This window comes from Vibrio sp. VP6, assembly GCF_028823755.1.
GTDB lineage: Bacteria > Pseudomonadota > Gammaproteobacteria > Enterobacterales > Vibrionaceae > Vibrio > Vibrio parahaemolyticus.
The window spans coordinates 57,672-115,342 of the sequence record NZ_JAPEID010000003.1 but is presented as its reverse complement, the minus strand read 5'-3'; the positions used below and the strand labels follow the sequence as shown (position 1 = coordinate 115,342).

Annotated in this window: 48 protein-coding genes (2 of these 48 cut by a window edge); 28 read left to right on the top strand and 20 right to left on the bottom strand. The window is 45.7% G+C overall.

Features of this window, described 5'->3' with window-relative positions:
- A protein-coding gene (panP, locus tag OU793_RS02990) for a pyridoxal-dependent aspartate 1-decarboxylase PanP (protein ID WP_159404141.1) crosses the window boundary here: on the top strand, positions 1 to 1,367 show its 3' portion. It extends 280 nt beyond the left edge of the window; the window shows 1,367 of its 1,647 coding nt (coding positions 281–1,647); its start codon lies beyond the left edge, outside the window; the stop codon is at positions 1,365 to 1,367.
- A 312-nt stretch (positions 1,368 to 1,679) separates the two neighbouring features.
- Entirely contained in the window at positions 1,680 to 2,534 is an 855-nt protein-coding gene (locus OU793_RS02985; protein WP_005483567.1) for a MurR/RpiR family transcriptional regulator, read from the top strand.
- A 65-nt stretch (positions 2,535 to 2,599) separates the two neighbouring features.
- Here the strand turns inward: OU793_RS02985 and OU793_RS02980 are convergent, their stop codons facing one another.
- On the bottom strand, positions 2,600 to 3,838 hold the full coding sequence (locus OU793_RS02980; protein ID WP_025589494.1) for an iron-containing alcohol dehydrogenase: 1,239 nt from the start codon (positions 3,836 to 3,838) through the stop codon (positions 2,600 to 2,602).
- 357 nt (positions 3,839 to 4,195) lie between these two features.
- Between OU793_RS02980 and OU793_RS02975 the strand changes: the two genes are divergently transcribed.
- Positions 4,196 to 4,462 carry a GrxA family glutaredoxin gene (locus OU793_RS02975; protein WP_005459605.1) on the top strand — a complete coding sequence of 89 codons (267 nt, stop codon included), beginning with the start codon at positions 4,196 to 4,198 and terminating at the stop codon, positions 4,460 to 4,462.
- A gap of 177 nt (positions 4,463 to 4,639) precedes the next feature.
- Positions 4,640 to 6,322 (top strand): aspartate:alanine antiporter, encoded by a 1,683-nt coding sequence (locus OU793_RS02970; RefSeq protein WP_005483552.1) that lies wholly within the window; start codon positions 4,640 to 4,642, stop codon positions 6,320 to 6,322.
- Between the two features lie 84 nt (positions 6,323 to 6,406).
- Here the strand turns inward: OU793_RS02970 and fabV are convergent, their stop codons facing one another.
- The 8 genes from fabV to OU793_RS02930 form a co-directional block, all read right to left on the bottom strand.
- On the bottom strand, positions 6,407 to 7,609 hold the full coding sequence (gene fabV, locus OU793_RS02965; protein WP_140103785.1) for an enoyl-ACP reductase FabV: 1,203 nt from the start codon (positions 7,607 to 7,609) through the stop codon (positions 6,407 to 6,409).
- A gap of 176 nt (positions 7,610 to 7,785) precedes the next feature.
- Positions 7,786 to 10,068: an acyl-CoA dehydrogenase gene (locus OU793_RS02960; RefSeq protein WP_140103786.1), complete on the bottom strand. Its 2,283-nt coding sequence runs from the start codon at positions 10,066 to 10,068 to the stop codon at positions 7,786 to 7,788.
- An 82-nt stretch (positions 10,069 to 10,150) separates the two neighbouring features.
- Entirely contained in the window at positions 10,151 to 10,777 is a 627-nt protein-coding gene (locus OU793_RS02955) for a TetR/AcrR family transcriptional regulator (protein ID WP_005462382.1), read from the bottom strand.
- A gap of 426 nt (positions 10,778 to 11,203) precedes the next feature.
- The gene (gene nhaA, locus OU793_RS02950; protein ID WP_005462393.1) at positions 11,204 to 12,355 is read right to left on the bottom strand and encodes a Na+/H+ antiporter NhaA; all 1,152 of its coding nucleotides are present in this window, start codon (positions 12,353 to 12,355) and stop codon (positions 11,204 to 11,206) included.
- 330 nt (positions 12,356 to 12,685) lie between these two features.
- Positions 12,686 to 13,810, bottom strand: coding sequence for a lipocalin-like domain-containing protein (locus OU793_RS02945; protein WP_042763616.1), 1,125 nt, complete (start codon positions 13,808 to 13,810; stop codon positions 12,686 to 12,688).
- A complete protein-coding gene (locus OU793_RS02940) occupies positions 13,810 to 16,263 on the bottom strand; it encodes an ABC transporter permease (RefSeq protein ID WP_005462410.1) in 2,454 nt (817 codons plus the stop codon). The genes OU793_RS02945 and OU793_RS02940 overlap by 1 nt, the downstream gene beginning before the upstream one ends.
- Complete coding sequence (locus OU793_RS02935; protein ID WP_005462397.1) at positions 16,244 to 16,915, bottom strand: ABC transporter ATP-binding protein; 672 nt, start codon at positions 16,913 to 16,915, stop codon at positions 16,244 to 16,246. The genes OU793_RS02940 and OU793_RS02935 overlap by 20 nt, the downstream gene beginning before the upstream one ends.
- Positions 16,916 to 17,188: 273 nt before the next feature.
- A complete protein-coding gene (locus OU793_RS02930; RefSeq protein ID WP_140103787.1) occupies positions 17,189 to 18,565 on the bottom strand; it encodes an MATE family efflux transporter in 1,377 nt (458 codons plus the stop codon).
- 94 nt (positions 18,566 to 18,659) lie between these two features.
- Between OU793_RS02930 and OU793_RS02925 the strand changes: the two genes are divergently transcribed.
- Entirely contained in the window at positions 18,660 to 20,138 is a 1,479-nt protein-coding gene (locus OU793_RS02925) for a DUF2867 domain-containing protein (protein ID WP_083122016.1), read from the top strand.
- Here the strand turns inward: OU793_RS02925 and OU793_RS02920 are convergent.
- Together OU793_RS02920 and OU793_RS02915 are read right to left on the bottom strand one after the other, a co-directional pair.
- On the bottom strand, positions 20,095 to 20,679 hold the full coding sequence (locus tag OU793_RS02920; protein ID WP_023585476.1) for a NapC/NirT family cytochrome c: 585 nt from the start codon (positions 20,677 to 20,679) through the stop codon (positions 20,095 to 20,097). The two genes, OU793_RS02925 and OU793_RS02920, sit on opposite strands and share 44 nt — an antisense overlap.
- Positions 20,680 to 20,701: 22 nt before the next feature.
- Positions 20,702 to 21,325, bottom strand: a complete 624-nt coding sequence (locus tag OU793_RS02915) for a c-type cytochrome (RefSeq protein ID WP_015296567.1) — start codon at positions 21,323 to 21,325, stop codon at positions 20,702 to 20,704.
- Positions 21,326 to 21,776: 451 nt separating this feature from the next.
- Between OU793_RS02915 and OU793_RS02910 the strand changes: the two genes are divergently transcribed.
- Genes OU793_RS02910 through OU793_RS02900 form a run of 3 tightly spaced genes read left to right on the top strand, consistent with a single transcriptional unit; the run spans position 21,777 to position 27,067 of the window.
- Positions 21,777 to 24,041: an OmcA/MtrC family decaheme c-type cytochrome gene (locus OU793_RS02910; protein ID WP_140103925.1), complete on the top strand. Its 2,265-nt coding sequence runs from the start codon at positions 21,777 to 21,779 to the stop codon at positions 24,039 to 24,041.
- Positions 24,042 to 24,094: 53 nt separating this feature from the next.
- On the top strand, positions 24,095 to 25,075 hold the full coding sequence (locus tag OU793_RS02905) for a DmsE family decaheme c-type cytochrome (RefSeq protein WP_025540705.1): 981 nt from the start codon (positions 24,095 to 24,097) through the stop codon (positions 25,073 to 25,075).
- A gap of 9 nt (positions 25,076 to 25,084) precedes the next feature.
- Complete coding sequence (locus tag OU793_RS02900) at positions 25,085 to 27,067, top strand: MtrB/PioB family decaheme-associated outer membrane protein (protein WP_140103926.1); 1,983 nt, start codon at positions 25,085 to 25,087, stop codon at positions 27,065 to 27,067.
- Between the two features lie 85 nt (positions 27,068 to 27,152).
- Here OU793_RS02900 and OU793_RS02895 read toward each other — a convergent pair whose 3' ends face one another.
- The 3 genes from OU793_RS02895 to rsuA form a co-directional block, all read right to left on the bottom strand.
- Positions 27,153 to 27,812 (bottom strand): DUF2913 family protein, encoded by a 660-nt coding sequence (locus OU793_RS02895; protein WP_005462414.1) that lies wholly within the window; start codon positions 27,810 to 27,812, stop codon positions 27,153 to 27,155.
- Positions 27,812 to 29,014, bottom strand: a complete 1,203-nt coding sequence (locus tag OU793_RS02890; protein ID WP_159404142.1) for a Bcr/CflA family multidrug efflux MFS transporter — start codon at positions 29,012 to 29,014, stop codon at positions 27,812 to 27,814. Before OU793_RS02890 ends, OU793_RS02895 begins: the two co-directional genes overlap by 1 nt.
- A 432-nt stretch (positions 29,015 to 29,446) precedes the next feature.
- The gene (gene rsuA / locus OU793_RS02885) at positions 29,447 to 30,148 is read right to left on the bottom strand and encodes a 16S rRNA pseudouridine(516) synthase RsuA (RefSeq protein WP_020840423.1); all 702 of its coding nucleotides are present in this window, start codon (positions 30,146 to 30,148) and stop codon (positions 29,447 to 29,449) included.
- 121 nt (positions 30,149 to 30,269) lie between these two features.
- Between rsuA and OU793_RS02880 the strand changes: the two genes are divergently transcribed.
- The 5 genes from OU793_RS02880 (at position 30,270) to rplY (ending at position 35,159) form a co-directional block, all read left to right on the top strand.
- Entirely contained in the window at positions 30,270 to 32,021 is a 1,752-nt protein-coding gene (locus OU793_RS02880; protein WP_140103927.1) for a DEAD/DEAH box helicase, read from the top strand.
- 132 nt (positions 32,022 to 32,153) lie between these two features.
- On the top strand, positions 32,154 to 32,579 hold the full coding sequence (locus OU793_RS02875) for a PepSY domain-containing protein (protein WP_005495629.1): 426 nt from the start codon (positions 32,154 to 32,156) through the stop codon (positions 32,577 to 32,579).
- Positions 32,580 to 32,597: 18 nt separating this feature from the next.
- Positions 32,598 to 33,257 (top strand): response regulator transcription factor, encoded by a 660-nt coding sequence (locus OU793_RS02870; protein WP_005478918.1) that lies wholly within the window; start codon positions 32,598 to 32,600, stop codon positions 33,255 to 33,257.
- Positions 33,247 to 34,596: an ATP-binding protein gene (locus OU793_RS02865; RefSeq protein ID WP_047724581.1), complete on the top strand. Its 1,350-nt coding sequence runs from the start codon at positions 33,247 to 33,249 to the stop codon at positions 34,594 to 34,596. Before OU793_RS02870 ends, OU793_RS02865 begins: the two co-directional genes overlap by 11 nt.
- 284 nt (positions 34,597 to 34,880) lie before the next feature.
- Positions 34,881 to 35,159, top strand: coding sequence for a 50S ribosomal protein L25 (gene rplY, locus OU793_RS02860; protein ID WP_005378066.1), 279 nt, complete (start codon positions 34,881 to 34,883; stop codon positions 35,157 to 35,159).
- Between the two features lie 140 nt (positions 35,160 to 35,299).
- Here the strand turns inward: rplY and OU793_RS02855 are convergent, their stop codons facing one another.
- Together OU793_RS02855 and OU793_RS02850 are read right to left on the bottom strand one after the other, a co-directional pair.
- Positions 35,300 to 35,815 carry a GNAT family N-acetyltransferase gene (locus tag OU793_RS02855; protein ID WP_159404143.1) on the bottom strand — a complete coding sequence of 172 codons (516 nt, stop codon included), beginning with the start codon at positions 35,813 to 35,815 and terminating at the stop codon, positions 35,300 to 35,302.
- Positions 35,816 to 35,826: 11 nt separating this feature from the next.
- Positions 35,827 to 36,534 (bottom strand): GNAT family N-acetyltransferase, encoded by a 708-nt coding sequence (locus OU793_RS02850; protein ID WP_140103928.1) that lies wholly within the window; start codon positions 36,532 to 36,534, stop codon positions 35,827 to 35,829.
- A gap of 349 nt (positions 36,535 to 36,883) precedes the next feature.
- On the opposite strand from OU793_RS02850, the gene ushA reads away from it, so the two are divergent.
- Together ushA and OU793_RS02840 are read left to right on the top strand one after the other, a co-directional pair.
- Positions 36,884 to 38,599, top strand: a complete 1,716-nt coding sequence (gene ushA, locus OU793_RS02845) for a bifunctional UDP-sugar hydrolase/5'-nucleotidase UshA (protein ID WP_005495634.1) — start codon at positions 36,884 to 36,886, stop codon at positions 38,597 to 38,599.
- A gap of 418 nt (positions 38,600 to 39,017) precedes the next feature.
- A complete protein-coding gene (locus OU793_RS02840) occupies positions 39,018 to 39,239 on the top strand; it encodes a hypothetical protein (protein ID WP_005462330.1) in 222 nt (73 codons plus the stop codon).
- 132 nt (positions 39,240 to 39,371) lie between these two features.
- Here the strand turns inward: OU793_RS02840 and OU793_RS02835 are convergent, their stop codons facing one another.
- Positions 39,372 to 39,620, bottom strand: coding sequence for a DUF1289 domain-containing protein (locus OU793_RS02835; RefSeq protein ID WP_020840419.1), 249 nt, complete (start codon positions 39,618 to 39,620; stop codon positions 39,372 to 39,374).
- A 189-nt stretch (positions 39,621 to 39,809) separates the two neighbouring features.
- Between OU793_RS02835 and OU793_RS02830 the strand changes: the two genes are divergently transcribed.
- A complete protein-coding gene (locus OU793_RS02830; RefSeq protein ID WP_005486896.1) occupies positions 39,810 to 40,256 on the top strand; it encodes an META domain-containing protein in 447 nt (148 codons plus the stop codon).
- A 58-nt stretch (positions 40,257 to 40,314) separates the two neighbouring features.
- Here the strand turns inward: OU793_RS02830 and OU793_RS02825 are convergent, their stop codons facing one another.
- Together OU793_RS02825 and OU793_RS02820 are read right to left on the bottom strand one after the other, a co-directional pair.
- Positions 40,315 to 40,911, bottom strand: coding sequence for a response regulator transcription factor (locus OU793_RS02825; protein ID WP_025505126.1), 597 nt, complete (start codon positions 40,909 to 40,911; stop codon positions 40,315 to 40,317).
- Entirely contained in the window at positions 40,901 to 42,589 is a 1,689-nt protein-coding gene (locus OU793_RS02820; RefSeq protein WP_140103840.1) for a sensor histidine kinase, read from the bottom strand. Before OU793_RS02820 ends, OU793_RS02825 begins: the two co-directional genes overlap by 11 nt.
- Positions 42,590 to 43,005: 416 nt before the next feature.
- Between OU793_RS02820 and OU793_RS02815 the strand changes: the two genes are divergently transcribed.
- The 12 genes from OU793_RS02815 to OU793_RS02760 all read left to right on the top strand — a co-directional run bounded on the left by OU793_RS02815 (position 43,006) and on the right by OU793_RS02760 (position 56,931).
- On the top strand, positions 43,006 to 43,989 hold the full coding sequence (locus OU793_RS02815) for a sulfurtransferase (protein WP_140103841.1): 984 nt from the start codon (positions 43,006 to 43,008) through the stop codon (positions 43,987 to 43,989).
- Between the two features lie 21 nt (positions 43,990 to 44,010).
- A complete protein-coding gene (locus tag OU793_RS02810; RefSeq protein WP_140103842.1) occupies positions 44,011 to 45,807 on the top strand; it encodes an FAD-dependent oxidoreductase in 1,797 nt (598 codons plus the stop codon).
- Positions 45,804 to 46,574, top strand: coding sequence for a (Fe-S)-binding protein (locus tag OU793_RS02805; protein WP_005478886.1), 771 nt, complete (start codon positions 45,804 to 45,806; stop codon positions 46,572 to 46,574). The genes OU793_RS02810 and OU793_RS02805 overlap by 4 nt, the downstream gene beginning before the upstream one ends.
- A 41-nt stretch (positions 46,575 to 46,615) precedes the next feature.
- Positions 46,616 to 47,293 (top strand): TVP38/TMEM64 family protein, encoded by a 678-nt coding sequence (locus OU793_RS02800; RefSeq protein WP_005462335.1) that lies wholly within the window; start codon positions 46,616 to 46,618, stop codon positions 47,291 to 47,293.
- A gap of 222 nt (positions 47,294 to 47,515) precedes the next feature.
- A complete protein-coding gene (locus OU793_RS02795) occupies positions 47,516 to 48,676 on the top strand; it encodes an ABC transporter substrate-binding protein (RefSeq protein WP_140103843.1) in 1,161 nt (386 codons plus the stop codon).
- Positions 48,677 to 48,685: 9 nt separating this feature from the next.
- Positions 48,686 to 50,395: an ABC transporter permease gene (locus OU793_RS02790; protein WP_140103844.1), complete on the top strand. Its 1,710-nt coding sequence runs from the start codon at positions 48,686 to 48,688 to the stop codon at positions 50,393 to 50,395.
- Positions 50,361 to 51,008 carry an ATP-binding cassette domain-containing protein gene (locus OU793_RS02785; RefSeq protein WP_020903950.1) on the top strand — a complete coding sequence of 216 codons (648 nt, stop codon included), beginning with the start codon at positions 50,361 to 50,363 and terminating at the stop codon, positions 51,006 to 51,008. The genes OU793_RS02790 and OU793_RS02785 overlap by 35 nt, the downstream gene beginning before the upstream one ends.
- Entirely contained in the window at positions 51,001 to 51,612 is a 612-nt protein-coding gene (locus OU793_RS02780) for a CDP-alcohol phosphatidyltransferase family protein (RefSeq protein WP_005495656.1), read from the top strand. Before OU793_RS02785 ends, OU793_RS02780 begins: the two co-directional genes overlap by 8 nt.
- A 124-nt stretch (positions 51,613 to 51,736) precedes the next feature.
- On the top strand, positions 51,737 to 52,216 hold the full coding sequence (locus OU793_RS02775; protein ID WP_140103845.1) for a glycine zipper 2TM domain-containing protein: 480 nt from the start codon (positions 51,737 to 51,739) through the stop codon (positions 52,214 to 52,216).
- A 212-nt stretch (positions 52,217 to 52,428) separates the two neighbouring features.
- On the top strand, positions 52,429 to 53,958 hold the full coding sequence (gene norR / locus OU793_RS02770) for a nitric oxide reductase transcriptional regulator NorR (RefSeq protein ID WP_024699896.1): 1,530 nt from the start codon (positions 52,429 to 52,431) through the stop codon (positions 53,956 to 53,958).
- A 174-nt stretch (positions 53,959 to 54,132) separates the two neighbouring features.
- Positions 54,133 to 55,794 carry a hydroxylamine reductase gene (hcp, locus tag OU793_RS02765; RefSeq protein ID WP_069539993.1) on the top strand — a complete coding sequence of 554 codons (1,662 nt, stop codon included), beginning with the start codon at positions 54,133 to 54,135 and terminating at the stop codon, positions 55,792 to 55,794.
- A gap of 81 nt (positions 55,795 to 55,875) precedes the next feature.
- On the top strand, positions 55,876 to 56,931 hold the full coding sequence (locus OU793_RS02760) for a hybrid-cluster NAD(P)-dependent oxidoreductase (protein WP_140103846.1): 1,056 nt from the start codon (positions 55,876 to 55,878) through the stop codon (positions 56,929 to 56,931).
- A 92-nt stretch (positions 56,932 to 57,023) separates the two neighbouring features.
- Here OU793_RS02760 and OU793_RS02755 read toward each other — a convergent pair whose 3' ends face one another.
- On the bottom strand, positions 57,024 to 57,671 hold the 3' portion of the coding sequence (locus OU793_RS02755) for a class I SAM-dependent methyltransferase (RefSeq protein WP_024699899.1). The gene runs 285 nt beyond the window's last position; 648 of the gene's 933 nt are visible here — the last part of the coding sequence; its start codon lies off the right edge, out of view — the gene reads right to left on this strand; its stop codon occupies positions 57,024 to 57,026.

Genomic DNA, 57,671 nt, shown 5'->3' with positions numbered 1-57,671 from the left:
CCCCAAGTTTTATCGGTCACATGACCTCGGCGCTACCCTACTTCTTGATGCCTTTATCCAAGATCATGATCGCGCTAAACCAAAACTTGGTTAAGATCGAAACATCAAAAGCATTCACACCTCTTGAACGTCAAGTTTTAGGGATGTTACACCGCTTAATTTACGGTCAAAACGACAAGTTTTATCGTAAATGGATGCACAGCGCGAACCATTCACTTGGTGCGTTTTGCTCTGGTGGCACAATCGCGAACATTACGGCGCTTTGGGTTGCACGCAATAAAGCGTTGAAAGCAGATGGTGATTTCAAAGGGGTAGAAAAAGAAGGTCTATTCAAAGCCATGAAGCACTATGGCTACGAAGGCCTTGCAGTTCTGGTTTCTGAACGTGGTCACTATTCACTGAAAAAAGCAGCAGACGTACTTGGCTTAGGTCAAGAGGGTTTAGTCGCGGTGAAAACCGATGCAAACAACCGTATTGTTGTTGACGACCTAAAAGCAAAAATTGCCGAGCTTAAAGAACAAAACATCAAACCAATTGCGGTTATCGGTGTAGCTGGCACGACAGAAACGGGGAACGTCGATCCTCTGTCGCAGATCGCTCAAGTGTGCCAAAAGCACAATTGTCACTTCCATGTGGATGCCGCTTGGGGTGGTGCAACGTTGATGTCTAATCATTACCGTCATCTTCTCGAAGGCGTTGAACTGGCTGACTCAGTAACTATCGATGCGCACAAACAACTGTACATCCCTATGGGTGCAGGCATGGTGTTGTTCAAAGACCCCGACGCGATGAAGTCCATTGAACACCATGCGCAATACATCTTACGTAAAGGTTCAAAAGATTTAGGTAGTCATACACTAGAAGGCTCTCGCTCAGGCATGGCCATGTTAGTGTATGCGGCGATGCACATTATTAGTCGCCCAGGCTACGAACTATTGATCGACCAAAGTATCGAGAAAGCGCACTACTTTGCTGACCTCATCAAACAGCAAGATGACTTCGAACTCGTTTCTGAACCGGAGCTTTGCCTACTGACCTACCGCTATCTACCGCCATTGATTCGTGAAGCGCTAGATAAAGCGGAAGGTACTCAAAAGGAGAAACTAAACGAGCTCATCAATCAGCTCACGCAGTTTATCCAGAAGCGTCAACGTGAAACGGGCAAATCGTTTGTTTCTCGTACAAGACTGAACCCTGACCAATGGCAAAGAATGAACACCATCGTATTCCGAGTGGTACTAGCCAACCCATTGACGACCAGAGATATCTTGAGCTCAGTACTGGACGAACAACGCGAAATCGCCAAACAAGCACCAAGTTTGACAGCAAAAATCGAAGAAATGGCCTCAGATATTTTAGGCGCGTAAGCCTAAGAATGAGTTACATCAACTTGAAAATTTCTTTCTTTTTGATGTAACTCAAACATCATTCTCGTGCGACTGGCGCAACAAAACTACGATTCCACATTCAATTCTGTAGTTTTTACAACATTTTGTTTGAGGCCTGTCAAATTCTCACTAAATAGTAACCGTATTTGGTTTAGCCAGATTGAAGATCAGGTTTATACTGAAACTATGGCGCTGGTAGTTTTCGTTAACGCCCCTCTCTAACTTAGAAACCGATGTGTTTCCACCCGTTAACAGAGCCAGCGAGTTGTTCTCTATACCCTCGTGAACACTATGAATACATTAGAAAAAATTCAAAAAAATCTGGAGAATTTCAGTAAGTCAGAGCGCAAAGTTGCAGAAGTAATTATGGCGTCTCCACAAACTGCGATTCATTCTAGCATTGCAACGTTAGCAAAAATGGCTGACGTGAGTGAGCCCACTGTAAACCGCTTCTGTCGTCGCCTGGATACCAAAGGTTTCCCGGATTTTAAACTTCACTTGGCTCAGAGCCTTGCTAACGGTACGCCATATGTAAACCGTAATGTGGAAGAAGATGACGGCCCAGATGCATACACGCATAAGATTTTCGAATCGACAATGGCGTGTTTGGATGTTGCAAAAAATAGCCTAGACCCGATGCAAGTAAACCGTGCGGTTGACTTGCTGACTCAAGCAAAACGTATTTCTTTCTTTGGTCTTGGTGCGTCTTCATCTGTTGCTCGCGATGCTCAAAACAAGTTCATCCGTTTTAATATCCCAATTACTTGTTTTGAAGATATTGTCATGCAACGCATGAGCTGTATTAACTGCAGCGACAACGACGTGATTGTTCTCATTTCTCATACTGGTCGTACGAAAAGCCAAGTTGAAATTGCGAATCTGGCTCGTGAGAACGGTGCAACTGTCATCGCTATCACTGCGAAAGATTCTCCATTAGAGAAAGCAAGTTCACTGGCTATCACTTTAGATATTCCTGAAGATACGGATGTATACATGCCAATGGCAAGCCGTGTCGTTCAAATGACTGTTATCGACGTATTAGCCACAGGCTTTACACTTCGCCGTGGTACAGGTTTCCGCGAAAACCTAAAACGCGTGAAAGATGCCTTAAAAGACAGTCGTTATGACAAGCTAAGTCAGTACTAAGCATTGATTAAGGGGAGCCAATTGGCTCCCCTTTTTATTTCTTCTCGCAACGACTTTACTTGTATTTACTCATTTACACTTGATAAATCGCTTCTCGATTCCAATACCTCTACTGAACTCATGTGCGGCGTGCTTTCTGCAGCGCAATCTCCACTGCAATCGCACACCTGTTTTAGTATGAACACCAAACGCTCCTGATTAAGAGGTAAAGGGTTACCTTTAATCGCAACAGACTTAAGCGCATCGTTTGCTACCTGTTCAAACGAAGTTTGGCAAACACCAAACTTACCAAGCAATGGCAACTCTAGCTTATCTAACACCATCTTGACCCAAAGCACGCCGTCATGTTCATTCGCATTCGCTCTATCCGTGACAAGTTGAGCCAGTTTTCGATAACGATTGATCACATCATTCCTGCCCGCTTGCTTTGCTGCATTGATGTTTTCTTGCATCACATGAGGTGCTAAACGTGCAGTTATCACACTGTGCGGAGCATCAAGTTTCCCTCCAAGTGCAGAGGCTAACCCATGAGCAGCGCCCAACTTAGCGTTAGTGATCGCCATCCCTCCAAGCAAAGCCGCAAAAGATAAATCCGAACGAGCCTTATGATTATCCTGCTTGCAGCCTGCAATCACGGATCGACTCAATCGACGAAGCCCTTCTTCGCATACCATATCAGTGAGAGGATTCGGCTCGCCGCACACATAAGCTTCCATCAGATGCGTAAACGCATCCATAGCGCCTCGTCCAGATGTGTATTGATCTGTCCCATAAGTCAATGTTGGGTCGACAATCGCAACGTCAGCCAACATGTCCGGACTTCTTAAACTTACTTTTACTTTGTCCTGCCCTGACTTCAGAACGGCATTTCTAGTCACTTCTGAGCCGGTACTCGCAGTCGTGGGAATCGCGATGAAGTGAATCGGTTTCGCTTTGAGAGGAACGTTTCTTCCAACTACTTCCACATAATCGTAGACATTACCCTGATTAGGAATGATTGCGGCCAATGCCTTGCCCATGTCGATGACGCTACCACCGCCGATCGCGATGACCATATCAGGTTGAAATTTTCGCCCGAGCACCGCCGTCTCTTCCACCATCGTAATGTTGGGCTCCCCATTGATGGCGACGTGCTGATAACGCATATTTTGAGCTTTGAGATAATTGATGATGGGCGTGGCGCGCTGAGTATCTTTTCCCGTCACGAGCAAGACGCTATACCCAAATTGATTGATAACTGATAGTGAAGATTGGAGCGCTCCTTCACCGAAAATAATCCGTGTTGCAGTCATAAACTGAAACATACACTTCCTCCCCAAAACGACAACTTTTAATAGATTGCTATGGTTTGCGTTAAAAAAAGTTGACCCAATCCACCTTGCCATCAATAACCCTTCAGAAAGTATGTTTTTATGCGTCACTTCACATAGTTACCATGTCATTTTTAAGGTTTATTTTTGTCCGAGTAAGCTGTTATTTACGTCTTTTGGTTTAAAGCTCGTTTAGTTTTTATCCGATAGATTTCGCCTATAGATACAAGAGGTAATTGCTGCTTTATTTCCGTATCTGGATAAGGCATAGTTACTTCAACAAAAGAGAGCGCACCAAGCCTCTATGTTTGTACGCTTTCAAAAAAGAATAGATTTAGGAGAAATAAGAATATGTTCGTTGTTATTTTTGGTCGTCCTGCATGTCCTTACTGTGTTCGCGCTAAAGAACACGCAGAAACACTAAAAGCTAAACGTGATGACTTTAACTACCGTTACGTTGATATCCAAGCTGAAGGCATTTCTAAAGCAGACCTTGAGAAGACAGTTGGCAAGCCAGTTGAAACTGTTCCTCAAATCTTCATCGACCAAGAACACATCGGTGGTTGTGACGATTTCGAAGCTTACGCGAAAGAGCACCTAGGTCTATTCGACGAGTAATAAGCATTAGATTTTTTAAAAGCCGCATCATGCGGCTTTTTTATTATTTTTCAGCTTGTTACTTCCCTAAGTCAACTAATAGCAAAACCTAAAAAAATTCACTTATCTTTTTGCTATATTTAGTTACAATTCGCAGTTCTAAACCTTTTTTTGGCACACACTTTACCGAGCCACACAGTGAACATAGACGTCGTACAACTTCTCGATCAAAACCCCATTCTTCTAATCTTCGTCGTATTAGCCATTGGCCTTGCCATCGGAAAAATTCGCTTTGGAAACCTACAGTTAGGCAACTCTATAGGTGTTCTAATTACCTCGCTGATCATGGGTCATTTAGGCTTTTCCTTTAACGCTGAAGCGCTAACCATCGGCTTTATGCTCTTTATCTATTGCGTTGGCATAGAAGCTGGACCTAACTTTTTTGGCATCTTCTTTAGGGATGGTAAACACTACTTCATCCTCAGTATGACCGTGCTTGTCGCTGCAGTGAGCTTAACTTACGGTTTAAGCCACTACTTTGGCCTCGATTTCGGTCTTTCTGCCGGTATGATGGCAGGAGCATTGACGGCGACACCTGTTCTAGTTGGTGCTCAAGATGCTTTGAACTCAGGTCTTGCAACAATACCGCGCAATATGGATTTTTCTTTGGTATTAGAAAATCTATCCGTAGGTTACGCGATGGCTTATCTGATTGGTTTGATCAGCATGATCATGTTCGCTAAGTTGCTACCAAAGTTACAAAAGCAGAACCTTTCAGACTCTGCTCAACAAATCGCTCAAGAGCGTGGCCTTGGTAACTCAAGCCAGCGCAAAGTTTATCTACCTATTATTCGCGCATATCGAGTTGGCCCGGAGCTTATCGATTGGACAGACGGCAAAAACTTACGAGAACTTGGTATTTACCGCCAAACGGGTTGTTACATTGAACGTATTCGCCGTAATGGTATTCTCGCCCACCCTGATGGTGATGCGATTTTGCAAGAAGGCGACGAAATAGCACTGGTAGGCTTCCCTGACAGCCACGCTCGTTTGGACCCAAGCTTCCGCAACGGTAAAGAAGTGTTCGACCGTAACCTTCTCGATCTGCGTATTGTGGAAGAAGAGATTGTCGTTAAGAGCGACGCGATTGCCGGCAAACGTCTATCTGATTTGAACCTGTCTGAGTTCGGTTGTTTCCTTAACCGCGTAGTTCGTGCGCAAATCGAAATGCCAATGGATTTAGACATTGTTCTTGCCAAAGGTGATGTACTTCAGGTGAGTGGTGAGAAGAGTCGTGTACATGGCCTTGCTGAGAAAATCGGTTTTATCTCGATTCACAGCCAAATGGCCGACTTATTGGCGTTCTGTAGCTTCTTTATTCTTGGCATTATGTTTGGCCTAGTGACCATGACATTTGGCCAAGTGTCGTTTAGCTTAGGTAACGCGGTAGGCCTTTTGCTGTCAGGTATTACACTAGGCTTCCTTAGAGCCAACCACCCTACTTTCGGCTACGTACCACAAGGCGCGTTAAACATGGTCAAAGATCTTGGTTTAATGTTCTTTATGGTCGGTATCGGTTTGAGTGCTGGTGGCAAGATGTTCGAGCATTTGACTCAAGTTGGCCCACAGGTGATTGGTCTTGCGTTTATTGTCAGTGTCGTGCCTGTTGTGATTGCTTACCTTGTTGGTGCATACATTTTGAAGATGAACCGCGCATTGCTATTCGGGGCAATCATTGGCGCACGTACTTGTGCACCAGCGATGGATGTCGTAAACGAATACGCGAAGTCGACTATTCCTGCTCTTGGTTATGCGGGTACTTATGCGATAGCCAACATCCTAATGACGCTAGCTGGTACGATTTTGATAATTCTGAGTTAACAGGTTTGAGTTTGATGAAACGGCTCAATCATCAAGTACAAAAAAGGCGCTCAATGAGCGCCTTTTGCATATCTATCCAATCAATTAGATTTGAATGAAGTCTGTCTCTACTGCTGGATCTACGTCAGCGTCGTAGTCAACACCTTCGACACCAAAACCGAATAGCTTCAAGAACTCTTCTTTGTACTCAACGTAGTCAGTTAGCTCTTTTAGGTTTTCAGTTGTAATTTGTGGCCATAGCTCACGACAGTGTTGTTGGATATCTTCACGCAGTTCCCAGTCATCCAGACGTAGACGATTCATATCATCCACTTCTGCTGCGCTGCCATCTTCTTTGTAAAGACGTTGGCTGAACATGCGGTAGATTTGCTCCATACAACCTTCGTGTACACCTTCTTCACGCATCTTCTTGAATACCATTGCGATGTAAAGAGGCATAACCGGAATTGCAGAGCTTGCTTGAGTAACAACTGACTTAAGTACAGCAACATTTGCGCTGCCGCCAGTTGCACCCAGTTTCTCGTTTAGTGCTTTTGCCGCACGGTCTAGGTCCATTTTAGCTTTACCTAGCGCGCCATCCCAGTAGATTGGCCACGTTAGTTCAGTACCGATGTAGCTGTAAGCGACTGTCTTACAACCTTCCGCTAATACACCAGCGTCAGAAAGTGCATTGATCCAAAGTTCCCAGTCTTCACCACCCATTACGGTTACTGTGTCTTTGATTTCTTCTTCTGTCGCAGGCTCAACGCTTGCTTCAATGATTACGTCTTTGTTGGTATCAACCGCTGTCGATGTGTAAGTCTCACCGATAGGTTTAAGAGCTGAACGAATAAGCTCACCTGTTTCTGGCATTTTACGCACTGGTGAAGCCAGTGAGTAAACCACCATATCAACCTGACCTAGGTCTTCTTTGATCAGATCAATGGTTTTCTGTTTCGCTTCATTTGAGAAAGCATCGCCGTTTAGGCTTTTCGCGTATAGGCCTTCTTCACGAGCAAGCTTTTCAAAAGCTGCCGCATTGTAGAAGCCTGCCGTACCAGGTTTCTTCTCTGTGCCTTCTTTTTCGAAGAACACACCGATAGTTGATGCGCCGCCACCAAATGCCGCAGCGATACGAGAAGATAGACCGTAGCCACTTGAAGCACCAACGACAAGAACGCGTTTAGGCGCGTTTTTGATTGGGCCTTGCGCTTTTGTGTAAGCAATTTGTTCTTTTACGTTAGCTTCACAACCAACTGGGTGCGTTGTAGTACAGATAAATCCACGAATTCTAGGTTTGATGATCATATTCAACTTCCTTTAAAAAACCTTGTTAGGATAAAAGTTTCGTTCGAAGTTCGCATCTAATTTCTGTAAAAATGCTTCGAAAATGCAAGTGGTTGGAGCACTATCTCTCCTTGTAATGAATAAAAGACACAAAAAAGCACCTCTAGGAGGTGCTTTTCATTACCGAGGTTCACTCATTAGGCTGCTGGATTCAAGTGTGATTTTTTCGGGCTATCAGTACGAACTTCAGAGAAATCATGACTGAAGTGGTCTACTTGAATAGCTTTGTAACGAAGTTGGTCAGCTGCAGTGATCTTTTCAACCTCTTGCTCTGTCAACACACCAGCGTCAAGTGCTTGCTGTAAGCGATCTTGCAGAAGACCTTTACGAGCCACTTTGCCATCTTTCGCTGCTTTCATTAGCTTACGCTCCAATGGTTTGACGTCGTACATGGCTAGGAAGGCATTTTCCATCAAACCTACGCTATCATTTTCGGATTTGCCGATGTAACACAAGTGGGTTAAACGGTCACGCTGCACGCCTGGGGTCATCATGGCTTCAGCAATGCTGACACTTAACTCATCACTTGGTTTGTCGAAGTGATTCCCTAGTGGAAATAGCAAGCCTTTCAACACGCCACCAACATATTTCACTGGGAAGTTTGCGTACGCTTCATTCAGCGATTTAGCCGCGTTGTGCAAACAGTATTGGACAGCGTAATGCACGAAGTTTAAATCGCCTTGCTGACGCCCTTCATCTTCGTATTTTTTCAGCGTCGCGGATGCCATGTACAGGTAGCTCAAACCATCACCCAAACGTGCAGAAATCATCTCTTTACGCTTCAAGTCACCACCTAACGTCAACATGGCAAAATCGGCGCTTACTGCTAACGCTCGGCTCAGGCGGGTGATGTCTTTATAATAGCGCTGAGTTGGACCACTCATATTCGCTTTCACAAAGCGCGAGCCTGTTAGTGCTGCACCTAGCGCACCAAACGTATTCCCCATCGCATGACCAATATGTTTGAACAATAGAGAATCGAACTCTTTCGCACCCTGCTCTGAGTCTGGATTCGCCGCCGCTTCCATCTCTTTAAGCACATATGGATGACAACGTGTCGCACCTTGACCAAAGATCATCAAGTTACGCGTTAGGATATTTGCACCTTCAACTGTAATCGCAACAGGAATACCCAAGTAGTGTTTTGCAAGATAGTTCATTGGACCATCTTGAATCGCACGACCTGCGTGAATATCGAACGAGTCGTTCAAAATCGTACGTGCAATTTCAGTCATGTGGTATTTGGCAATAGCCGTAACAATGCCAGGTTTCTCTTTCATATCGAGAGAGGTAGTCGTCAACGTACGCGTTGCTTCCAAAAGGTAAGTCAGACCGCCAATACGGCCCATCGCTTCTGCTACCCCTTCGAACTTACCGATAGACATACCAAACTGCTTACGTACGTATGCATAAGCGCCAGTGGTTCTGGTTGTCAGATGGCCGATTGCAGTACCAAGTGCTGGCAGTGAAATACCGCGGCCAGCAGACAAACACTCAACCAACATACGCCAGCCTTTGCCCGCGTAATCTGAGCCACCGATGAGCCAATCCATTGGAATGAAAACATCTTCACCACGAGTCGGACCATTCATGAAAGCAGAACCAAGTGGATCGTGACGCTCACCAATTTCAACGCCGTCATGGTCAGCAGGAATGAGCGCACAAGTAATGCCTACGTCTTTCTTATCGCCGAGTAAACCGTCTGGATCCTGCATCTTGAAAGCAAGACCAAGAACAGTCGCAACAGGTGCAAGTGTGATGTAACGCTTATTCCAGCTAACTCGAACACCAAGCACCTCTTCGCCGTCGTGCATGCCGTAACACACCACACCTTGGTCAGGAATGCCGCCCGCATCTGAACCTGCTTCCGGTCCAGTCAAAGCAAAACAAGGAATGTCCGTACCATCAGCAAGACGTGGTAACCAGTAATCTTTTTGCTCCTGAGTACCGTAGTGAGAAAGAAGCTCACCTGGACCCAACGAGTTAGGAACCATTACCGATACCGCAACACTAATACTGCGCGTTGCAATACGAGACACAATCGTTGAGTTTGCCAATGCAGAAAACTCACGGCCACCGTACTCTTTCGAGATAATCAGTGAGAAGAAACGTTCTTTGCGCAAGTATTCCCACACCTCCGGTGGCAAATCACGATCTTCTTTCACGATTTTTTGATCGTCTAGCATGTCTAAGAGCGTTTCAAGTTCATTATCCATAAACGCTTGCTCTTCAGCAGTTAACGTCGGCGCTGGGTAATGGTGTAGCGTCGTAAAGTTTGGCTTGCCAGAAAACAACTCGGCATCCCACCATACACTACCGGCTTCCATCGCTTCTTTTTCTGTACTCGACAGCGGAGGAAGAACTTTCTTAAACACTTTAAATGCTGGGTCACTAATCCATTTTCTTCGTAGAGAGCTCATAGTTCAGATCCTTTTGTTCACGTCACCGCTTGCGGCTAATCCTTATTATTGGTTTCACTTTTTACTTGTCGTTATCGAGCGACTATTTCGCCGACATACCAGCGGACAAGTAAGGAATCAGTAAATCGACGACAGATTTCACATCGATTTCTTTTTCAAATTTGCTTTCTGCCAGCTCGGTCAAAGCTTGACTTGAGGCCATCGTAAATACGCACGTTCCCAACGTGAAATGTAATCGCCAAAACAACAACTCTTCCGTCAACTCTGGGTTTGCTTTCATGATAGAGAAAGTAAACAAATTCAATACTTCTGAGTATCGAGTGCTGATAAACCAACGCAAATGCCCTTGTACATCGGTGTAACCTCGACCAATCAACAACATAAATAGTGCTGTACCATTTGGTCTAACATCATTAAGTGTACGCAGCGGTAAACGTAATGATTCAAACACTTCGTCCATGTTGTAGCTTTCGCGGGTATTCAACTCAATGAGAGACGCCTTTATGCTTGGCATCAGTGCTTCAAGGTACCGGTCTAATACCGCGCGCACTAACGTCTTTTTGTCACCAAAGTGATAATTCACCGATGCAAGATTCACATTTGCTTTGCCTGTAATGGTTCTTAGCGACGTATCATTGAAACCATATTCAGCAAAAAGTCCTTCTGCGACATCGAGTATTTTTTCTTTTGTTGTGCTTCTCGGGGCCATTTTAATCACTCGTATTAAACAACTGTTTGAAAATATACTCCTGAAACTTTAGATTAACAAATGATTAACATCACATTTCCAGACATTGGTCGGACCACGAAGTAGATAAGCCACTTAAAAGAATGAATTTGAAACGAATAAATTTAGTGAAAAATTTTTTGAAAAAAAATGGAACTGTTCTGAAATAGCTCGGTCTGAATAGATGTAACAACTAGGGCATTTAAAGTTTCACTGGCCGTCAAACTTGTTTCAATCTAATTGTTACGTTGCTGCTTTTTTCTTATTAACTCCTATGTTTGTATCCGCCCAGTCAACTTTTCGGCTGGGCTTTTTTTCGCCTGTCGATCAGGCTTAATCTAACGCTCTTCAAAAACAAAAAGCCTCCCAAGTGGGAGGCTTTGAGTTAAAAATCAGTTAAATACGAAGTTAGTCTTGTGCTTTCTTTGGTAATGAGAAATGCAGTAGAGCGTAACCAAGTACCGCTGCAGTAGTTGAGCCCATCAAAATACCTAATCGAGCGTATGTATCAAACTCAGGGCTTACGTTACCGAACGCCAGTGAAGAGATAAAGATCGACATCGTAAAACCGATACCACACAACACTGATACCGCGAAGATATGCTTGAAGTTTATACCCTCTGGTAGCTTCGCAACGCCCAGCTTCACAGCTGCCCAGCTAAAGCTAAAGATGCCTAGAGGTTTACCAATCAACAGACCTAGTGCAATACCTAGAGGCAGCATTGAAGTTAGGCCAGACATCGATACGCCTTCTAGCGAGATACCTGCGTTCGCAAATGCAAACAGAGGAAGAATACCAAATGCAACATAAGGGTGAAGAGCATGCTCCATGTGTTTCAGTGGAGAGTGTTCGCCCTGCTTTCCTTTCAGCGGAATCGCGAAACCGATCACTACACCTGCCAATGTTGCATGAACACCAGACTTAAGTACAGCAAACCACAGAATCGCACCTACAATCATGTACGGTGTTAGCTTGGTGACTTCTTTCGCGTTCAGCATGAACAGTACACCTGTCATGACGAAGCCGACAAGCAATGCCATTGAAGAAAGATCACCGGTGTAGAACAGAGCAATGATGACAACAACACCTAAGTCGTCAATGATCGCAAGAGCCAATAAAAATACTTTTAGACTCACTGGTACGCGCTTACCAAGTAATGCCATGATACCCAGAGCAAATGCAATGTCTGTCGCCGCAGGAATTGCCCAACCAGAGATCGCTTCAGGGTCATTTGCATTAAAAGCAACGTAAATAAGTGCCGGAGCCAACATACCACCGACCGCAGCAATTGCAGGGAAGATGGCAGTTTCTTTCGATTTTAACGCGCCTTCAAGCAGCTCGCGCTTTACTTCAAGGCCAATAAGTAGGAAGAACACAGCCATCAGACCGTCGTTGATCCAGTGAGAAACAGACATACCAAATACATAAGTATGCAGTAGAGATTGATAAGTTTCGCCCAGTGGTGAGTTTGCAATGGTCATCGCAATTGCCGCTGCAATCACGAGAAGAATACCACCTGCGGATTCCATTTTGAAAAAGTCACGGATGACATCGTTCATGGTTTCGTCCTTATATTTATTATCTTAATAAACGATTAACAAAGAATGATAAGAGTGTATAGCTGCAGAAAATTTTAGAATAATCGCTTGTTCAGAGTATAAACTTCGATTTTTCCGAGGTTATCTTCATTACTCATCGTATTTTTCAACAAACTATTGAGACGAAGTAAGCCTTCTCGCCTCCTCTTATCTATCCAGTTATTAACCAAGATCGTTATTAAAGTAGCATAAGATGATGTCTCACTTCACGGTAAGTCTGTGATTTTTTAGACAGAACTAACGTGCTTCAGATACAAAAAAGCCACTTTGCTAAGTGGCTTTCGATAGATTTTAGTAGCCGGTGAGCTGCATAAAGCCCCACGCCTCGTTGGAGCCAGAAGCCAAGATGGGACCTTCCCAATAAGGGATAACAAATGGCAACCACATATCGGATTTTATGATACGAGTCGTCAAATTAATTTTGTGTTCAGGTACATTGATAATCCATTGCAACGGTAAACGTCTGCCATTCGACAGGCTTGTTACCTGCATTGGCGTAATCGAGACCTCTTTCTCTGATAGATTGACCACTTTTCCCGAACGGGTCGATAGCGTACCAAAAATATGAGGCGTCTGACCGTGGTGACGGTAACGGCTAACCGTTAACGCACGTCCATCATCCAAGTTAAAGACAAACCAGTCCCAACCTTGTTGGCCTTGGCCGATTAAGCCACTGCCCCATTCTTTTTGCGTCCAGGCTGAGCCTGTTACGGGGATGAGGCGGCCATTTAAGTTCAATGTGCCTTTTACATTAAGAAACGGTGCGCTAAAGCTAAACGAAGCCACAGATTGCAGTGCATGTTTAACTTGAAAGCCTTTGTCTCCATTTACCACAAACGGCCCGCTTGTCATGGTATTCAGTTCGAGTCCGAATGTGTCCGTTGTAACATTGAGGTTTCCTGGAAATGGTGTAGAGCCTAATGAGCGCCAAGTCCAGTTATCTATCCATAAACGGAATGGTCGGTTTGTCATGCCAGCTTGACCAATACCACCACGCGCAACACGCTGTTCTTTCCACACATGCGAACCATGGCTCACGACAACATGTGAAATGTACAGTTGCGGGTTTTGCCAACCGCTGGTTTCTCGTTCATCGGTGGCGACGCGAAAATAGCTCCACTGCACGTTGTAAGTACGACCTTGCTTATCTTGCAGCTTCGCAAAGTAGTTCCACCATTCATGTTGATACTCAGGATGGAAGCGAAAGTCTGAAGGCAATGAGACATGCTCATCCGGTAAAACGGGCTCAAAAATGGTTTTATTTTCTCGCGTCAGTACCGAATTAATTTCGTTTTCTTGGGTAGCAGTAGGCTCTAGCCAACACGTTGAATACAACGTCGCTCCAGTCAACATGGCAAAAACGACAACGATCAGCATCGAAGCAAAAACGCGCTTTTTAGAGTTTTGTTTTTCCACTACAACGCATCCCTCAACGACTTCATTGGCGTACTCTTAATCATTCGAATTACGGGTAACGCCCCGGCGATCATAATCGCGAGCATTGCCCAAGCGATAGTTTGTGCATATTCCCAAGGAATGGTTTGCAGTTCGAGTGACCAACCAAAAGATTGTTTAATGATGATATCAACAATTAGGTGGGCCAAGGCCAATCCCAACGGTACTGCAATAATCGCAGAAATGGCACCAAAGGCGAACAGTTGCAAGCCCCCCAAGGCAACCAACTCTTTGCCAGAAACACCCATGCATCTCAGCAGCGAGAAGTGTCTTTGACGAGAGAGTTCTCCTGCTAGGGTTGCAAAGAAAAGACCAAATACAGCAATGATAAGAGTAATGTTGCCTAGCGTGCCAGCGATGGCGAACGTGTGATCAAATACTCTCATGGCTTGATTGTAGATATTGCTGTTGTCGAATACGCGGTCTTGTGGCAATCGGAAGACATTTTCTAAACGATTCTTCAACCCTTCCCCATTCACGCTGTCTTTCAGCAATACGCCTAACCCTACGTTGCCCGTGCCGGCGAACGCGTAAAGCCAGTTTCGATGGGACATCATCACTTGGTTGTATGGGTTGCCGTAATCGTAGTACACACCCACGACTTGCCAACCTTCACCCAGTGGCGCTTGCAGATCAATGTAATCGCCCGGACGAATATCCAGTTTGAGAGCCATAGATTCACTGACCATCAAGCTCTTAGTTTGATGCAGCTGATACCAGTAGTTTGGAACACCCAGCTTAACCGTTAGCGAATCTAGCTCCCCTTCAGAAGGGCCTGTGCTGACCACTTGCAACGCGCCATGCTCGGTAGGAACATCTTTTTCCCAGCGCCACCAAACCGATTCGACTTCTGGCTGATCTTGTAACCATGCGCTCATTCGCCCAGCCGAGTTGTTTGTTGGATAAATATAGATATCTGCGGCCAAGCGTTGGCTTAACCATTTGTCAGTGGTATCTCTAAAGCTACCCACCATGGTCTCAACACCAATATTCGCAGCGAGTGCCAACATAAACGCCATCGTTGCAACACCACGATAGCTCATACTTGCCGCCGCATCAGCAAAGAACCAACGCACACGAACCCAGCGTAACGTGTATGAGAAGCTTTGGAACATGTGCCACATCAAAAACGGCATGAATAGAGCCACACTCACCAACATCAATGCGATAATGGCAAAACCCGTCTCTTGCGTTTTAGGTGCTTGGTAAACCGCAACCGCGGCTACACAGAAAGCACATGCCGCCAATGCTTGCCAAGAAAACTCTCTTCCTGCAAAGCGCATTAACGATAAACGCGAAGACAAGCGAATTGGTTGCGATTTCAACAATCGAATCAGTGGCCACAAACAGGAAATCAGAGCGCCCATTGCCGACATAATCAAACTGTATAAACTCGACTGCCACGACCAACCGATAGTAAGGCCAACGTTGGCGTCATATAGATCGCTCAAACTGGAAGATACTGCTGGGATCAACTCGTTCGCTAACATGAGTCCAAAGAAGTTACCGCAAGCCCAAGCGACCAAAACGAGTATCGAGAGCTCAAGTAATAGCGCTTGCGCCAATTGGGTTCCATTCACACCGGTTTGACGCAAAATGCCGACTAATCGCTGACGCTGAATAAAAGACAATGACATCGCTTGATAGAAGATGAACAGTCCAACCAAAAATGACAACATCCCCATCGCGGTTAGGTTCATGTGGAATGCTTTGGTCAAAGATTCAAGCTCAGTACGAGTGTTTCGAACCAAGGTCATGCCATTTGGCAGTATGTTTTTTAATGCGATCAGTTTTTCTTCTGGCATCTCGCCACATGAAATCGCTGAAAGGCCCGAGCTTCGCTTCAACATTCTTAATAAAGAAATGTCGGTAACTAAACGTGTACCTGATAAGAGCTTGTTTTGATCCACTTGAACAGGACCAAGACGGCTACCATCATTCAACTCAATAAAGTCGCCGTCTTGCCAGTTCATGTAAGACGCCAAATCTTGACTGATCAAGATCGGATACGGCGGCTTCATCAAGGAGAGAACAGGCATCTCATTAAGTGACTTGCCGTGCTGAAGAGGGATCATTGCGACAGGATCGATGCCAACGAGCATCAAGTTCATGTCCGTTTTGGCATCCAGATGAAGGACGTCAAAAGGCGCACATTGGTTGAAACCAGCGCGGCGCAGCTGAATGTAAAAACCTTGAGGAATTTTATTTGCGGAATGTTTGGTACGAATTCGGTAAGGAAGTGGGTTTGAGAAAAGCTTCTCACCTGTTTCGTAACTCTGCTTCGCATGTTGGTTGATAGAAGTAACACCAACGAGAAGCGAAACACCAAGCGTTAAGCCTAACCAGACGAGAATAATTTGCAGTGGGTAACGACGGTAATGACCGAGTAGTGCCTTAACTACGGGCCATAACATGCAGTTGCCCTCCTTGAAGACGAATTTTCCCTTCCATGTGTGCCGCAACTTTCTCACTGTGCGTCACTAATAACAAAGTACAGTCCAATTGGCGTGCAAGACTGGTCAGCAAACGCATTACCGCTTCCGCATTTCGCTCATCCAAACTTCCCGTTGGTTCATCGGCAAGCAGAATTTTGGGTTCCATGTACAACGCGCGCGCAATCGCAGCACGTTGTTGCTGGCCACCCGACACTTCTTCTGGATAGCGTCCTAATAAAGGCATGAGATCCAGAGCCGAAAGAATTTGACGCCAGAGACCTTTATCTTCCGGTAACCCTTTTAGTTGACGGCAAAAACGGATGTTATCGGCGATGTTCAAAGTAGGAAGAAGGTTGAATTGTTGGAAGATGTTACCAATATTGTTGCGGCGGTAGAGCGTTCTTAAGTGTTCTGGAGCATCATGCATCGCAAAGTTTGGAAACTGAACCTCGCCTGAATCGGCGGTATCTAAACCAGCAATGACGTTTAGCAACGTACTTTTACCAGAACCACTTTCCCCCATAAGAGCGACTTGCTCACCTTGCTGTAATGTTAATTCTGCCCCTTGTAGCACAGGATGAAACTCTCCCCCGTCTACATAGCCTTTACATAGGTCTGACAGTTTTAACATTGATTTTGCCGCTCAAATGGTGTTTAAAAATTGGGATCAGAATCTACACTAAAATCCTGTTAGTAGGAAGTATTTTGAATGCTTGATCACACTATGAGAGTACAAATGCAACTCGATTCACTTTCTACAACAGATTTTGTTGACGTTATAAGCAGATTTTTGCAGCAATTTTTCTAGCTATAGCAAGCAAAAAACTTGAAACGGCTGCAAAATGCGAAATATAAGCAAACTATGAACGAGATTTATTAGAAACTTCAACCAGCTTCAATATCGCTACTTTTCAATTAAGTTTTTCATCCATTTTTTGCTCTTCATTCGAGGCAAACAGATACACCACTTCACTACCTCTTCAGTAAGGAAAAGTAGATACACCCACTGTGGCTCCCACCCCAAATATATCGCTGCAAACGCAGCGAGCGGAATACCAATTATCCATTGAGCAAACACATCTTGATACAGGCAGAATTTCACATCTCCACCAGCACGAAGAACCCCCACAATGACCATCATAGGCACTGAGCGCAATATGACACCAAGTGCCAGAATCACCATGAACTGCTCTGCCAAATGACGAGTCTCGGCGCTCAATGCACTGAACGCATTGAGTATGAGCTGATTGGTGAAAAATAGAAGTACCGCAACACCGAAAGCAATCAGAACATTCAAGATTACCGTCGCCCAAGCTTGGTAATACACAGGTTCAAAGTTTTTCGCGCCGAGTTGGTTACCCACTAAAACCGCAGCTGCATTCGATAGGCCAATCATCATAGCGAGAGCAATCGACTCAACGGGTGTCATCACCGACAACGCTGCCAAACCTTGCACGCCTGCTTGTCCCATGATCGCGTGGTAAGCAAACAGCCCTCCAGCCCAAGCGAGAAAGTTGAACGTCGTGGGTAAAGATAAGCTAAGAAAACGAGTGATTTTGTCCAACACTAAGCTGGCACGAATATCGCCCCAACCAAAGGCGATAATGTGTTTTTTCAACCACAAATAACCAAATAAGCAACCAACTTCAATGGCTCCACTGATCACCGTTGCAATTGCGGCACCGGTAATACCAAGGGCAGGAAAGCCTAGGTGACCGAAAATCAACACCCAGTTTAAAAACACGTTAGAGAGAATACCGATGCCGCTAAAGAAAGTACTCAACCCTGGTTGATGCATGGCACGTAACCCCACCGCCATACTGGCAACACACGCCACTGCGAACATACTGGCTGATGAAATTACCAAGTAGCTTGACCCAAGCTCAATCACCTCTTGGGAATCCGTGGTCAAGCCCATGATTGGCTGCGGGAAAAAGACGAATAAACAAACGGCCAGCGCGGCAAACACCATCGCAATCATCCAAGTCAGCGACGTACTTTGTCTTACGCCAATTTTGTCTCCCGCTCCCCAGTACTGCGCGGTAAGCAGTGCGCCACCCGTGGTCACACCAACTAACATGATGGTGGTAACAAACGTCGCTCGAGCTGCGACTCCCACAGCGGCAATTTCGGCTTCACCAAGTTGCCCTAGCATCAATACATCGACTAGGCTTCGGCTGGAAAACATAATACTTTGCAGCGTGATGGGAAGTGCTATTGCGAACAATCGACGCAAAAAGGCTTTATCTGCGTGAGTTGAGAGTTGAGATAGAAAAGTCACGAGCACTCCAACGACAACTTATTGATAGAATGGGAAAAGTGTCTCATGATTATACCCAGCGGTGATTTTTCCACCAGCAATAAAAGGACGGATAATGAAAAAGGTGTTGGTATTAGGTGCCTCTGGTTACATTGGTTCTCAGCTTCTTCCTCTACTGCTCGACAAAGGTTACAGCGTAACCGCAGCATCTCGACATATTGATTATTTGGAGTCTAGGACCAGCCCACATCCCAACCTTACACTGACTTACTTAGACTTGGCGGACGCAGCAAATACACTTTCATTAGTTGATGACTTTGATTTGGTGTTCTTTCTGGTGCACGGCATGGCACAAGGTGATGATTTTGTTGAATACGAATTGAACCTTGCTTTGAACTTTAAATACGCATTGGAGCAAAGCCGTGTCAAACACGTTATTTATTTAAGTGCCATACAGCCACAAACTGGAAATTCGCGCCATTTAGCCGCTCGTAAAGCCACAGGAAAGATCATTCGACAATCCGGTGTTCCGGTGACAGAGTTACGTGCTGGTGTCATCATTGGTCCTGGCTCCGCCGCTTTCGAGATCATGCGAGATTTTGTCTACAACTTACCTATTTTGATTGCGCCTAAATGGGTCGACTCAAAAGCCAACCCCATCGCCCTACCCAACCTCAATCACTATTTATTGCAGTTGGCCGAAGCATCCCCCCCAGAAGAAAGCCAAATTTATGAAGTTGGTGGGCCAGATACACTCAGCTACCGCGAGCAGTTTAAAATCATTTGCCGAATCACCAACAAGCCTTATCGGCTGTGGTCGACACCGTTGCTTACCCCCAAAATGGCATCGTACTGGCTCGGTTTGGTCACCTCTGTGCCAGCAAACATCGGCAAAGCATTACTCGCAGGGTTAGAGCATGACTACATCGCCGATTCCAAAGCGATTGAAGCACGATTTCCGCAAACGCTGATCAGCTACGAGCAAGCGGTATCCGACACCATCCAAGATGAAGGCACGTTTGTGCGCAGTAATGTTTGGGGCTTTGAGCCAGCGGCACTTCGTCGATGGCAACCGGGGTATGGCTACTACCCTAAACAAGCCGGTGCGAGCATAAAAACTCAAGCCTCCGCTGCGGCATTATGGAAAGTGGCTCAAAAAATCGGGAGTCGTGAAAAAGGCTATTACTTTGCCAACATTTTGTGGCGCACACGTGAATGGCTCGACATCTTTTTTGGTGGTGGGAAACCGATTCGCGTTTCTCCTCCGGGGCCGGAGCTCAAAGTCGGCGATTATATTGACTCTTGGAAAGTAATTCGCTGCGAGGAAGATCAGTTCCTCTCACTGTTTTTTGGGATGAAAGGCCCAGGGCTTGGACGTTTAGAGATTACCATCAAAGACCATGGTGATGAACGAGAACTGGATATCACCGCTTGGTGGCACCCACAGGGATTTCTCGGGCTACTTTACTGGTTTGCCATGATGCCCGCCCATCTATTCATATTCAAAGGCATGGTCAAAGCCATCGCGAAAGAAGCCGAAAGTATCAGTATTACTCCTCAGGAGGAACAGTCTCTGGAGAATCTAGAGAAATAGGCAGGTGATGAGCAATCCCCGCATGGCAATCAATGCACGATTGCTCTCGACTTTCCATCATCTGATGTCGACGCGCAACGGTTCGTCCTTGCGCTTCGAAATCCATCTTGTCAACAGAATGGCAATATCGACACTGTTTTGATTTATTCTCGATAAACTGCTGTGTGACTTCAGCAGCCAACCTCGGACGATGCTCCGCCTCGAAATTCTCAAGTGTAATGTCACCAGTCAGTTTGTGATAGATGTCGGCTGTAGCGCCGATTTTCAATGCGATTTTAGCAAAAAACTCCCTAGGGACATGACAATCACTGCACGTAGCGGCAATCACACCCTGAGCATTTTTGAAGTGTGGGGATGCTTGGTACTCCTCAACTATCGTATCCATCCCAATATGGCAACTGTAACAAAACTCGTTGCGATTGGTGTAATCCATACCAAAGTGAAAAACACTGAGTGCCGCCCCACCAAGGATAAACGCCAATAAGCCACCAATTGGTATGCCGAGCATCCATTTTCTGTTTGGTTTACGCCATAAACTCATTGGTGTTCATCCCATAGCAGCGCTAGCGATAACTCGCATAGTATTCTACGAGCGCGTTTAAATCATCGGAACTAAGCCCTTTGAACGCCTCATCCATTTTTTTATCAACGGAGCGTTTGCCTTGCTTAAACTGTTGCAACGTAGTGGCGAGATAGCCCTTCTGCTGACCAGCTAAAATCGAAGCTTCATCCAGAGCGTTACTGCCACCATCCGAATGACAGTTCTCGCAACTTTTCGCGTGGATAGCCTTACCTTTCATCGCTAACGCTTGATCAAAAGACTGCTTAGCTGGCACAAACTCAAGCCCAGCATAATGTTTTGCTAACTCTTCAATCTGCGCTTCAGATAAAGATTTGACTATCGTCACCATGTCGCCTTTTTGGCTCGTGTCTCCGTATACGTGATTAACCGAAGCTGAGGGTCTGCCTTCAAGGTAACGCAACATCTGGTCGAAAAAGTTGAACTCGGGAATCCCTGCGATTGTCGGAATATTCGTTTCTGAGCTAACACCGTTTGGCCCATGACAAGCTTCACATTCATGTTGTGAAATTAGCTCACTTGGTGACGCTAAACTGTGGGAGGCCAAAACTGAGCTAATGGCTAACACCGAGGAGAATTTTAGAGATAATTTAATAATTTGGTGCATATTAGACTGACTCCGTAGTAATTATCTTTATTAATCAAAAACAGACAGCGAATAAACGATAAGAAAATCATTTTAAAAACGCGACTTAAAACCAACGATATCCAAGATAAAAATATTAAGCCGTCAACCATTTAAAGTAGCGTAGTTCAATACCCTTACTTTTTCTGCACCGACCTCTTCAAGAACAACAAACATCAATACAACTAATTGATTTAAAAACACAATAATTTAAAATCCAAAATTCACACATAGAAAAGCGGTTTATTTTAATAATATTTCATATTGCGTCTATACTCTTACAAGCCATGTATTTCGATTTATTCAAGCGATGTAAATATGGATATTTTGCTTTTGGCTTGAATACAAAATTAATATTTCAATCAATTGCTTATTGAGATATTTAACCATTCCAACGCATTCCCACTTACTTTAGGACGAATCGAGAGGGACTATGAACGGTTTAAAGTCGATCGCTACATTAATATTTTTTATTTTACTGCTCACCGGATGTGGTCCAGACAGCAAAAACGATCAGAATACATCACCACCTGCACTTGGTGATTTCGAGATCAGTGTTTCCGAGCCATCATTGGTCACTCAAGAAACCGGAGAAACCAAACTGGTAGTCGATTTTACCGTCAAAGACGGCAGTGGCAGATCTCATGAGCTAGACGAAACGAAAGACTTTCGCATCGCACTTCTTAAAGCAATGCCCTCTCGTGTCGATACACAAAATTCGAGCGATCCAGCCTTTGCCTTCAATGGGCGTCATGGCAATACCTATTGGAAGAGTTTCCATCACTCAAGTAATACCACAAATAACCGTGCCAGCATGGAGAGTGTTTGGGATGGAACACTAGTAAAAACAGACGAAGGGTATCGCTACACGTTTGCCATTCCTGACGTTTTAAAAGTGTCCGATCCTTATACTGCCGACTCTTCTAACAACAATGGTTTTATTGCTTGGGATGCGGATAAACTCCACCGAATCGTCATGGCGTATGGCGAGCAAGGCAATGGTTTTACCTACGTGTTTGAATGGGTACCGCAAGAAAGTTCAGATGCAGTAGTCTCCCGCAATGTGATTGAAACAGGTACCTGTGAAAACTGTCATATGGGCGAACCGCTTCATCATGGACCCGGCTATCGCTCAATTGATAACAACATTGCCGTTTGTACCGCTTGCCACAATGACAGTAATCCTGGCGCTGCGCCAGCCAGACGCCCTCTCGCTGCCGTTGTTCATCAATACCACGGTAATGTTTTCAAATTAGGTAGCGACAGAAATAACACCGAGACTTACAAACAACCTGTCGACGAGAATGACGTGCTCGCTACCGACATCAATGGTTTAGTCATTGAAGGCAACCCTTTCCCGCAAGATGCCCGCAACTGTACAACCTGCCATTCAACCGATGTCGCGAAAGCATCAGACGCCAACAATTGGTTTGAACACCCAAGCCAAGTTGCCTGTGAGACCTGTCACTTGTACCGAGACAGAGGCGCGCATGATAACCAAATCGGTACGGCTTGGGTAAGAAACGGCGAGCCACAAAACTCCTGCTCGGGCTGTCACCGTCCTTATGACCGAGATGACAATGGCGATCCAATCATCGGCCAAGACGCAAGCCGAAGTGCTAAAACGGTTCACGTAATGCGTTTAGAGAATCTTGCAAAGGCACGTGATTCGCTCGAAATCAACGTTGAAGGCGCGCGATTTATTGATGACCAGTTTGAGGTTGAACTAAGAGTATCGAAAGCGGGCTCAGGTATTGGATCCATCAACGAACTGACCCCTTTCATTAATGAACATGGGCACCTCAATTTGTTGCTGAACTGGGATAACGGCCAAGGCCCGATGGTCGCAAACAACAGTCTCAACGTCGCCGATGATGGCGCACTTGGTGACGGCTGTGAGGCTCAAGGAGAAGGCCTATTCTTGTGTCATAAAGACTTCACTGACGCTGCGATTAAGCCAACCTCCAACTCTACGTTGACGGTTAACATCGCCGACATGCCACTTTGTGCCAACCGTAGAGATGGCGAGCTCGCCGAATGCGTCACGTTTGAAGGCATCGATCTTATCAAATCGCCTTTCGTCATTGCCGCCAATAACGCATCCGGCTCGTTTGATGTGTCTGGCATCAACAAGCAACACAAACTGCCAGTGGGCGCGGACATTTCATCGTGTAACGATTGTCACAAAGAGCTGACTATCCACAAGCTCGGTGAGCATCCACATGCCGCCACTGACTTCCAACAATGTAAAAATTGCCATAACTCTGAACGTTCTGCGTTTTATCCTGGAATGGCGGCTGATCTAAAGTACCACGTGCACTCATTCCACGCCTTTGGCTCCGCTCATAGCGGTGAAGCGCCTTTCCCTGGCGCAGTCAACAACTGTGAGGCCTGCCATACCAATGCTCAATACAACTTACCTAGCCAACAAAATACGCGCCCTTCTCTGGCGAGTGGTCAGTACTTTAGTCCTGCATTAGTCGCCTGTGGCGCGTGTCACTTAGAGTCATCTTTAGCTAATGCTGACCCGGATACTGTGGCAGGAGATGCGCCTCTGAACCATATGCTGAATCACGGCGCGGTATTTGGAGCAGACACAGCAGCACAAGCCATGGGCTCCGAACAATGTGCGACTTGCCATGCCATTGGTCAGTCACAAGGGGTAGATAAGGTTCACAAGGTATACGACTACCGTTGAATTCGTCATTGAACACAATGCTTTGACAATTAAGGATAAGAAAAGGAAGAGCTATGAAAGCAATGTTTCTGCGGTGGTTGGTAGCTGGGATACTTGGGTTAGGCGTCATCTTCACCGTCAGTTCGGAAGATGTCGCCAAGCCAGAACCCGAAGCGGCGACGTTAACTCAAGAAGAAATTGAAACCATATTAGACACCAAGTTTTCCGAGGGGAAATATTCACGCCGCGGACCAGATGGCTGCCTTCGTTGCCATGACGATACATCAGACAAACCTGCTACGGGTATTTTCGACAACATTCATGGCAAGTCCGCAAACCTGCATGGGCCAATGAATGATAAACAGTGTGAAGCATGCCATGGCCCAGCGAACAATCACGAACGCAATCCACGAAAAGGACAAGTTCGTGAACCGATGATCACTTTTGGGCCAAACTCCCCTGTTCCGGCCGAAAAGCAAAACAGCGTGTGTTTATCTTGTCACCAAGATGCGAAACGCTCGACTTGGCATAGTAGCGAGCACGCTTTTGAAGGGCTGTCTTGTGCAAGCTGTCACCAACTGCATCAAAAAGACGATCCGATGATGGTTGACGAAATGCAAGCAGACAAATGCACCGATTGTCACTCCCGCACCAAATCAGATATCCACAAACGCAGTCGTCACCCTATTATCGACGGCGTCATGACTTGTTCTAGCTGCCACAATCCACATCAGACATTAAATGAAGCGAGCCTGAACTGGTCAACCGTCAATAACGCTTGTTACGAGTGTCATGCGGAAAAACGCGGCCCATTTTTATGGGAGCATGAGCCAGTAACTGAAGATTGCACATCCTGCCACACACCTCATGGTTCAGTGAACAAAGCCCTGCTCAATAAACGGCTGCCAATGCTATGTCAGGAATGTCACCGTGTGCCACATGCAAACGTAGCCATTCCTGAAAACGACTTGAGAGTGCGCGGCGGAAGTTGTTTAAACTGCCACAATCAAGTGCATGGCTCTAACCACCCACGTGGTCAAACATTAAGTTATTAGGAGGGAGGCATGAAACTATCTCAACTGTGCATCGCTATTTCCCTTGCTTTTGCTGTGCAAGCGCACGCCAACGATTATTCGTTACAACGTTCTCAACCAGCCGACACTAGCCGCTGGCAGTGCAGTGAATGCAGCAGCGACGGCACATGGAGTGGAGAAGTCAGCGCGGGTGTCGGTTACCTTAACAACGATGGTTCCTCGCGATTCTATAATTGGAATCCGCCCGTTTACGGTACAAACTCTGACAACAAACACTTTAACGCGAGCCTAAACGCCGATATCGAACAATATGAAGACGATGGATTCTACAATCGAATCGTCGTCGAAGATCTTGGTTTGCAACGCTTCTTACTGCAGTGGGAAATGGGCCAGTACGACGGATTACGTATCCTCGGCAGTTACAGCGAAACTCCGTATTTCTGGAATCAGTCCTCACTCAGTGCGTATCATCCAAGAGAAGATGCACTCGTTAGTGGTGACCTATCGAAATATGAAAACTCAGTGACGCGAGAGACGTTTAAGTTAGAGCTCAAGTACACACCACATACGCCATGGAAGCCATATGCATCCATGAAGCACGAACGTAAAGAAGGCACAACTTCACTTTATTCATCGACCATTCCGGGTTACGCCAACGCACCGGGATTCATACCTAAAGACGTCGATCATGAAACCTTAAATACTCAAGTAGGAGTGAGCTACATTGAAGATTTGTGGCTGGTGGATATTGCGTATCGCGGCTCGTTTTTCCGCAATGACAAGTCCGCACTCTATTACGGCGGCATTACCAACCCTTACGCCAACCACCTTGCGTATGAGCCTGACAACGACTTTCACCAATTTGCTGTCACAGGGAATTATCGGTTGAATCAACAAACGTTCAGTGGCCGCTTACTTTGGTCACAGACGTCTTCTGAAGGCGGGTTAAATCCATTCCCGCAGTCCCCCGTTAACTCCAATACATTCCATGGCGAAATCAACACTTGGCAAATGAGCGCGGATTACCACAACAAACTTTCGCGAGACACAGCTTTCGCCATTTCTGCGGACTATTCAGACAAAGACGATAACTCCGATAGAAACACCATCATCGGCTCTACAAGAGAAAAATACGACCACACAAAAACCAAACTGGAAACAACGTTAACGCATCGTGTTGCGTCTGATGTGAAGGTGAATGCGGGTTATCACTTCAAACAAGACGAGCGAAGCTATGCCGACCGAAAACGTACCGATGAACAACGCGTTTTTGTTGGTGCTCAGTACAGGCCAAACAGTCCGTGGCAATTAGGCGGTAAAGTCTCCTACTCTTTCCGCGATGGCTCTGATTGGCAGGACGACAGCAGCGACTCGCCTAATTTGCGCCAATACTATTTAGCCGACAAAGAGAGGATTGAGCTCCGTGGCGACGGCAGTTATGACATGACAGACGATGTACAGCTACTTGCAGAACTTTGGTACGGAAATGATGACTATGCAAAAACCGATATTGGTTTAAGCGAAGGGGAAGATTACGGCTACGACCTCAGCCTCAACTTCAATTTACTCGACGGATTAAGCGGGCATGTTTTTTACAATCAACAGATCATCCGCTCCGAGCAACAACAAGCAAACTCTGACGTTGTCGGCTGGAATCGCTACACCACCAAGCTCAAAGATGACATCACAACCATTGGTTTTGGTGTGAGTAAAGAGCGACTACTGGACGACAAACTTTCTATCTCATTTGATTACAGCTACAGCCAAGCGGACAGTAAATCTTCAACTACATCTGGTGGTTACCAATATCCTGATAACGAGGCGAACTCGTATCGATTTGAAGTCATCGCTGACTATGAAGTATCTGAAAATCAAAACGTACAGCTTAACCTCCGTTATGAAGACTACTCAGAAGAGGATTACTTGTTTAGCAACGAAACCGGAACGATGGGCGACGTTTTGCAAAGCTATGAAGGTCTGTATGGCGGCGTCTATTGGAAATATCGCTTTTAGACACAGAGTGACGTAACAAAAAAGCATCAGACGTTTCAAGCGCCTGATGCTTTCGTATTTCAATTCTACTACTGTGAGAAGTTGATTAAGCTTGGAAGCTCAAAGGAATCTCAGCCAATTGGTTACCTTCGTTTGCAGGGAAGATAAGGTACTCGCCGTGGTATTTCACCATCGATTTGTAGTCCGTCACTTTATGCACCATAAAGCCCGCTTGCGCTGCTTTCTCAACAAACTCAGCATGGTTGCCACGCACAAACCAGCTCATCGGTTTAACGAGCAACTCGCCGTCGAAGCAGCTTTCGCATTGGTCGGCACACAGTGCCAAAGAATTTTGACCTTCCGTGAAGATTTGGATTTTGCCACAACCAACCAATTGTTCAGAGGTAGAAACCTCCCAACCCGCTTGCTCCATGACGTCCAAAAAAGCTTCGACGTCAGAGTCTTTGATCACTTTTGAATCTTCACCTTCAGGGAAGAATTGCGCGTAGAAAGCAGAAATACGTTTGAAGATAAACAACAAACCAGCGTCGTTCCCCTTTGAACGACCCGCCTTTTGCCAACGAGTTAAGTCATCGCCGACCGTTCGACCAAAACGCTGAGATTTCAGAGCTTTTGTTACCCAACGAACAAGATAGTGGTTGTTCGCCACTGGCGCATTGGCCAACTTGCCAGAACGATGTTCCTGCTCCAGTTCATTCAGAGCAGAGTTAACCAAGTTTTGAATTTCTTTGGTGTAATTCGACATTACGCCTTTCTTCCTAAAGTCCAATAAAACAGTGCTGAAAGCACAGAACAAGCAAACATAACGATGATCATAGGCCACGCAACATTACCTGGTAGTGATGCCACCAGCGCGCCAACCAATGAGCCGATACCGAATCTTAACGTCCCCGCCAGAGACGATGCCGTACCCGCCATTGATGGGTAGCCACTTAAAAGCAGCGCCATCGCATTACTACCTATCGTCGACAATGTACCGATAAACAGCACAACAAAAGGCACGATGCCCCACAGTCCGAAGTCCATTAACCAACTTACGAACAGACCAATGCCAGCCAAAAGTTGCACGAACAACCCAAAACGAAGCATGGCATGAGAGCCCACTTTTTTCACCAAACGACCGTTAATGCTGGTCATGATGATCATCGCCACAATGTTCAAACCGAATAAGTAACCAAATTGGTCAGGTCGAACACCGTATAAATCAATATAAACAAACGAACCCGCAGTTAGGAATGCAAACATCCCTGAAAACGAGAATGCACCAGACAACATCAAGCCCAACGCTTCAGAACTTGAACACAAACGGGCGTAGTTTTTTAATGTGGTGCGAAAACGCAGTGGTTGGCGGTTTTCTGGTTTTAGCGTCTCCGGAATTTTCCAGAACACCAGCAGAATGACAACCACAGCGAAAATGGCTAACACCCAAAAGATAGAGCGCCATCCAAACCAAATCGCAAGGTGACCGCCAATCATCGGCGCAACCAACGGGGCAATCGTGATAACTAATGTGACGAAAGACATTGCACGCGCAAAGTCTTCACGGTCAAACATGTCACGCACCACAGCTTGAATAATGACCGCCGCAGCCGCGCCAGCAAAACCTTGAGCGGTACGAACATAGGTTAACGCATCAATGCCGTTTGTGGTCGCACTCACCACCGCTGCTAATCCAAAGAAAAGCACACCCAAAATCAGTACCGGTCTGCGGCCAAAGCTATCGGCAAGCGGCCCATGAATTAACTGACCAATCGCAAAACCCGCCGTATAAGCCGTCAATGTAATTTGAACCGCACCAGGTGCAGCACCCAAATCTTTTGCGATGGTCGGCATTGCCGGTAGATACATGTCGATCGCCAATGGCGTTAGCGCGCCAATTGCACCGAGCACAAGAAACAGTAAAAAACTGATTTGAGATTGGGGAGCGCTTTGAGCTTTTTCTGTCATTCTTTTACCTCTAGTTGTGTCCTTGCCATCAGCCATTTCTTTGCAGAAACTAGCAAGGATGCTTCTCGTACCATTGAAAACAAAGCACTGTGCTTTGCTGATTCAATTTTCGAGGATCATAAGGACGAATGTTTACCAAGGTGGCCTTGACGAGCTCGACATAGAAAAGCGCATGATAACGATGCATGTTCACCCGATAATTGCGCGCAATAAACCAAAGATGACAGCATGATTGGTTCACTACGGACGGATGTTTCGCGAGAAAAGTATGCGTGAGCCTGTGATAAAACACCGCAGCATATCACTGAGGTTAAGCATGCATACCGAAATTGTCTAGGCTCGAAAACATTTTGGTAGGAATCGTCATTCTGAGCCAATTCCTACCAAAAGACTAGTTCCTGTCAGGAACTAAAGAATTTCCGAGAGCGACGATTAATTCCACACAGAATCCACTTCTTCTTGAGTCAGATAACGGTAATCACCCGGTTCTAGAGTGTCATCCAACACGATATCGCCGATTCGCTCACGATGAAGTAGTTCTACTTTGTTACCAAGTGCAGCAAACATGCGTTTCACTTGGTGGTACTTACCTTCAACGATAGTAAGCAGTACTTCGTTTTCTGCTTCATTCACGATCTCAAGGTGCGCTGGTAACGTCGCTTCGCGTTCGTTTCTCAACTCAATACCTTGCGCAAACTTTTCAACGTAATCAGGTTGAATCGCATCCGCTAGCCACACGCGGTATGTTTTTTCGCATTTGTGTTTCGGTGATGTAATACGGTGAGACCATTGGCCATCATCTGTAATCAACACCAAACCCGTCGTGTCCACATCTAAACGGCCAGCGAAGTGAAGGTTTTCGACTTTAGGTTCATCAAGCAATACAAAAGCCGTAGGGTTGTAACCATCTTCGTGTGAACAAACAAAATCCGCTGGTTTGTACAACATGATGTAGCGAGGCCCTGGCGCACCGACTTCTCGGCCATCCCATTCCACAACACCACCTTCTGGCACTTTGAATGAACCACTTTTTTGTACTTCGCCATCGACGAGCACTTCGCCACTTTTGATGATCTTTGTTGCCTGCTTGCGAGTCGCACCCAGAGCATCACACAAATACTTATCTAAACGCATGAATACCTCATTGAATTATACCCAAGTGATCTCCGAATTACGGTTCAAAGGTCACTTGGGTATAAAAGTCAGGTATTATAGCCTTCCTAGTTCGAATAGTTGAGCAATTTCACATATTTTCATGTACACACTTCGCCCATACCAAGCTGACTCTGTTAAAGCCGTTATTCATTACTTTCGTAAACATTCCACCCCCGCAGTGATCGTACTACCAACTGGTGCTGGGAAAAGCTTAGTTATTGCAGAACTGGCACGCCTTGCCAAAGGGCGTGTGTTGGTTTTGGCCCACGTAAAAGAGCTGGTGGAACAAAACCACGCGAAATATGAAGGCTACGGTTTGAAAGGCGCCATATTTTCGGCAGGATTAGGAAGAAAGGAAACCGACCAACAAGTGGTGTTTGCCTCGGTGCAATCGGTAGTGCGCAATTTGGACTCATTCAAAAACCAGTTCTCACTTCTGGTTATCGATGAATGTCACCGTGTGCCAGACGATAAAAACAGCAGCTATCAAAAAGTGATTACGCACCTTCGAGAGCTCAACCCTGGCATCAAAGTTTTGGGCTTAACGGCAACACCGTATCGTTTAGGAATGGGATGGATTTATCAATACCACACCCGAGGTCAAGTACGCACTGAAGAGTCGCGCTTTTTCCGCGACTGCATTTTCGAGCTGCCGATCCGTTACTTGTTGGACGAAAACTTCCTCACCCCCGCACGCATGATGGATGCGCCCGTTTTGTCTTACGACTTCTCGCAGCTGAAACCCGCTAATACCGGACGCTACAAAGAAGCGGAAATGGACATGGTTATCGACAAAGCCAAACGCGCCACTCCTCAGATTGTGGAGCAAATCATTCAATACGCGAGAGAACGTAAAGGCGTGATGATCTTTGCTGCAACAGTTCGACATGCCCAAGAAATTCACGGCCTGCTGCCAGAAGGCGAAACCGCCATCGTCATTGGTGATACTCCAACGCCAGAGCGTGATGCGATCATTCAAGCTTTCAAAAATCGTGAAATCAAATACTTGGTGAATGTCTCTGTGTTAACCACCGGATTTGACGCGCCTCATGTAGATTTGATTGCCATCTTGCGCCCCACTGAGTCGGTCAGTTTATATCAACAAATTGTTGGACGAGGCTTGCGTTTATCGGAAGGCAAAAATGAATGTCTGGTGCTCGATTATGCGGGCAACAGCTACGATTTGTATCAGCCAGAAGTGGGAGATCCAAAACCCGACTCCACCAGCGAGATCATTACTATTCCTTGCCCTGCTTGCGGATTTAACAACAATTTCTGGGGTAAATTGGACAGCAATGGCTTTTTACTCGAACACTTTGGCCGACGATGCCAAGGTTACTTTGAAGATGAAGACACGGGCGAACGCGAACATTGTGGCTACCGTTTTCGTGCCAAATATTGCGGCGAATGTGGCGCAGATAATGATATTGCCGCTCGTATATGCCATGAATGTGATGCAACATTGGTCGACCCAGATAAGAAACTAAAAGAAGCACTGAATTTGAAAGACGCACTGATCTTCGAGTGCACAGAAATGGAATTGTCCGTGTTCAAATCAAATGACGGCAAATCACAGCTCAAAGTCACGTATTCTGGGGAACCATACCAAGGCGAAGGTCATGCATTAGTTCATGAGTTTTGGTCATTAAACACCAAGAAACAGAAGCAAACTTTTAAAGACCAGTTTGTGCGCCCTCACCTTGCAGATAAACATCGCCCGTTTGAAGAAGCATCGCCTACACGAGTCGTCGCCAATCAACACCGTTTCCGTTTACCGCAGTTTGTCATTGCCAGAAAGTCTGGGCGCTTTTGGAAGTTACGCGACAAGATTTTTGAAGATGAACTTAAATAACGCTCGATTCGCACCAGTGAGTTTGCCAAGAGCAAAGTGAATGTGACTGAACCGACAGTTCACACGATGATTCACTTTCTGTTCATGTACAGCTAGATATAATTTTGCCAACTCTTCAGAAAAGGTTTTGCTATGTATAAACCAGTGACCTCTCAAAATCTTGCGTTGTTTTTCAGCCTCGCCCCGATGCTGCTTTCTGCACCAAGCTTCGCGCAGCAAAATGATATTTACACCACGCAAAATGGCCACGCCATCGTGCAAGATGTCGAAAAGCCCGGCACACGTATCGAATTTGATGAAGACCAAGATGAGGTCTACCGCGCCGTACAAAAAGGCTACATTCGCCCTTTCTCTGAGCTTTACGCGGCCGTCGAAAATGACCTTTATGGTCGCATCATCAAAGTCGAGCTTGAAGAAGATGACAATGAATGGGTTTACGAACTGAAAATACTCTTCAACAATAGTGTGTTGAAGGTCGAATATGACGCTGCCACATTGGAAATGCTGGAAGTCAAAGGTCGAAACTTCAATAAAGCTTTAAAACCACCACAAAACTAAATAATAAGAAACGCTGCCATGAAAATACTTGTTGTCGAAGATGATCCTCGTCTAGGCGAGCAAATTATCGAAACGTTGGAAAATAACGGTTGGGTACCTGAGCTATCACAAGATGGCATTGACGCGCTCTACCGAGCGACATCCGAAGAATGGGACGCGATTGTACTCGACCTTGGTCTACCGAAACTCGATGGCTTGACCGTTTTAAAAGGCATTCGAGATGAAAACATCAACACTCCGGTCGTGATCCTAAGTGCGCGTGATACCTTAACTCAACGAGTAGAAGGCCTAAACGCAGGCGCCGATGATTACCTGACTAAACCGTTTGAAATGGTTGAGCTTATCGCTCGTCTTCGCGCCCAACTGCGCAGAGCATCTGGTAACGCTTCTCCGGTCATGCAAATAGGCGATTTAAGCCTAGATACCAGAACCTCAAAAGTGATGTGGCAAGGCCAAGCAGTGAGCCTAACAGCGCTGGAATATAAAGTAGTCGCTTACTTTATGCATAATCCTGAAAAAGTCATTTCACGTACGGAGCTTGTGGAGCACATTTACAAGCAAGACTTTGATCGTGACTCCAACACGATTGAAGTATTTATCGGTCGTATTCGTAAGAAAATCGCCCCAAAAATCATCAAAACCGTGCGTGGCTTAGGGTATCAACTGAATGCCGAATAAGAACAAACTGCCGCTGCATGCCTTAAAGCGCTTAAGTATCAAAAGCCGATTGGTGTTGGCGGCGGTTGTATGGCTCACCGCCATGATCCTTGCTGCGGGTGTCACCATTCCTACCCAAGTTTATAGCTATATGGTGGACGATACGCGCTCCCAACTGAGCATCTTTATGGATGAAATCGCCGCTCAATTGGAAGTCGATCATACAGGCCATCTTTCGTTAGCAGCTCAACTGTCGGATCCTCGCTTTAGTCGCCCGTACAGCGGCTTATATTGGAGTGCATCGACAGATACAAGCCTCGAACGCTCTCGCTCGTTGTGGGATAAAAGAATCGAGTATAAAGGACTCGATAAAGATGCGTATGGTGCAAGAGACGAAAAACTGATTACTCTGGAAAAAGCGCTATATCTACCCGACTACGATGGTCCAATTCATATCATCGTAGGTATCGACGAAGAGCCAATAAAAAGCACACTGCAAACCCTTATTGGTCAACTCTGGCTAATTCTAGGATTGTTGTTTGCTGGCGTTCTGACTGTCATTCTCTTGCAAATCGTTTGGTCATTGAGTCCACTAACTAAACTGCAAAAAGAGCTGGCAGAGCTCAAAGCTGGAAATAAAAAGAGTTTAGAAGAAACTTATCCGAAAGAGATTTCGCCGCTTATTTCTGACCTCAATGCTCTGCTTTTCCACTATCAGGAGTTACTGGAACGTGCGCGTAACCATGCGGGTAATTTATCACACGCACTCAAAACGCCGCTATCTGTGTTAAAAAATGAAGTACAAACGCTAGAGCCCAAAACGCAAGCACGCTTAAACGCCCCACTCGACCAGATTCAAGATCACATCGACTATCATTTAGGTCGCGCTCGAATGGCGGGTTCCATGAACATCCTTTCTGTCAAAGCCAATCCAGCAGAGCGAGTAGATGCTATCTCAATGGCGTTCGATAAAGTCTATGCCGAGCGAGACATCACCTTAGTTAATGAGCTTGATTCTGAGTTGAATGTTGCAGTCGAAAAAACCGACCTCGATGAAATGATCGGTAACTTGCTTGAAAATGGCTATAAATGGGCAAATAGCATGATTCGCGTCCACTCTACTCTGGATAAAGATAGTATCCACCTGATTATCGAAGACGATGGGCCTGGAATCCCTCAAGCGCAATTAGGCCAAGTCATCAAACGTGGTGTCAGATTAGACGAAACAACGCCAGGTTCTGGGCTCGGTTTAAATATTGTGAGTGAAATGGCGCACAGCTATCGAGGCCTACTGGCTTTAGAAAAGAGCAAAATGGGTGGTTTAAAAGCCACATTAACGTTGCACCGTAGCCGTACTTAAAACGAATCACTAAAGACTCTTTTTCATCGGTAAACGCTAATCAAACCGATGAAAATAGAAGCGATACGAGCATTTTTCACGCTAAGTGATGAAAACCATCAACTTCGGATCCGCCAAATGATGTGTTTTTATTGATTTAGATACGATTTGGGTTGCCCAATTCTAAGTGGAATGATAGTATCCGCGCTCGCTTGAACAGTTCCTGTTTCAAGCTTTACCACGAACAACAAGGTCGCATTGTTGATTGTGAACATTTGATTTTTACTAATTTGAGAGTAAATACTATGAAATTCGAAGCAGTAGTACGTACTGAACTAGGTAAAGGTGCGAGCCGCCGCCTACGTCACGCTGGCAAATTCCCTGCAGTTGTATACGGCGGTGAAGAAGCAGCAGTAGCTATCGTTCTTAACCACGACGACATCGTAAACCAAATGGACAAGCCTGAATTCTACGAAGGCATCGTTCTAGTTATCGATGGCAAAGAAGTTAAAGTTAAGCCACAAGACGTTCAACGTCACGCGTTCAAGCCAAAAGTTGAACACATGGACTTCATCCGTATCTAATTCCCTACCAAGGAATTAATCGGATTAAATCCAGACCTTTTGCATAAAAGATAATCGGATTTACCAACCGAGACATCTAAAAAATTTCAAAACCCCGGAGTCTTACCACCTCCGGGGTTTTACTATATATGGCATTTGATTTACGAACGGGCGATGTACTTCACTAAAGTGAGGTCAGTCAGCGTCATACTATCAATCACTTCGGATTCTTCTTCCCCGGTACGCACAAAACCACACTTCTTGTAAAAATTCAGCCCTTGCTTATTAGTGTTCAGTGCTTTCAGACTCATCTGCATTACTGGCGTAGAGAGTAGACGTGTTTCGAGCTCATCTAATAGCGCACTTCCTGCCCCTTGCCCATAATGTAACGGCGAGACATAACAACACGTTACCAACGCCGTTTTATCTTCACTGGTGTGGTTAGGCAACTCGTAACTTAAAAACCCGACGATTTCCCCTTGTTTCTCAACCACGATCAATTGAGCCAGTTGCTCCGTGATAACTCGTGTCCACATCCTTTCTCGGCGCTCAATGGTAAACTGCTCTATATAGCTTCGTGGCATTAACCCTTTGTACGCCACCTGCCACGAATCGACATGTATTTTAGCAATTTGAGCTGCTTCTTCTCTAACAGCATTCCTTACTGTGTATCCCATTACTTTCCTTTCTATTCATCCTGAGTAAATACGCGCAATCGGTTATAAGCTTCAAATCCCAAAGATTCGCACAACTTAATCGAAGGTGTATTTTCCATATTTACTCGGTATCTCACTTTACGATCTCGCGTTTTAACCTCCGCCACTAAGTGTGAAAGCAAGCGCTTACCGTACCCTTTTTCTCTCGCTTTAGGGCTAACCAGTAACGATAACGACTCAAATGGCTCCTTTCCTTCGTAGCAATATGACGCTAATGCCGCAACCAATTTACCCTCTTCTAAAATGCCATAGAAGAAGTGGCTATCGAGCTCGAAATCGGCTTTCTCAATATCTTCTGCGCTGTTACTACGTAAAAATGCGTCAAGCAACTCATTGTCAGATTCAATATTCAAAGTGAAAACATCAGCATCTTTATTGAAGGTATTATCATTAAATAAATGATAGTCGACGTCGTCATATTCGCAGAATAATTGCAGGTTATTTAATTTTCTCTCTAGCTCACTCGGCTGAAAATGTTTAATTTTATGCCAGAGATTTTCCGGACAGGATAAAAGAGTAAACGCATCAGATTGGAATAAATAAACAGCGGTGTGTTCGGAAAACCTTTTCCAAAATTGGGAGTCATAGTAATAACCGTTGTACGGTTTTTGACTGAGTTCAAACTGATTGCGCCAAGAGCAATCGATTTCTGCTGTTTTCGCAGATGATTTTATAAGCATCCCTACCTCTCTACCTTTGCAGTAGAAAATTATAACTATTTGTTTCGTAGGAACTTAGAAAAACATGAATTTGGCAAAATAATAACCAAACTTAGCGTCATACCTCACCAAAATGCGTATTGATTCACATAAACAACACGCATTCAATTAACTGCCTCACAAAAAATAGCTTAAGCCACATAAAATAAATGCTAAATACCAATTCTGTTTATTTATAGACGTAGTTTGCATGCTTATTAATTCGTATCTTCGATAGAAGTATAAATAAGAGATAGATCACTAAACTTTCACATTAATTCCGTATATTTCACGCCGTAACAATAACAAAATCACAAAGAAAGGATCCCTTATGAAGTTTTCCAAATCTCTATTGGTAGTGGCAGTGGGCGCTGCGCTAGCAGGATGCGGCTCAGACAGCGACAATTCACCAGTAACCTGTGAGACTGCAGATTCTTGTACTAAATTCACCGTTCTACACACTAACGACAACCATGGCCGCTTTTGGGAAAACAGCAAAGGCGAATACGGCATGGCTGCACGCAAAACTTTGATCGACTCTATTCGTGCAGAAGTGGAATCAAGCGGTGGCGAAACCATTCTATTGTCTGGCGGTGATATCAACACAGGTGTTCCTGAGTCAGACATGCAAGATGCAGAACCGGACTTCATAGGGATGAACCTGCTTGGTTACGACGCAATGGCTGTCGGTAACCACGAGTTTGATAACGCTTTAGATGTTTTGAACAAGCAGATCCAATGGGCTGACTTCCCTATGCTCGCTGCAAACATCTACAAGAAAGACACCGATGGTAAAGTAACCGACGAACGTTACTTCGCGCCTTACAAAGTCTTCACGATTAACGGACTTAAAGTTGCGGTTGTTGGCCTAACAACAAAAGATACAGCGAAACTGGTAAACCCAAGTAACGTTGCTGATATCTACTTCGAAGATCCTCAAGTTGAAATCAAAAAAGTACTTAAGGAAATCGAAGCAAACGAAACTGTCGATCTAGTTTTTGCAACAACACACATGGGTCACTACCAAGATGGTAACCATGGTAGCGAAGCACCAGGTGACGTTTTATTAGCGCGTTCTCTTGAAGAAGGCCAACTAGATGCAATTATTGGTGGCCACTCACAAAACCCAGTATGTATGGAGCCGGGTACTAACGAATACGCAGACTTCAAACCAGGTGACGAGTGTGCTCCAGACCAACAAAATGGCACATACATCATGCAAGCGCATGAGTGGGGTAAATATGTTGGTCGTGCAGACTTCGAATACTACGATGGCAAACTGCACCTAGCAAACTACGCTTTGATTCCAGTAAACCTAAAGGCAAAAGATGCGAACGGTGACTACCAATTCATCGCTGAAGAAATCAAGCCAGATGCTGTAGTTAAGCAAATTCTTCGTACTTACCAAGAGCAAGGTCAAGATCTGCTTGACGTTAAAGTATCTTCTACGGATGGCAAACTTGAAGGCGACCGCGGTGTAGTTCGCTCACAGCAAACGAACCTTGGCCACCTACTAGGTGAAGCGTACCGTACATACGAGCTAGTGAAAGCAGACTTTGGTGTGATGAACTCCGGTGGTGTTCGTGATTCAATCCAAGCTGGCGATATCACTTACCGTGATGTACTAACAGTACAACCATTTGGTAACTTCGTAACAAAAGCGACCATGACAGGTAAAGAAGTAAAAGAATACCTAGACGTCGTTGCTACGAAATCTGCGGGTTCTGGTGCTTACGCTCAACTAGACAACATCACTCTAGATGTAGATTGTGATGCTGGCTCAGTAACTATTACTGACATTAACGGTAAAGGCTTCAACCTAGACGCAACTTACACGTTCGCTGTAATTAGCTTCAGCGCTGCAGGCGGTGATGACTACCCAGTTATCCAAGTTGAATCAACTCAAATGACAGACGCATCAGTACTGCGTGAGTTCTTCGTAAACAACCCGCAAATCTCGGCGGATAGCTACAACAAGAACCTAGACAACATCAAGTACTTCAGCAATAGCCAAGCAGTGAAAGGCTGTCCTGCAACTGGTAGCTAATACTCTACACCTTACGCTCTGACTAGAATGGTTCTATCGAATCAATCCGTCAGAGCTCCTAAATCAAAACCGAAGCTTTGTGCTTCGGTTTTTTATTTTCGATAAATTGCTGATAATTCTCCACCTTCACAATCTGTTCAAAAATTGTTCATTTGTGTTGTTGACGCCCCTGTGCTGGGCTTCTATGTTTGATAAGGTCTTTCAAATATGCAGGCTCATCGGCTAAATTTCGCGAGACATTTTTATTCGCATAGTCAATGATTCTGAGAAAGATGTGAATGGCGTTACAAACACTGCTCTCAAACAATTTGTCTTTGGACTTCAAACGATGGTGATGCGCCTCCACGCGCACGCCAATGAGCAGCGATCTGGACGTCAATGTTTTCAAACTGCTGCCATCGAGTTCTGGAGGTCAAAAATGAAACGAGCCAGCAATAGCTACAGACTCCAAATGATCAAAGAAGTGGTCATCCGCCGAGAACGTGAAGCATGTACCGACCCTATGGCAAGGTACATTCACCAGTTAATGGATGAGCTTCCAACAAGCAAATTAGAGGTTGAGCTCAACCATCGATTTGCAGGAAATCACTTTGACGAACAAGCGGGAGGCTGGGTTAGCGACCGTTGGTCGATGAAATAACGCCAATTACCGATTTATAGGGAAAAATGGATAGGAGATTCCCGGTTCTTAAAGGATACCTTGCCGGGCCGGGAATATGTAAAAAGCAGAAACAAGAACGATGGCGTGTCCGCACCTTAATTAGAAATGCTTCTAAAACAAATCTTGTTGAGGTGATGAATTATCTTGAAGCTGTTCTGGCTTCGTCTTCCCTGCCAACATCTTTCTTCTGTATCTTTGACGACACAACTTAATAACGTGCAACTGCTGAGCGGGGGTTAAGTTCAGCCAATTAAACCGCTCCTCTCTTTTTCTCATACACCCCTTGCAATACCCTTTTTCATCGGAGGTACATACTCCAACACAAGGGCTTGGGACAGTGAAAAATTCCAGTTGCTCCATACTATAAACGCTCTTTCCATGTTAGGGCGTGTTTGCCTAGTTTAAATAACTAAACGAGAAGATTACTCACCGACAAAATCTGTTATACACTTCGTTATGTCAAAAACATACGAAACCATAACCGTATGCTGACAAAAACAGTGTTTTATTACTTATACTTACCGCGTTTCTAAAAACGGAGTCTATAAAATGAAGCTTAGCCTAAAAACGTTAGTTACAGCAATCTCTCTCCCTGTTCTTATGACTGCTTGTGCTAGCAACGGTGATGATGTGAAAGAAATTACGGCTCAAGATTTACAGCACCACAACTGGGAACTTGTTCAAGTTGATGGTAAAAATATCGTTCTAGACGAAAACCAAAAAGCGGCTCGCCTAGAAATCGGTGAAAACCTAACAGCAAACGGCAATGCGGGTTGTAACAACTTCTTCGGTCAAGCTGAGCTGAAAAACAACCAACTACGCATCGAAAAAATGGGCATGACCATGAAGATGTGTATGGAAGATCAAATGAAGATCGAAAATGCAATGACACAAACACTATCTAACTGGAGTGACATCACTCTAACTAAAGATGGTCTTGTTCTGAAAAATGCCGATCATGAATTGACGTTTACTCTACGTGACTGGGTAAACTAATCCCAAGTCAGTAAACAAAACCATTTTTAAAAGCAGCCAACTGGCTGCTTTTTTATACCTAAATTACGTGCCCTACTTTATGAATCAATGCCGCTAAACTTTCTACTTCCAACTTCTTCATTACATTGGAACGATGTACTTCTATAGTACGAAGCGAAACACACAGTTGGTTAGCCATATCCTGATTTTTCATCCCTTTAACCACCAGAATCAGTACTTCTTTTTCTCTTCTAGTAAGGCTTTGAAGAGTTAGTTTTGCACTTTGTTTTTCTTGGTTTTTTAGTGAACATTCCATAGCATTATCGATTGCCGCCACTAAAGCATTACCGTCCACAGGCTTTTGAAAAAAGTCCAACGCGCCTTCTTTTAAGGCCTCGACTGCCATTGGAATATCACCATGCCCAGTCAGATATATAACGCTGATTGGACTGCATTGATTACGCATTAGCAGGTGAAGCTCCTGCCCACGCATTTCTGGCATTCGGCTATCCAACAATACACATCCAGCTTGATGCAGATTCACTCTCTGTAAGAAATCTTGCCCGCTTGAATAGACATCGACGCTATAACCATAACTTTCTAACATAAAGGCCATTGATTCTAAAACGGGCACTTCATCGTCAACGATATAAAGTGGGCAAAGATTACGACTCATTCTGAGCTTCCTGATATGGTAAAACGATAGTCACTTGACACCCAGATGGGTCAATTGACCTAAAATTGATGGAACCTTGGTGCGCTTCAATCACATCGCGACAAATAGCAAGACCTAGCCCTAGACCATTTTCCTTCGTGGTATAAAAAGGCTGATCAAGAGGGGTATTTTGCTCTTCGATCCCGACCCCGTTATCCATGACATCAATGATGACAACGTCATCACAAAAGCTGATATGGAGATCAACAAACAACTCTTTTTGCGAAGTCGAATGAGCAAGACAGGCATCTTTGGCGTTATTAAGCACATTAATGATCACCTGTTGCAATCCAGTCACATCCGCATAAACGTTTTGTACCTCGCCAGAATACATCACACCTAGTTGGATATTGTGACGTTGGAACTCATAATCCACCAACTTCATTGCATCATTGATGACGGCAGGTAAGTCAACCCAGCTTTTTTCGATTGGCGTCCGGTGAATCAAACTACGTAAACGCTGCACTATGTCACTCGCAGACGTCACTTGTTGTTGAATTTTCTCTATTATCGGCAACATTTCCTCGGGTGTAGTGCCTTGCTCCATCCGCATCTTTGCACCTTGACTGTAGTTTTTAATCGCAGCCAATGGTTGATTAATTTCATGTGCGATACTGCTGCCTAATTCTCCCACAATCGTAATACGTTGAGCATGTTCCAACATGCTACTCTTGCGACGTAAATCATTGAGGGTAGCTTTCAACTTTTCTCTACTACGTTTGAACGTCCACTCTAGCCAAAAGTGATAGATAGTCAGTAACACCAATGTTAGCAGCGCTGCGATAGCGACTGCTTGGTTTTTATGTAGCCACTCTTGAACCTTTTGCGCCCAAGGTTTCTGTAAGGGATGTAAGTCCAAATGCTTGTAGACTTTATCTACGTTAACGCTAGGCGCAGGTAGCGTCCAACCCACATTGTTGGCAGCAATAGCGGCTGAATGATCTGCAGGCATTGCAAACAGGGTTTGTGCGACCTTTTGCCCAACATCTACCGGAGCACGCTCCGTCATGGCCATGGTCCAATTTGGGTACAGAGGAGTACTAACTGCGCAAACCGAATCAGCAGGTCTTCTTTCGTTGAGCACTCGCAAATTATGCAGCTCTATCTTGCCTTCGGCCGCCATGTTTTCCAGCGTACAAGCAGGAACAATTGCAACATCAATTTGGTCGTCGATCACATCGAGAATCAACTGATCGGTCGGTGGGCCAGTAAAGTGGATTGTTTCAAAGAACGATGAGTTGAAATACCCAAGTTTGTCGAGCTCATAACGTAGAGCAAGAAAACCACCAAACGCCTTTTCTGATACAGCAGCGATACTGGCTTCATTGATGTCTCTCAGTGTTTTAAAAGGCGATTCTTCACGCACAACAACGACTGATGCTATCGACTTGTTCGGCACATTGCTGTAAGCCGTTTTCTGCGTTGCTAGCCAGTTAATAGGGTACTCACGAGCAAGCTTAGTTGCCTGTCCTGGGCTCGTTAATATGAAATCCAACCAACCATGTAAAAAGGCTTCTTCTAGTTGGTCAAAATCGTAAGTATGTAAGTTGAATTCATAGTTAGGGTTTTGTTCTTCCAACCATGTCATTGTGGGTTGCCAAGATACTTTAGCGTGAGAATGCCCTCTCAAAGCCAGCACACCTACATCAAATGTTGTCCTATCAGACAGATGTTCTGCTTTGACTTGAGAAATACAGGTAAAACAAACAAATACAATAGAATAAAGGAATTTCTGAAAATAATTTTTAGTCACTTAATAAAGCACAACGACAGCGTATTGGTTTCGCATTTTAGCACCGTTCCCCTCTCTAACTTTGTTGCTTTAGATCAATCCCACATCATTATTGTGGGAAACCACAATACCACCTAACTATTGATTTCCTCAGAATGCCTTACCCACAAAGGGGTAGAACGCATTTCCGCTTATTTTAAGCCATGAACACCAAAAATGATTAAGAAACATTCATGCCTGTACTCCCCCTTCAAAAGCATTCTATCTGTCGAAACATCAAGGATTCGGCAGCAAAACTTTAAATTAAAATACGGAAGCAACTCATGAAAAAATCGACAATTGCGTTGGGTGTGTTGGCCGCTGTCGCAGCGGTTGGCTACTCAGCTTACAATACGATGTTCTCAGCTGAGGCTGTAATAGTGGATGCTGCTGCTCAAGAGCAGAAGTTCACACAATACGCTCACCCAGAACACTTCATTTCTGCACAACAACTGAAATCGCTGATGGATGGTGACAAAGACGTGGTTGTGATCGGTGCGCTAAACCCTATCAAACCAGATAGTCCTATTTCTGGTTCTTACACTATGTGGCGTAACGATTACTCAGCGACTGAAGACGCCTACGACTTCGGCGGTATGAGTAATAGCACAGAAGAAATGGAAACAATCCTAGGCAGCTTCGGCGCAACAACAGACAGCACAATCGTCGTCTACGCTGCGGGCTCACACCACGATGCTGCGCGTCTTTACTGGCAAATCCATAACCTTGGCCATCAAGATGTTCGTTACCTTGACGGGGGCTTGAACGCTTGGATGGGCGCTGGCTACCCATCAGGTTCTGCAAACCAAAGCGTTGCAGCGGTTGAATACAACGCACCTAACACACAACAAGAGAACAATGCCCTAGCAACGCTAGACATGGTTATCGCAGCGCAAAACAACCCTGATTGGGTGATCCTAGATACTCGCGGCAACGACGAGTTCAACGGTGAAGTTGCGGTTTCTGGCGCATACGGTCCGGGCACTATCCCAAGCAGTGTTCACATTAACTGGACCAAAGCGTTGAACGAAGACACAACGCTGAAATCAGCAGAAGAACTGCAAGCCCTTTACGGCGACATCATCAAAGGCAAGAAAGTTATCGCTTACTGCCAGTCTGGTGTTCGCTCTGCCCACACCACCATGATTCTTACTGAAGTACTAGGTGCAGAAGGCGTTTACAACTACGACGGCTCATGGATCGAGTACAGCCATGCTCACTACGAGCAGAAGAATCCTGAAGTGAACGTTATCAACGGCAAGAGCTAATCAACACGGAAACCGCAGTTAATGAACAATGTAATTTTTAGCCAAAAGCTATACGACACCGCGCAAATGATTGTCGATGGCTGTATGGGTGATGCCAATCCGGCATGTCAAACCGCATGTCCAATGCACACAGACGTAAAACAGTACGTTCGCATGGCTGGTGAAGGGAATTTCCAAGGCGCTTTGGATCTGATCCGCAGCAAATTGTTCCTTCCTCAAACTCTTGGTCGTATTTGTGCCCACCCTTGTGAAGCGTCTTGCCGTCGTAACACAGAGTTCGGTCAACCAATCAGCGTAGCGGGCATCAAACGCTTCGTCGCAGAAAAACTGGATAACCAAGATCACTGGGACCTTAACATTGCGCCCCTAACCAACAAGCACATCGCGATCGTGGGTGCAGGCCCTGCTGGTGCGCAAGCGGCTATTGAGCTTCGTCGTCAAGGCCACGAAGTAACGATTTACGAAAAGCTAGACGTTTACGGCGGCATGATGCGTGTGGGTATCCCTGAATACCGTCTACCACGCGATGTTATCGATTTCGAATACAGCTACCTAGCGATGCTGGGTATCAAAACTCAGTTTGGCGTTGAGATCGGCAAAGACATTAGCTTCGACACTCTACGTAGCGAACATGATGCTGTGATTCTGGCTCACGGTGCACACGTCGGTTCGATCATCCCTCTGCCGGGTCATGACAACGATGGCGTGTTCTCTGCGGTTGAATACCTAAAAGAGATTTCTGAAACTCGCCAATTTCCACGTGCAGGTAAACGCGTAATGGTTGTCGGCGGTGGTGACGTTGCAATGGACTGTGCACGCTCTTCATGGCGTATTGGTGCAAGCGACGTTTACCAATGTTCACTTGAGAGTATTGAAAACCTGCCAGCAAGCCAAGTCGAAATCGACGAGTCACTAGAAGAAGGCGTCGAGTTCAACGCAGGTTGGGGCCCAGTTGCTATCGAACACTTGAACGGCAAAGTAACCGGCATCACTATCAAGAAAGTCCTGTCTATCTTTGATGAGCAAGGCAACTTTGCACCTCAGTACAGCGAAGAAAGCAAAACCATCTCTGTAGACACCATCGTTTTTGCAACCGGTCAAATCGTGGCAGACATTACTGACGGTGCACTAGAGCAAACTCGCGGTGGTCGTTACGTGGTCGATAAACAAACACTAGCATCGAGCCTAGAAGACGTCTTCGTAGCCGGTGACGCGTGTGGCGGTAACATCGTGATTGAAGCGATGGCATTAGGTCGTAAAGCCGCAATGAGTGTTGAGCGTTTCCTAACGACTCGCCTACTAACTGAAGACCGCGACTTCGAGCAAGAATACAGCTACTCATCTCGCCTAGACGTACCACTACCAAAAGGTACGGTAGATACCCCTCGCCTACACGGTGAATTGCGTGATGCTGAAGAGCGTAAACAAGACTTTGCACAAGTGGATGTAGGCTTTACTGAAGAACAAATCAAACAAGAAGCATCTCGCTGTCTGCAATGTAGCTGCAAGCTATGTATGACCGAGTGCATCATGATGAACGACTTCAGTGACTGTCCAAAGACCATCTTCTCTGACTTCGTGCACAACAAGTCGATGGATCCATTGCTGGCTTACTCATGTAACGCCTGTGACCAGTGCACCATCGTGTGTCCGAAAGACTTCCCGATGAAGGAAATGTTCCTAGGCGCACGTACTGACTTTGTTAAGGCAAACAATGGTGAATCACCAATGCCGGGGCATAAAGCGATCAATATGCACCAGAAACTGGGCTTCTCAAAAATCTTCACTATGGCAAAACGAGCGGTATCGACAAAATGAGTAATAAAGTATTTATGCCAGGATGCAGTTTGCCATCCTACTCACCAGAAGGCGTAGCGGCCATTGCGAGCTACCTAAAAGAAGTATTCCCAGAAATGGGCGCAGTACAGAAATGCTGTGGCAAACCGACCGCGGCTATCGGCCAAACAGAGAAATTCAAAGAACGCTACGGCCAGCTTCAAGCAGACTTCGACAAGCTAGATGCACAAGAAGTCATCGTGGCGTGCCAAAGCTGCTACGGCATGATCAAGAAGTCTGGCGGCACACAAAAGCCGGTTTCATTATGGAAACTGCTTCCAGAAATCGGTTTGCCAGAAGCGCTACGCGGCAAAGCAAAAAACAGTGACGTGGTGTTTACCATTCATGATTCTTGTTCGACTCGCTACGAGAAAGAACTGCAAGACGGTATTCGTTGGATCTTAAACGAACTTGGTTACAAAACCTCTGAACCAGAACACACACGTGAAAACACGCGCTGTTGTGGTTTCGGCGGCATGGTTGTACCTGCAAACCCAGACGTGGCAACACGCGTAATCAAGCGCCGTGTTGAAGAGTTCGAGACAGACTACGTCGTGGTTTATTGCTCAGCTTGTCGTGCATCCATGATGGGGGTTGGTACGAAATCTTGGCACATTCTGGATCTAATGTTCGGCCCTGTGATCATGCAAGGCGATGAACCGCCAGTCAACGTACTCGCTAGCCCTGTGAAAGCTTGGTTCAACCGCTACAAATCAAAAGCGGGTCTGATCAAGTGTATGTCTGTATAGCTATCTCTTTTTAATTATTAGGTTTAAGTGAAGTTGAACTTATGAAATTCGTAAAAATCGCTCTTATTGTCGCTGTTGTAGCTATTGCTCTGTTCGCGGCTAAACAAACTGGCATTCTTGAAATCATCACAGACATCAAGAGCCTACAAGATTGGATCGCCAGCTTTGGTGTGTGGGGCTACGCCGTATTCGTAGCAGCATTCGTGTTTGCGTGTGTTTTCCTACTACCGGGCAGCGCGTTCACCATTGTGGCAGGTATCGTATTTGGCCCTATCAAAGGCGGTATCTTAGCGCTGTTTTCTGCAACGCTTGGCGCAGTAGCGGCATTCATCGTGGCGCGCTTCCTGCTTCGCAACACCATCATGAAAAAGTTTGGCGATAACCCAATCTTCAAGAAAATCGATGACGGTGTAGCAGCAAACGGTACAAGCTTCTTAATTCTGACTCGTCTTGTGCCTGTATTCCCTTTCAGCCTACAAAACTACGCTTACGGTCTAACCAGCCTAAACCTAGGCACTTACGCACTGGTTTCTCTACTGACAATGGCACCAGGCGCATTCATCTTCGCTTACATGGCGGGGGATATTGCGACAAACGGCGTGTCTGTGATGTTGCTAGTGAAGTTTGCGGTTGCGGGTCTTGTGCTGTTTGGTATGTCTCTGATTCCAAAATACATCGCGAAGAAAAAAGGCATCAACATGGAAGAATTAGCGAAGTAGTCCGGTCTATCCAACATTGATGCTAAAAGAGTGCAGCTATCGTGCTGCGCTCTACCCTTTACATCATTGATAGTAATTCCCTGAATCAATTAATAAATCCTATTGGGATTCACATTGATAATACCGCGAGATAGATTACTATCCTTGTGAAGGACAGAGGCTATTCGTGAACAAACTCAGCGAAGCTTCAAACAAGAACCAGAAGAAAAACACGGACTACGTATGAAAAAGCTACTCAGTACCATTGGCATTTTAGCCACCACTTTTGCAACTTCATCTTTTGCTGACTCATCGGCCGTTAGTAAATGGCAAAAAATCGAACAACAAGCTGACGGACAAACCGTCTATTTTCATGCTTGGGGTGGTAGCCAAGAGATCAACCGCTATATCCAATGGGCAGGCAAAGAGCTTAAATCTCGCTACAACGTGACGCTAAATCACGTGAAAGTCACTGATATTTCCGAAACCACCACTCGCCTAATCGCAGAAAAAGCCGCAGGCAAAAACAGCGGTGGCAGTGTTGATATGGTTTGGATCAATGGCGAAAACTTCAAATCAATGAAGGATAACCAATTGCTGTTTGGTCCTTTTGTTGAAGGCTTGCCAAGCTGGCAGTACGTTGACAAATCATTGCCAATTGATGTGGATTTTTCAGAGCCAACTGAAGGTCTGGAAGCACCTTGGGGTGTGGGGCAATTAGTGTTTATTCATGATGAGCAAACCCTGCATAACCCTCCTCGATCTTTTGCTGAAATGCTGAGTTACGCAAAAGCGTTTCCAAATCGCCTAACTTACCCTCGCCCACCAGAGTTTCATGGGACAAGCTTTATTAAAGCACTGTTGATTGAGTTGACCAACAACGATCCCGCTTTGCAAAAACCAGTCACTGGTGAAACATTTGAGCAAATCACTCAACCGCTATGGGCTTACCTAGATGAGTTCCATAAAGTTGCTTGGCGTGGCGGTAAGCAATTCCCAGGAGGGACGGCTGAAACGCTTCAATTACTGGATGATGGTCAGATTGATCTTGCGATTACCTTTAACCCAAACGCGGTTTTTTCTGCACAATCGAGCGGTAATCTTGCAGAAACCACCAAAGCGTATGCGATGGACGCAGGTGCACTCTCAAACATTCACTTCTTAGCGATTCCTTGGAACGCAAATGCCAGTGCCGGTGCGCAAGTTGCGATAAACTTTTTATTGAGCCCTGAAGCACAATCTCGCAAAGGTAACCTTAACATCTGGGGCGATCCTTCAGTGCTAAGCAGCCAATACCTAACAGGTTCGGCTAAAAATACTCAACAATTCAAATCTATCGCTGAGCCGCATCCGAGTTGGCAATCTGCCTTAGAAAAAGAATGGTTGAAACGCTACGGGAATTAATAAGAGCCCATGTTAAGAGCGCTATATTTAATCATTATCGCTGTTTGTATTTTACCTACCATTCCGGGACTACTCGGAGTGGTGGTTTCTGCGCTCGGTTATGTACCTCCTATCGGCTTGCACCACTTTTCTTTGGATGGCTTTAACGCTGTTTTTGATTGGGAGGGTGCTTGGACATCCATCGGGCTGACTTTCTACTCTGCCATTTTCAGTAGCTACTTGGCTTGCTTGATCACATTTGCGATTTTGCAAGCATCGTGGGGCAGCAAGTTTTGGCGAAAAATTGAAGTTAGCCTCTCACCACTTCTCGCTATGCCGCATGTCGCGTTTGCAATTGGCTTTGCGTTCTTATTTGCACCAACAGGTATGGGCGTTAGGGTTCTCAACCAACTGTTTGGTTACGATCCCAATGCACAAACGGTGAATGACTTAGCATTGCTGATTAAAGACCCGCATGCACTCGGTTTGGTCATCATGCTTGCGATTAAAGAAGTGCCGTTTTTATTGTTGATGAGTATTCCAATTCTTCAGCAATTGAAAGTCGATAAGATTGAAAAAGTCAGTCATTCGATGGGCTACAGTTCGGCGCAAGCGTGGTGGAAATGCGTATTCCCACAATGGATAGCAAAACTGCGCTTTCCAATGCTGGCGGTATTGGCTTACAGCTTGTCGGTTGTTGATGTTGCATTGATTATTGGCCCTACCAACCCACCGACGTTTGCAGTTTTGGTATGGCAGTGGTTTAACGATCCTGATTTATCACTTCTACCAAGAGCTGCCGCAGGCGCGGTCGTGTTGTTTGCTATCGCTAGCCTTTTGATTGGATTTGCACGCTTAATGGAATGGTGTATTACCAAAGGCTTCAAACGCTGGCAGTACTCTGGTCGAAACGGGTTTCGTTTACCCGGTAAAACCCTATTTTCACTGATCGCGCTACTCGCACTTCTAATGATTCCACTCATGGTGGTGTGGAGCTTTGCTCAACGCTGGCGCTTTCCAGATTTACTACCGAGCCGCTATAGCCTGCGTTTTTGGGAATACGAATGGCACAGTATTCTTGGTACGCTGGAGCAGAGCATGCTGATTGCCGTTATCAGCGCGACCGTCGCTCTAGCCCTTGCCTTGATCGCACATGAGTATCGCCTTCGTTATCGCTGGCAGGTGCCCGGTTACATCATCGCCATCCCAATGCTGATTCCTCAGCTATCCGTGCTATTCGGTATGCAAGTAGTGACGCTGTACTTAAACAGTAACGCGTATTTCTTTTGGGTATGCTGGGCGCACGTGTTCTTCGCGTTCCCATTTATTTACCTCTCGCTAGACGGTCCATGGCGCAGCTTCGATAACGGCTTAACTCGCGTCGCACTCAGCTTGGGTAAAACACCGATGCAAGCTTGGTTAAAAGTGAAACTGCCAATCCTCCTACCTGCGATTGCATTCGCATGGGCTGTCGGTATTAGCGTAAGTCTGGCGCAATACCTGCCGACATTGGTGCTAGGTGCTGGGCGCATTAGCACCATCACAACCGAAGCCGTTGCGCTATCCAGTGGTTTTGACCGACGTGTCACCGCGATTTACGCCATTTGGCAAGCACTCTTGCCGTTCTTGTTCTTCTCTTTTGCGATACTACTAAGCCGCTTACACGTGAAGTATCGCCGCTTGTCTATAAAAGGTTTACTACTGAATGAGTCTTTGTCTCGAAAACCTCGCCATCCGTAAAGCCAATGGCGACACGCTTTTTTCTGCGTTCAACATGACCGTAGAGAAAGGTGAAATTGTTACTCTGATGGGACCAAGTGGTTGTGGTAAATCCACTTTGTTGGATGCTATTGCTGGGCACCTATCCGCCGAGTTCAACTACTCTGGATCCATTACGCTTGATAACGAAAAGTTGGATGCCCTCCCTGCCCATAAGCGTCAGGTCGGTATTCTATTCCAAGACGATTTGCTCTTCCCCCACTTGACGGTGTGGGAGAACCTTGCCTTCGCGCTACCAAACTCAATCAAAGGTGAAGAACGTAAAGCTCACGCCATGCAAGCACTGAAGAACATTGCATTGACCAAACTTGCCGAATCCTTCCCAGATCAAATCTCCGGAGGACAACGTGCCCGTATTGCTTTGACTCGTATGCTGTTGGCAAAGCCGAAAGTTGCGCTACTCGATGAGCCCTACAGCAAGTTAGATAAAGATCTGCGCGTACAATTTCGCAATTGGGTGGTCGAGCAATTGCAGCAAGCGAACATCCCTACTTTGATGGTAACGCACGATGAAGACGACATTCCCAATGGCAGCCGCTGCCTGAACTGGCCGTGGGAGACAAATCATGCTTGATAGCCTGAGTATAAAGCTCATCCGCAAACCGCTCGCACTCAGTGCGACATACCTCGATAAATGTGGCATCACCGCAAATCAGACGACAGTATTTGGTTTTGTGCTTGGCTGTTTTGCTCTGCCGGCTTTGATCACCGAACAATACTTGTTGGCGTTGCTGTTTATTTTGCTGAATAGAATCTGTGATGGATTAGACGGTGCACTGGCGAGGATTCAAGGCATTACTGATGCGGGCGGTTTTCTCGATATCAGCTTAGATTTTCTGTTCTATTCCCTGATTCCTTTTGGTTTTGTGTTAGCAAACCCAGAACAAAATGCCATTGCAGGGGCATTTTTGATTTTTTCCTTTGTCGGAACGGGAAGCAGCTTTTTGGCTTTTGCCATCATGGCAGGGAAACAAGGCATCGATAATCCGGTGTATAAACACAAATCTCTCTACTACATGAGCGGCTTAACCGAAGGCACGGAAACCATCGGCTGTTTTGTGCTGTTTTGCCTGATGCCACAACACTTTTCGGTCATTGCATACATCTTCGGTGCGGCATGTTGGTTTACCACATTCACGCGAATTTACTCTGGGTTTCATACACTCAAAGGCCGTTAACACCGCTCAGAAATGTACGTATTCTTGAGAAAGAACATCACTAAGCGGCTGTTTATTAACGCATCAAAGCACATGCTAAATTGAGGTATATACTCTTTGGGTGGAGAAACCATTCGGAGGCTATATGAAAAAACACATCAAGTTAGGCATGTTGCTCACCATTACTTGTGCGATTGTGCTTGGCGGCTGTAGCTCACCTAACCCGTACGGAGATGCATACGGCTCGTCCGACACTCGCAAAGTTCAGCAGGTTTACTACGGCACGATAGAAAAAGTAGAACCCGTAACCATTGATGCCTCTACCCAATCCAACGCCATCGGTACAATAGCAGGGGCTGCCGTTGGTGGTATTTTGGGTTCGAAAATTGGGGGCGGTTCTGGCTCGGATATCGCAGCCATTGGTGGTGGTTTATTAGGTGGTTATGCAGGTAGTAAAGCCGCCGAAGCAACCGCGAAAAGAAATGGTGTGAGCCTGACCATTCGATTAGAGGATGGAAAGATCATATCTGTCGTTCAAGAAGTAAACCCAAACATGATTTTCCAGCCAGGCCAAGCCGTTCAAATCAACATGTCTGGTAATGACGCAAGGGTTGTACCTCGCTAATTTGAACACGATGACTCCGTTCCATTGGTCTGCTGTTTTGGCTCAAAGAGCTTAGTCCGCGCAAGCGTACGTTGCTTACTCATCGGCTTGCGCGATTCTATTTGTATCAAATTTGATCGTCGTCAATGGAACATCAATCTCCCACACCTTTCGATGTTCAAATGACATCAAATTGCTAGCATGAGCCCATTCCAGATAACTTTGGCCTTGTTATGACACCGACTGTTGACCACGTACTCCTTAATATCGCGCTAAACCTCAGCTCTAATCGCTCTCATGAGCAGCAATATCAAAACCTCATTGATGGGGTCGCGCAAGTATTCCCATGTGATGCGAGCTGCCTGTTTATCTTCGATGAGGATGGGTTTCTGACTCCTGTCGCGGTAAAAGGCTTATCTAGCTCGGTCTTAGGTCGTCGCTATTTCCCCAAAGCACATCCACGCTTAGATGCCATTATTCATAGCCGTGAACCGGTGCGTTTCGATGCCGATTGTTCACTACCTGATCCTTTTGACGGCACACTATTAACCGAAGACCAGTGCATTGATGTTCACGATTGCATGGGCTTTAGCTTGTATGTGGAAGGACAACTTGTTGGCGCACTAACTATGGATGCTCTAACGGTGGGTGCGTTTGATGACATTGACCCTGTCGCTATCGAAACCTTTGCAGCTTTGACCGCTGCGACATTGCGTAACATTGCTCAATTAAAAGCACTCAAAGCGCAAAACCAGAAGCAAAAAAGCGTCACTCAAACCCTTATCCAGCAAGCCCGTTCTCAACATGGTGAAATGGTGGGTTTAAGTCCGCAGATCAACCAGTTACGAAACAACATTGCGACCGTTGCTCAATCAGATTACGCGGTACTTATCACAGGAGAGACCGGAACTGGTAAAGAACTGGTCGCGCACTCGGTACACGCGCAATCTCATCGTAGCGATAAGCCGATGATTTACGTCAACTGTGCGGCCCTGCCTGAAGGTCTGGCTGAGAGTGAACTGTTTGGCCATGTCAAAGGCGCATTTACAGGTGCTAATAGCCACCGTGCCGGTAAGTTTGAACTGGCAGACGGTGGAACGATTTTCCTTGATGAAGTGGGCGAACTGCCTTTGATTTTGCAAGCAAAATTGCTGCGCGTAATTCAGCAAGGCGAGCTGCAACGTGTAGGTAGCGATCAGCATTTGATGGTCAATGTGCGCATCATCGCCGCGACCAATCGACAATTAGAAAAAGAGGTCGAATCTGGCACGTTTCGAGCAGACCTTTTCCACCGTTTGAACGTGTTCCCAATCCAAGTCCCCCCATTGCGTGCCCGTGACGGTGATATTCCCGTTTTAGCAGGATACCTGTTAGAAAAAGTACGCCAACAATTCAATGCACCCAATCTGCACGTTCACCCTAAAGTGTTGACTCAATTGGAATCTTTACCTTGGTACGGAAACGTGCGCGAGCTCGAACATACGTTAACTCGCGCGGCTTTGCACGCCATTCAACAAGGCGCAAGCACGATCATGCTTAACCATTTCGACACCTCATTGGCTCTCGATGATGTAAAAAACACATCACATTATTTACCCAAAGAAAGCCAACCAATGCGAGAGCTAATAGAAAGCTATCAACGTGATTTAATTGAACATGCTTTAAGCCAAACTGGTGGCGTTTGGGCAAAAGCAGCGGAGTTTTTGCAAATGGATCGCGGGAACTTATATCGAATGGGTAAAAAGCTCGGGATCAATAAATAAACAACCGCAAGAAGCTGATGTGATTAAGACATCATTCGCGTTGTCTTAATTACATCACCCGCCCTATCAAAAACACACAAAATCATTAAAAATCAACAACATAAAAATTGGCACACATTCTGCTCTCTAGTGGTCAACATCACGACTATTAAAACAATCACTGGAGAACCCAATATGTTCTGTATTCAATGTGAACAGACAATTCAAACCCCTGCTGTCAAAGGTTGTTCTTTTGCACAAGGCATGTGTGGCAAAACTTCTGAAGTATCAGACCTACAAGACGTGTTGGTTTACACACTGCAAGGGGTTTCTTTTTGGGCATCAAAAGCACTTGAATTCAACATCATTAACGATGAAATCAACCAATGGGCACCCAAGGCATTTTTCTCTACATTGACGAACGTTAACTTCGACCCTGAACGCATCCTAGAGTTAACTTCTCAAGCTGCAACGTACAAAGCATTGCTAAAAGAGCAAGTGATGTCTGCTGCGACTTTGTCAAACACCAACCTTACTGACATTCCTGCCGTTGCCAACTTCGAGCTACCAAACAGCGCAGAAGCGATCTTAGCTTTTGCTCCTCAAGTCGCGGTTAACCGTGGTAAAGACCAAGTACATGAAGATGTTATTGGCCTACGCCTACTTTGCCTATACGGACTTAAAGGTGCCGCAGCGTACATGGAGCACGCACGTGTTCTTGAGCAAACCAACAACGATATCTATGCCGAATACCATGAAATCATGGCGTGGTTGGGCACAGATCCTGAAGATCTTGGCGAACTACTTGATTGCTCAATGCGCATTGGCCTGATGAACTACAAAGTGATGGAAATGCTCGACCAAGGCGAAACAACGACCTTCGGCCATCCAGAACCAACAACGGTGAACGTCAAGCCAGTAAAAGGTAAATGTATTCTTGTTTCTGGCCATGATTTGCATGACCTAGAAAAAATCCTGCAACAGACCGAAGGCAAAGGCATTAACGTTTACACCAACGGTGAAATGCTGCCTGCACACGGCTACCCTGAGCTGAAGAAATACCCTCATCTCGTCGGTAACTACGGCAGCGCATGGCAAAACCAACAGAAAGAATTCGCAAACTTCCCTGGCGCAATCGTAATGACGTCAAACTGCTTATTGAATCCAAATGTGGGTCAATACGCAGACCGTCTATTCACCCGCAGTATTGTTGGCTGGCCTGGAGTGACTCACATCGAAGGCGATGACTTTAGCCAAGTGATTGAATGTGCTCTAGCGCAAGACGGTTTCCAACACGATGAAATCGAACACCACATCACGGTTGGTTTTGGTCGCAATGCACTGATGAACGCCGCCCCTGCGGTTATCGACCAAGTGAAGCAAGGCAACATCAAACACTTCTTCCTAGTCGGCGGTTGTGATGGTGATAAAGCGGAACGCAGCTACTACACCGATTTTACGGCTGAAGCGCCAGAAGACACGCTAATCCTGACCTTGGCGTGTGGTAAGTTCCGCTTCAACAAGAATACGTTCGGAGATATCAACGGCATCCCTCGCCTATTGGATGTGGGCCAATGTAACGATGCTTACTCTGCAATCCAGCTTGCACTTGCACTGGCGAAAGAGTTTGACTGTGACATCAATGAACTACCACTCACGCTTGTGCTTTCTTGGTTCGAGCAAAAAGCGATCGTTATCTTGCTAACGCTATTTGCATTGGGCGTGAAAGGCATTTACACAGGCCCTACTGCACCGGCATTCCTAACGCCAAACCTAATCGCCATCATCCAAGAGAAGTTCGATATGCGCAGTATTGGCAATGTTCAGGATGATCTAAAAGCCATCCTAGCAGCCTAATAAACCTGCTTGTTACGCGCCTCCTTACGTGGAGGCGCTATCTATTTCGAACTAAAAATAGCCACAGCCAAAGAGATTGTTATGTTTTTTGAATGGCAAGATAACCAACCCGTCACGCTCCGTTGCATCGATAAATACTTCGAAACACTCGACACCGTCAGCATCAAATTAGCCGAACTAACCGAATCTCTTCTGTTTCAGTTTAAGCCTGGCCAGTTTATTAACTTGGGCGTCGAAATTGATGGAAAAATGGAGTTTCGTGCCTATTCAATCAGCTCGATCAATGAAGACGATCACCTTCAACTCACCATCAAACGAGTATCTGGCGGTAAAGTATCGAACTACATCGTTGACTCGCTGCTGCTCGGTGATACCGTTCAAGCATTACCACCAGCGGGCGAATTTAACTGCATTGACCACCCACCCGTTTTACGTGATGGCGAAACAAGAGCCTTGCTTATCAGTGCAGGTTGCGGCGTCACGCCCGTATTTTCGATGGCAAAACACTGGCTGAGTGAGCAAGATGAAAACGACAACGATGTGGACATCGCATTTCTTCATATCGCACGCAGCCCAGAAGAGACGATTTACTACGATCAGCTAGAAACGTTCGACGCTGTGTATCCCAACTTCCATTTAAAGCTGTTGCTTAAAAACCGCGAAGGAACGTCACACCCACAAGGTCGTTTGAATGCCGACTGGCTTAAAGAGCTTGTTCCTGATTTCAAGCAACGCACCGTTTACCTGTGTGGTCCAAGCCAGTTTATGCAAGATGTTCACGGCTATTTGAATGACCTTGGTTTTGACATGACGAACTTCTACCAAGAGAGTTTTACGCCAGCGACTGGCGCAGAAACATCGGTCTCCGATGAAGTTGTTCGTGTTTCTGTTCCTGACTTTGCTCAAACCATCGAAGCGCAAAAAGGTCAGGTACTGGCCGATGTGCTTGAAGGCGCAGGTTTACCATTAATCGTCGCTTGTCGTAGCGGCATTTGTGGCTCGTGCAAATGCAAGGTTCGTCAAGGCAACGTCTCTTCCACCAGCCTAGAAACATTAACGCCAGACGAAATTGAACAAGGCTATGTGCTCGCCTGCTCATCAACCATCGAAGCGGATCTTGAAGTGCAGATTGGTTAGTTTTCCAAATACAAAAAAGCGCCGCGATACGTCTGTTTAGATGTTTCGCGGCGCTTTTTGTTTAATTTTTCTTCTATTGCGACAGAGAGTTTTTAGCTGAATAACAACACTTTCAATGCAGCTTCGCTGTCTACGTCCATAAACTCTGGTGGGTTATCCAGACGCTCACGGTATGTCAACTCTGGCGCTTCTTCTTTCATGCTTTCAATCAAGAAGTCGCTTGTCACAGATGGCGAGTTCACACATGCCATCACTTGACCGCCGTCTGCCAACAAATCCGGCAATCGACGTAGAATCTTTTTGTAATCTTTAGTCAGCGCAAAGCTGCCTTTCTGGAATGAAGGCGGATCGATGATGATCAAGTCATACTGACCAGATTTTTTAATCTTACCCCACGATTTAAAGATATCGTGCCCCATAAAGCTTACCTGGTTGATGTTATGACCATTTAGCTTGTGGTTCTCACGACCTTTAGACAGCGACGCTTTTGCCATGTCGACGTTAACCACTTTATCTGCGCCACCCGCAATGGCAGCGACAGAAAAGCCACAGGTGTAAGCAAACAAGTTGAGCACGTTTTTGTGCTTCGCATTTTCGCGAACCCAATCACGACCGTAGCGCATGTCCAAAAACAGACCGAAGTTTTGGTTGCGGCCAATATCCAATTGGTATTTCAAACCGCTTTCTTCAACGACAGGGCGAGCGTCTAATTCACCGACAAGCACTTCTGAAGGCGCACC

Coding starts and splice junctions, on each gene's coding strand:
- OU793_RS02875 (WP_005495629.1), top strand. CDS start 32,154: ATGTATAAACCAGTGACCTCTCAAAATCTTGCGTTGTTTTTCAGCCTC.
- OU793_RS02980 (WP_025589494.1), bottom strand. CDS start 3,838: ATGTTTCAGTTTATGACTGCAACACGGATTATTTTCGGTGAAGGAGCG.
- ushA (WP_005495634.1), top strand. CDS start 36,884: ATGAAGTTTTCCAAATCTCTATTGGTAGTGGCAGTGGGCGCTGCGCTA.
- OU793_RS02850 (WP_140103928.1), bottom strand. CDS start 36,534: ATGCTTATAAAATCATCTGCGAAAACAGCAGAAATCGATTGCTCTTGG.
- OU793_RS02900 (WP_140103926.1), top strand. CDS start 25,085: ATGAAACTATCTCAACTGTGCATCGCTATTTCCCTTGCTTTTGCTGTG.
- OU793_RS02775 (WP_140103845.1), top strand. CDS start 51,737: ATGAAAAAACACATCAAGTTAGGCATGTTGCTCACCATTACTTGTGCG.
- OU793_RS02855 (WP_159404143.1), bottom strand. CDS start 35,815: ATGGGATACACAGTAAGGAATGCTGTTAGAGAAGAAGCAGCTCAAATT.
- OU793_RS02960 (WP_140103786.1), bottom strand. CDS start 10,068: ATGAGCTCTCTACGAAGAAAATGGATTAGTGACCCAGCATTTAAAGTG.
- OU793_RS02975 (WP_005459605.1), top strand. CDS start 4,196: ATGTTCGTTGTTATTTTTGGTCGTCCTGCATGTCCTTACTGTGTTCGC.
- OU793_RS02840 (WP_005462330.1), top strand. CDS start 39,018: ATGAAACGAGCCAGCAATAGCTACAGACTCCAAATGATCAAAGAAGTG.
- OU793_RS02825 (WP_025505126.1), bottom strand. CDS start 40,911: ATGAGTCGTAATCTTTGCCCACTTTATATCGTTGACGATGAAGTGCCC.
- rplY (WP_005378066.1), top strand. CDS start 34,881: ATGAAATTCGAAGCAGTAGTACGTACTGAACTAGGTAAAGGTGCGAGC.
- OU793_RS02870 (WP_005478918.1), top strand. CDS start 32,598: ATGAAAATACTTGTTGTCGAAGATGATCCTCGTCTAGGCGAGCAAATT.
- OU793_RS02810 (WP_140103842.1), top strand. CDS start 44,011: ATGAACAATGTAATTTTTAGCCAAAAGCTATACGACACCGCGCAAATG.
- rsuA (WP_020840423.1), bottom strand. CDS start 30,148: ATGCGTTTAGATAAGTATTTGTGTGATGCTCTGGGTGCGACTCGCAAG.
- OU793_RS02880 (WP_140103927.1), top strand. CDS start 30,270: ATGTACACACTTCGCCCATACCAAGCTGACTCTGTTAAAGCCGTTATT.
- OU793_RS02935 (WP_005462397.1), bottom strand. CDS start 16,915: ATGTTAAAACTGTCAGACCTATGTAAAGGCTATGTAGACGGGGGAGAG.
- fabV (WP_140103785.1), bottom strand. CDS start 7,609: ATGATCATCAAACCTAGAATTCGTGGATTTATCTGTACTACAACGCAC.
- OU793_RS02760 (WP_140103846.1), top strand. CDS start 55,876: ATGTTTTTTGAATGGCAAGATAACCAACCCGTCACGCTCCGTTGCATC.
- OU793_RS02915 (WP_015296567.1), bottom strand. CDS start 21,325: ATGCACCAAATTATTAAATTATCTCTAAAATTCTCCTCGGTGTTAGCC.
- OU793_RS02985 (WP_005483567.1), top strand. CDS start 1,680: ATGAATACATTAGAAAAAATTCAAAAAAATCTGGAGAATTTCAGTAAG.
- OU793_RS02815 (WP_140103841.1), top strand. CDS start 43,006: ATGAAAAAATCGACAATTGCGTTGGGTGTGTTGGCCGCTGTCGCAGCG.
- OU793_RS02955 (WP_005462382.1), bottom strand. CDS start 10,777: ATGGCCCCGAGAAGCACAACAAAAGAAAAAATACTCGATGTCGCAGAA.
- OU793_RS02925 (WP_083122016.1), top strand. CDS start 18,660: ATGAAAAAGGTGTTGGTATTAGGTGCCTCTGGTTACATTGGTTCTCAG.
- OU793_RS02890 (WP_159404142.1), bottom strand. CDS start 29,014: ATGACAGAAAAAGCTCAAAGCGCTCCCCAATCTCAAATCAGTTTTTTA.
- OU793_RS02780 (WP_005495656.1), top strand. CDS start 51,001: ATGCTTGATAGCCTGAGTATAAAGCTCATCCGCAAACCGCTCGCACTC.
- OU793_RS02805 (WP_005478886.1), top strand. CDS start 45,804: ATGAGTAATAAAGTATTTATGCCAGGATGCAGTTTGCCATCCTACTCA.
- OU793_RS02785 (WP_020903950.1), top strand. CDS start 50,361: ATGAGTCTTTGTCTCGAAAACCTCGCCATCCGTAAAGCCAATGGCGAC.
- OU793_RS02835 (WP_020840419.1), bottom strand. CDS start 39,620: ATGGAGCAACTGGAATTTTTCACTGTCCCAAGCCCTTGTGTTGGAGTA.
- norR (WP_024699896.1), top strand. CDS start 52,429: ATGACACCGACTGTTGACCACGTACTCCTTAATATCGCGCTAAACCTC.
- OU793_RS02790 (WP_140103844.1), top strand. CDS start 48,686: ATGTTAAGAGCGCTATATTTAATCATTATCGCTGTTTGTATTTTACCT.
- OU793_RS02905 (WP_025540705.1), top strand. CDS start 24,095: ATGAAAGCAATGTTTCTGCGGTGGTTGGTAGCTGGGATACTTGGGTTA.
- OU793_RS02865 (WP_047724581.1), top strand. CDS start 33,247: ATGCCGAATAAGAACAAACTGCCGCTGCATGCCTTAAAGCGCTTAAGT.
- hcp (WP_069539993.1), top strand. CDS start 54,133: ATGTTCTGTATTCAATGTGAACAGACAATTCAAACCCCTGCTGTCAAA.
- OU793_RS02830 (WP_005486896.1), top strand. CDS start 39,810: ATGAAGCTTAGCCTAAAAACGTTAGTTACAGCAATCTCTCTCCCTGTT.
- OU793_RS02800 (WP_005462335.1), top strand. CDS start 46,616: ATGAAATTCGTAAAAATCGCTCTTATTGTCGCTGTTGTAGCTATTGCT.
- nhaA (WP_005462393.1), bottom strand. CDS start 12,355: ATGAACGATGTCATCCGTGACTTTTTCAAAATGGAATCCGCAGGTGGT.
- OU793_RS02795 (WP_140103843.1), top strand. CDS start 47,516: ATGAAAAAGCTACTCAGTACCATTGGCATTTTAGCCACCACTTTTGCA.
- OU793_RS02920 (WP_023585476.1), bottom strand. CDS start 20,679: ATGAGTTTATGGCGTAAACCAAACAGAAAATGGATGCTCGGCATACCA.
- OU793_RS02910 (WP_140103925.1), top strand. CDS start 21,777: ATGAACGGTTTAAAGTCGATCGCTACATTAATATTTTTTATTTTACTG.
- OU793_RS02895 (WP_005462414.1), bottom strand. CDS start 27,812: ATGTCGAATTACACCAAAGAAATTCAAAACTTGGTTAACTCTGCTCTG.
- OU793_RS02940 (WP_005462410.1), bottom strand. CDS start 16,263: ATGTTATGGCCCGTAGTTAAGGCACTACTCGGTCATTACCGTCGTTAC.